Here is a 53,990-nt window from a genome sequence, read left to right as displayed (position 1 = left end):
AAATCAACTTTTATTATAACTTTAAACTAACAAACACTCCCTAAGAGAAAGTCCATTTTCTTTTGAAGACATACACAGGAAGTACATAACTGAACTCAAATTCTTATAAATAAATTGTCTAATTAAAAAAGCTCAACAATTATTCCTGCCAAGCTTTTATTTTTTATAGAGGATAGTACAATAGTACTTGTCCTTTTGAGTCATATTTGTAAAAATTCACACCTGTTGATGTATAAGTAGGATTAGTTGTTTCCATGAAAATAGTTTGGGTTGATTCGGATTTTCTGAAATTATTAACTGATAAACTTTTCTCATATAATATATCATTGACCAACCCAAATTTTTTAAATGGATTTTTAGCTTTATCAAAATCTGAATAGATTGTAGTAGTCATAAAGACAGGTTTCCCTTTCCTTTTTTCTAACTTTTCACTTTTAGCCAGGTTTTGATTATTATTAAAAGAATAAGTTACAACAGCTTCCTCTTCTTCCACTACTCCCTTTCTCCAAATAGATACTTTTATTGTATTATTCTCATAGGTAAAAAATTTTCTTTGATATAGAGTATAATAGGGCATATTATTTTCTATTCTACGATATTCCGCCTCTATGGGTCTGCCATCTTTCATTGTATAATTGATATGATCAGTATTCAAACTGGAAGCCCATGAGTATTCAACCGTTACCTGATTCCCTTGGTAGGATAGAGCTGTATAGGTATCAACGAAAGTTCCCGCAACAGTTCCATTCTTTCCGGAAATTCTTGTCAAATTACCATTATTATAAGTAAACTTATAGTAGTTATCAGGACCAATAGGAGTAAAGGGGGAGTCAACATAAAAGGCGTACCCTTTGTCAGGTTGCGAATTGGCTTCTTGAACTTCCTCTGCAGTATTTGTAATGTCATCGTTACTACCACTGCATGAAAGCAAGCTAATTCCTAATAAAATGCAAAATATTTTTTTCATAATCAATTAGTAAGATAATAAAGGATAAATGAAATAGATAAATAACCACCCTAGATTCTATGTGATGGATATTTACAGCTATATCATAAAGTAATAATGATTTTAGAAAACTTTTTTATTAGTCGATATATAGATCTTATAACGGATAATACAATAGAAGTTGACCGTTTGAATCATATTTGTAATTATTATAAGTATAAGACATCGTAAAGTCAGGTTCAAAAACACCGGAATTTATATATCCATACGTATGTTCCATTTTTCTGAAATTATTGGACGATAAACTTTTAATATATGCAACACCACCAAGCAACCATAAGTTTTTATATGGATTTTTGGAATTATCAAAATCTGAATAAACAATGATATTTACAAACTCTCCTGAATATTTAGATTTAGACACCTCCTCACTTTTAATAAGATTATGCTTACTATCAAAGGAATAAGTTGAAACCATTGTGTTATCAGTTGCATTATATTCTCTGTAAATTATTGTCTTATCCTTTTCATAAGTATAATAAGCTGTATTATTAAGATAGTATTGCTGGTTAATGGCCATTGTGTACTGTTCAGATTTCACAGGTTTTTTACCATCCATAGTATAGAGTGTGTATCTGGAATCACCAATCGAAGTCGTTAATACCTTGATTTGATTATTCTCATAAAACAAAGTGGTTGTGGGATAAACTGAATTTGGAAATTCTGGTGAGGGTGGAAATTTATTGGAAACCTCCGTAAGACTTCCGTTTGTATAAGTAAATTGATAATAGCTGGGATCTGTAACAGGATCTGTAACAAATATTCCACTAAGATGGGACCTATAAACCTTATCAGTATACACATCTTGTGTCTCTTCTACAATATCATCATTGCTACTGCTGCAAGAAAGCAAGCATATTCCCAATAGTACGTAAAATATTTTTTTCATGGTTACTTACTTAGTAATGGCGGCAAATATAAGAATTTATAGTCTAATAGAAAACTGATAGACATTTCCCCCCTCATTTTTGCCTTTTTCATCTGCAATCATTAAGGTTTTATCATTTTGAAAAACGATAGCTTCTTTCTGAGAATTATGGTTTAGAGGAATCTTTTGAATCTTAGCAGTATTGAAATCATCAGATGTAAATCCTGTAAGAACATGAACATTTTTATGGGTTAGTAATACAATCTTATCTTTGGTAGTATTAATAGTAGCTGATGTAATAGCTGCATCATTATACCCTCCCTGGAGTTTTAATTTCCCGATCAGTTTAGCTTCAAAATCACCTTCTTTATTTGGGACTTTAAACACAAGGAACGTTCCATCAAAACCTTTACTTCTGTTCTTTGTAAAAAGATAGAAGTTACCATCCATTTCTACAAATGCTTCACAGTCATACAATAGATTTGATTTTTTTGGTGGAAATTCTGTTTGCCCCTCGTAATGAAACTTTGTCGTCTGAACCACCTTTGTTGTTTTTTGAGCAGCGTCTTTCAGATCTGTTTTTAAAATGGCTAGATCACGTCTGTCATTATCATTATTTCCAAAATCTCCGATATAAATATTTCCCTGCGAATCTGATATAATATCTTCCCAATCCGTATTCTCAGCATTTTCTACCGGTACCTTGGCAAGCATTTCTCCTTTATCGCTTAAACCATATACTGCATTTTTATTCCCCCTGTCCTCTATCACCCAAATGGTCTTTTTATCATTCGACAAAGTGATACCAGAAACTTCCTTTAACTTTTTAGGTAAAGAAAATTGAGGATTTAAATCATCACCTTTCACCGGTGGATTCTGAGCCTTAGGATTACAGCTCAATAGAAATAAGGTGGGTAACATAAGAAGTCTTAGCATTGTGTTGTTTTTTTAATTTAACCTGAAAATAAGAAACATTAATTGTTCCAATTGAGATATTATGATAATTGTTTTGCCTTTTCCCAAAGAACATCCATTTCTTCCAGAGACATATCAGCAAGATTTAAATTCTGCTCACCAGCAAGATTTTCCATCTTTTGAAATCTTGAAATAAATTTCAGATTGGTTCTTTCTAAAGCAGAATCCGGATTAATTCCTGAGATTCTTGCATAGTTAATCAATGAGAAAAATACATCTCCCAGCTCTTGCTCTTTTTTATCCAGGTCTGTTTCAGCATGGAATTCCTGAATCTCTTCATCTACTTTTTTCCAGGCATCCTCCGCGTCATGAAATTCAAAACCAATACCTTTTACCTTATCCTGGATTCTATAGGCTTTCACCAAACTTGGCAGGCTTTTCGGAACACCTCCTAAAATAGATTTGTTTCCTTCCTTTAACTTTAATTTTTCCCAGTTCTGCTTTACCTCTTCTTCATCTTTCACTTCAGTATCTCCATAGATATGAGGGTGACGGAAGATAAGCTTTTCATTAAGGGAATTAATCACATCTGCGATATCAAAACTTTCTTTTTCAGAACCTATTTTAGAATAGAAAACCAAGTGAAGCAGAACATCACCCAATTCTTTTTTTATTTCCTGCAAATCATCCTGTAAAATGGCATCAGAAAGTTCATAGGTCTCTTCAAGGGTAAGATGACGAAGGGATTGTAAGGTTTGTTTTTGATCCCATGGACATTTCTCACGAAGATCATCCATAATATCCAATAATCTTCCGAATGCTTCTAGTTTCTCTTGTTTCGTATTCATATGTAGCTGCAAATTCAATCTTATACAAATGTAAGGGTTATTTCCACTCTACTGCAAACCTTGAAGTTGAAAGTTTATAGTAAAGGATCAAGGGGTACATGGCACGAGTTTGAACCTTTATAATAACCTTCAACTATGATTTATCGTCTTGGTATTTAATTTTTTGATTCTCTTATTCAATAAACAAAAAAGCCTTGTCAAGAAAATTCTTAACAAGGCTTGTATCTTTAATTCGAAAATGAATTATCCTTTTTTAGTATGTGTGCTTTTCGGAGCCGCTTTTGCAGCTGAAGTAGCTTTTACTTTTGGTGTAGCTGGCTTTTCTGCCTTTGGAGCAGTTTTTTTAGCTTCTTTCTCAATGCTTACCTCTTCTGCAGGCTCACCGTCTAAGGTTTCTGCTTCTGCTTTTACAAAACTTTCCGGAGTGATATATCCTGCTTTATGAAGAATATTGTACCACTGAGCTAGTTTCTTGATGTCAGATGCATATACTCTTTCCGTATCATAATTAGGAAGAGAAGCCAACATAAAGTCTTTTAATTCTGCATCAGAAGATTTGTGAGAAATAGTCTGCTTATAATCATTGTTTTTAGCAACATTTTCAAAAACTTCAAACAAAGGAACTTCTTTATCAAATGTAAACATTGCGATATTATCCAATAAGCTTACCTGGCTAGAGTTACCGATGCTTACTTTTTTCTTGTTGGTAACATCTTCAATGATAAAACCGTTTCTTAATTGAGAAACTAATTTGTAAAGTCCTGGTTTTCCAGAAATTGAAATTATTTTTTCTAACAGCATAATTTTATTTTTTGTAAATTTTGCAATCAGCCTATAGCCTATTGCTTATTATTATTTCTTTTTAATCCTTGTTTAAGTTATTTTGGAAATCTCATTTTGTAACCAATGCTTACATCACCCTGAGAGATCTTCGTAAGTTTTCCTTTTACCAGTTTCTTCTTTAAAGCACTTAAGTGATCAGTAAACAGAACTCCTTCAATGTGATCGTATTCATGTTGAATTACGCGGGCTCTAATATCGGAAAAAGTTTCTGTATGTTTTACAAAATTTTCGTCATAATATTCAATAACGATTGTTCCTTTTCTTTTCACATCTTCTCTTACATCCGGAATAGACAGACAACCTTCATTAAACTTCCACTCTTCACCAGATTCTTCCAGAATTGTAGCATTAATGAATACTTTTTTGAACTCTGCCAACTCGTCCTTAATATCTTCATAATCCTCATCTTCTGCAAGAGGCGTCACATCTATCACAAACATACGGATATCCAAACCGATTTGAGGCGCTGCAAGACCTATGCCATTGGCACTGTACATCGTTTCAAACATATTTTCTATCAGTTCCTGTAATTCGGGATAGTCTTTATCTATATCTTTTCCCACTTTTCTCAAAACAGGATCCCCAAAAGCTCTTATCGGTAAAATCATCTTAATCTTTGTTCTAAAAAATTCTGCAATATGATGGTTGCACTTACTTTATCTATTAATCCTTTTTCCTGTCTTTTCTTCTTGGTTTTTCCACTTTGGGAAATAAAGAATGAAGCCATCTTTGAAGTAAATCTTTCATCAAAACGGTGAACTGCAATATCCGAAAATTCATTCTTAAATTCTTCAATGAATTTTAAAATATCGGTTTCCACTTCTGAAATATTTCCTCTCAAATCTATGGGAAGCCCAATTACTACTTCATCTACCTTATTTTCATGGAAATATTTTTTCAAAAATTCCATTAAAACACGGTTCTCTACAGTCTCCAGCCCACTGGCTATAATCTGCATATCATCTGTTACAGCGATGCCACAACGAGCCTTTCCGTAGTCTATTGCAAGGATTTGTCCCATAAGTCTGCAAATTTAGTAAAAAATACTGATTTTATTCATAACGCAGTTTTTTTATATAAATCATGTTTTATTCCATTATTTTTTTTATAATTTTAATCTTCCAAAAAAACAAATATATGAAGAGACTCATCCTCGTAAGACATGCAAAAAGCGACTGGCCTGAAGAAACGGAGGACTTTGACAGACCCTTGGCAGACAAAGGTTTGGAGGATGCTATGAACATGTCCAGATTCTTAAAAAACAATAATATTTCTATAGATCATTTTGTATCAAGCCCGGCAGTACGTGCCCTGAATACCTGTAAGATTTTTAATCAGACCTATCAGCTAGATTGTTCTACTGATGAAAAACTATATAATCCCTCGGAAAGAAATTTTGAATCTGTAATCTATGACCTGGATGACACTCTAGGTTCTGTTGCTCTTTTTTCACACAACAATGGAATTTCCAATTTTGCCAATTCTATTTCTGAAGATATTTTTCACTTCCCCACTTGTGGTGTTGCTGGTTTCGAAGTAGACTGTGAATCCTGGTCCGAATTTGATGGAGCTAAAAAGAAACTTTTATTCTTTTATGAGCCCGGGAAAATATAACTTTACCTCAGCAATTCTCTATACAGTACTATTTATTTTCTTTTTTTTATTTCAAAAACAGGAGAAGATCCAATTTTATCTATCATAACAAAAAGAACGGGCTAAAGCCCGTTCCTATTGAATTATAATAACAAATAGTTTCGATTATTTTTTCTTCAGATCCAGATCATCAAAATCAAAACTGAAATCCGTCACATCCGAAATAGCTTTCAACTTTGCAGATTGTGCTTTTCCAGTCTCATCATAACTGAAAATAATATAAGCATCAGCATCATAGCTTCTGTCATCCCATTTAATAATGAATGAGTTATTCGAATAAGGAAGCAACTCACCTTTTAATCTCGGTGAATTTTTACATGAAATTCTGTAAGTACCTCCCTGCTGAGTAATTTCTACATCACCAAACCAAACATCATTATAGGTTCCTGTAAACTGCTCTGCTTTTGGCTGAAGTGATTTTTCTTTTTTGAATGCTTCTGATTTTGCAAACGCTTCTTTCTTTTGTTTTTCAAATTCCACATTCATTTTAGACATCCTCTCCCCATACGTTTTTAGCCAGTTTCTATCTGCCACTCCAAGGTAAGAATCCTTTACCGTATTTGTAATAGTACTGAAAGCAGCACCGGATTGTTGATTAGTCAAGACAACAATTCCCAGTTTAAGATCAGGAATTAAAGTAAACTGTGTTACCGTTCCTATAAGACCTCCAGTATGCTGTACTTGCTTGTGTCCTTTCACATCACTTAAAAACCATCCTAAGCCATATCCATAAAAACTCGTATCATACGGATTCTTTGCGGCAACCCTATCAGGGATCTGCAGACTCCAGAGTTGTTGAACATTCTTATCAGAAACCAGTTTCTTACCGTCTTTAGTAGTAAAGTTATTCAACAGACATTCTGCCCAGATTGTCATATCCTTAATGTTACTCATAATTCCTCCAGCAGCATTAGCTGTTTCATTCCAATCGTGGGGAACTGCAATGGCTTTTCCGTCTACGGGAGCATGAGCATCAATTTTATTGGCTGAAGCCTTCGCTCTGTTATAACTTCCAAAGCTGGAAGTCATCCCTACAGGTTTCATAATTTTCTGCTCGATAAACTCTGCCCAGCTTAATCCGGAAACTCTGTGAATCACTTCCCCTGCAACAACAAACATAATATTGTTGTAGTCCAAAGTTGTTCTAAAAGGGTTTTCAGGTTTTAGATATCTTACATTGTGAACAATATCATTCACTGTTAAATTTCCTCCCTCCGGAAAAAACATCAGGTCACCTTGCCCCAATCCTAATCCGGCTCTATGGGTAATCAGGTCCTTTATCGTAACATTTTGTGAAACATATGGATCGTACATCTGAAACTCAGGAATGTATTTTGAAACCTTATCGTCCCAGTTCAGTTTTCCTTCATCTGCCAGAATTGCTAACGCTACACAGGTAAAACCTTTAGAATTAGATGCAATCCCTACAAGTGTATTATCATCCATCGGCTGCTTGGTGGTGAGTGAACGCACTCCAAATCCTTTGGAATAGGTTACTTTTCCATCTTTTACAATTCCCACCGACATTCCCGGAACGTCAAAAGTCTTCAGAGTATTTTGGATCAGTTCATCCAGTTTTTTTTCTTCAACCTGTGCATTGGCTAATCCTACGGTTAAAAGAAAAATGAAATAAGAAAGTTTCTGCTTCATTACTTTTTAATTTTCTCAAATTTAGTAAATATTAGACGATGTTAATTTTGTCAGTGTTAAAAGTTTACTTACATTTCCCATTAATCAGTTATTATTCATGAAAAAATCTATTGGTATCCTATTATTATCATTTTTTGCCATCAATTTTGTTAAAAGCCAGGACAGGACCTCAAATCCATTACTTTTACAGACCTGGAAGTTGAAGAAGCTTGACACCTATATTTACACCTATGAAACACAGGATGTTTTTGACACCAAAAATCCCGGACTAAAATTCAATAAGAATGGAAAAGTTATAGGAAATTTAAGTAAGTCTGCCAATGGATATGATGCTACAGAAGACTTCCCTAATAAAGCTTCAAAATTTGAACGTTACAGTGGAAGCTGGAAAAAAGTTTCAGATTCTTCAATTGCCATTGTATTTCCTTCCAATAATAGTATGAATGGTACTTTTACTATTTCAAGGCTTATCGGGAATGAACTAAAATTAAAGAAAGTGTTCAGTGCAGATATTGAAAAGAAACTTGACTCTATCCGCAGAACCAAGGATATTTCTTACTAATCTACTCAATATTTTAGGTAATTATCTGAACCCTTGAAAATAGTTTTTTACTAAAGCTTCTTTATATTTGCAGTCTAAAAGCATTACAATGGCAATAAACAGGTTATTGGCTTTCTTCTTATTGATGATAAGCTGTAATTTATATTTTTCTCAGGATGTAACGATCAAAGATGATAAGGTTCTTCTGGATGGTAAACAGATTCTGAAAGCAGAAAAAATCAATGCAGCTCAGTATTCATTCTTTTCAATGAAAGATGATGAAGAGGTTTTGTTATACAAATATATGGATAATGAAACTCCAAGATATGTGAATGATGATTTCTTTATCCTCAACTTCCTGACTGAAAAAACCAAAATAGAATCTACAGATATGGCTAAAATTGCCAACTTCATGAATTCTAAAAAAGGAATGGAAAAACTGGTAAAATGGCTATTAAAGGAAAGAGTTATCAATCATGATGGAGAACTGAACCCTGAACGCGTTGCTGTATTTAAGGACAAATACGACGAAAATATCACTGAAAGAACACTTAGATAATGACAAAGATCTTACTTCTTTCCGATTCTCACTCCTATATCGACGATCGAATTTTAGAGTATGCATCCCAGGCAGATGAAGTTTGGCATTGTGGCGACTTTGGAAGCATGGACGTTATTGAGCAGCTCGAAAAGATAAAACCTCTAAAAGGGGTCTACGGAAATATTGATAATACTAAGATTCGTTCTGAGTTTCCTGAAGTAAATCGTTTTTTCTGTGAAAAACTGGAAGTTCTGATGATCCACATCGGTGGCTATCCCGGAAAATATACTCCACTTACTAAAAAAGAAATCACTGAGAAAGCTCCGAAATTATTTATTTCAGGGCATTCACATATTTTAAAAGCCATGTATGATGAAAAGAACACTCTTCTTCACCTGAATCCCGGAGCCTGCGGAAAACAAGGCTGGCATAAGATGAGGACAATGATGCGTTTCGTAGTGGATGGTGAAGAAATTAAAGATCTGGAGATTATTGAATTAGGCCCAAGGGTGTAGCAGATTTCTTGATATAAAGAGACAAAGATTAAACAGGCTCATCTTATTTCTGATGGAACCAGAGATTGGTTTATCATTTGCTAAAGAGAGCGAATAGGTTTTAAATAATATGAAAATTGGGGATACCGTTTCTGTAGTGGACGAGAATTTAAGCGGGGTTGTGACTTCCGTGAAAGGAAACATTGTGGTTTTTAAGGATGAATACGGCTTTACCCATCAATATCCCAAAGAAAAGCTGGTTCCCAAGGATAAGGATCTTTACGAAAATATCAGAGTGATAAGAAAGACAGAGCCTAAAAAAATTATTTCTAAAAAACATCAGAAAAATCATTTGGTTTTGGACCTTCATTTTCATAATTTGGTAAAGAATCCTAGTGATTATGACAGTTTTGAAAGATTGTTTATTCAAAAGGAAAAATTGATCGAAGTGCTGGAATTTTGCAGAAGAAATAACCTGAAGAGACTGGAGATTGTTCACGGAATTGGTGATGGAATCCTTCAGAGGATGGTTCGCGATGTTTTGGAAAGCCAGGTTAATATTGATTTTTATAATAAGGAAATACTTCACCATCAATCGGGTGCGGTAATGGTAGAATTTCACTAAATTTGCAGCAATTGAAATATGAACGTACTTAATTTACTTTTTACCAAAGACGGATTGATCTACCAGATTGTGAAAAACAAAAACATTCTGGAAGAAAAGTCTTATTTTGTTACTGAAGAAACCCCAGACAACCTTATTGAGGAAAAACTGGATGAAGTTCTTATCAAACAGCGATTTGATGAAATACAGGTGATTTCTGCATGGAATCATTTTACCCTGATGCCGGAAGGTTTTTCTGACCACGATGCCGGATTTGACTTAATTTCTTTCAATGCTCCTACAGATAAGGAGCAAGAAGAACTGATGCTTTCCATCAACAAAAAGTTTAATATTCAGTTTTATTATACTTTCCCGAAGAATTATTACAAAAAAATAAAGGAACTGGCTATACCGGTACACTTTAACTTTTCCGGAGAAAAGTTTTTAAGTTCAATTAATAATAAGAATAACAAGGAGATTCATATCAACCTTTATCATAATCAATGTGAATTTTTTGCCATTGACAATAAAAAGATCATACTTTACAACAATCTGGACGTAAACTCTGAAGTTGACTTTCTTTACTTCATTATGTTTACCTTAAGCAAAATAGGCTTTGGTATTAATGAAACCAGCTTTTATGCCTATGGAGAAACTACGGAAAATGAGACCTTTATTTCCGAGCTTCAGAAATTTGTGAAAAATCTGAAAATTGTTTTTGACAATATTCCCAATAAGAATTTTATACTTAATTAGCTTACAGATAGCAGGGAAATGGAATCTGATTCCAAAAATATCTGCCGTCTATAATCTACTACCTAAACCCTAATACAACATGTTCAGAATAATATCAGGCAAATGGAAAGCCAAAAAAATTGCCGCCCCAAAAAACTTTGATGTAAGGCCAACCACAGATTTTGCCAAGGAAGCTTTATTCAGCATTCTGGAAAACAAATACGACATGCAGTCGATTGCTGTGCTTGATCTTTTTGCCGGAATCGGTTCTATTACTTTCGAATTTGCTTCCAGAGGATGTCAGAATGTAACTTCCGTGGAAATGAATCCAAAGCACACAGCCTTTATCAACACTACAGCTTCTGAATTAGACATGTCTCTTCAGGTCAACGTACAAAGAGGTGATGTATTTGACTGGCTGAAAAAATTCAGAAACAAAAAATCTTTTGAAATTGTGTTTTCTGATGCTCCATTTGAGATGGAGGAGAAAAAATACTACGAATTGATTTCCCTGGTTTTAAATAATAAATACCTAAAGGAAAACGGAGTCCTTATTGTAGAACATCAAAGCAGAATGAAACTGGAACATCCCAATCTGATAGATACAAGAAAATATGGAAACGTGAGTTTCAGTTTTTTCAATCCAAATAAAGAAGATAATCAGGAACTTTAATTCCTGATTATTTTTTTTGACCTCTCGGGAGCTGTTTTCCCCCATTTTGTAATTTCTTCTAAAACAGGCAGCAAAGTCTTACCAAAATCCGTTAATGTATATTCTACCATTAAAGGTGGCTTTTCTGTAAACACTTTTCTATCTATCACGTTATCTTCTTCCAGCTGTTTGAGCTGAAGACTCAGTGTTCTCTCTGTAATGGTAGGAATTACTTTTCTCAATTCATTATATCGCTTTGCGCCATCAATGAGGTGATATAAAATTACAGCTTTCCATTTTCCTCCAATAAATCTCATGGTAACACTGGTACAACAAGGATAATTTTTATTGTCTATTGTATACATTTTATACTATCATTTTTTACCGTTATTGCAAAGTTAATAAACTTAAATTAATTTTGTAACTATAAAAATGATAGTATAAAATTATGAGCTTTTTAGACAAAATGAAAACAAGGTATACCGTAAAAAAGTATAACCCACAAGGAAATATCAGTGAAGAACAAATTTCTCAATTGAAAGAAATCCTTAACCTGAGTCCATCTTCCATCAACAGCCAGCCATGGAACTTTATTTTTGTAAATCGTGGAGAATTGAAGACAAAACTTGCAGAAGTTTCTTACATCAACAAAGAGAAAGTACAGGATTGCAGTCACCTGATTATTTTTCAGGTCATTAAAAACCCTGAAGATTTTGAAAAGCAGATTGAGGAAAGCCTTCCTGAGGGGAATGTGAACTATTACAAAAATAGAGTAAAGCCTAAAGGAGAAGCTGATGTAAAGGCATGGCTGGGTCATCAGGTTTATTTATCACTCGGAGTATTGCTTTCTGCATGTGCTGATATGGGAATAGACTCTACTCCAATGGAAGGTATTGAACCAGATCAGTATGATGATATTCTGAAAAATGAGAACTACAAAACTCTTTTTGCTGTAGCTATTGGAGAAAGAACAGAGACCGATGCTAATCAACCGAAATTCAATCCAAAGACAAGGCTAGAAGCTGAGAAAGTGATTTTGGAAGCCTAATTTCTAAACAAAGTCAAGCCAAATTGCTTTGCACATATTGAGATGTTTCAATATATCCGCAATGCCAAGCTAAAAATAAAAAGTCTGCTTCTATAGAGGCAGACTTTTTATTTATAATACTTTTAGTTCTAAATCGATCGTTTTACCGAAGAATTTCTTGGAGATCTTTTCAAAGTTCTTGGTAAGATCAGAAAGGTAAAAATGATAATTGGGTGTTTGATTATTATCATTAAGGAGATTATACTTATCAAGAATAATCTTCAGATGATTAGCCACAATGTTAGGAGAATCAATAACACGAACTCTGTTTCCATAATATTGTTTTATTTCATCTATTAAAAGCGGATAATGGGTACACCCCAAAATCAAAGTTTCAATATTCTTCAGCTTACTGTTACTCAAATAATTGTAAATAATAGCATGGGTAATGGGATGATTCTTGAAACCTTCCTCAATGGCAGGAACCAATAATGGAGTTGCCAATTCATCAACCTTAATCCATTTATTATGTTTTCGGATACTCTTCTTGTAAAGACCGGAATTTACCGTTGCTTTAGTCGCAATAACTCCTACATTGTTATGAATCTCATAGGAAACTTTTTCAGCAACGGGATTAATAACATCAATTACGGGAACCTTACCGGCAACAGACTGCATGACTTCATTTAAAGCATTTGCAGTAGCTGTATTACAGGCAATTACAATTGCTTTACAGTTCTGTTGTAGCAAGAAGTTAGTAATTTTTGTAGAATATTCTATAATCGCTTCTTTCGATTTTTCACCATAGGGAAGGTGCTTTGTATCTCCAAAATAAATAAGGTCTTCATGGGGAAGAAGCCTTTTGATTTCTTTAGCTACGGTAAGTCCTCCTACTCCACTATCAAAGATACCGATAGGCTGGCTGGGTGAAAGATGCGAGTAATCTTGTTTTTTAGTTTTCAAATGAACTGAAATTTTATACAAAAATACAAAGATTTTAGCTTCAAAATTTGAGTTTAATGAGTTTATTTATTCTAAACTCGGCTCTTTTTCAAAGCAATTAAACCATAAATAAATCAGAAGCAATTCCATCTGCCATAAACCAATGTTTTTCAGGAATTTTTAAGTGATTATCCTCAACAATTAAAATACCTTCTTCCTTTTTTTGTTTGATTTCATTTTGAAAATGTTCAAGAAATCTATCGTTGAACTTATCTTTTAGACTTTTTAGATCAACTCCCCAGATTGTTCGCAACCCAATCATGATCATTTCATTAAACTGATCTTCCAAAGAAAGAATTTCCTCTTCCTTGGCCAGAAGTTTTGCATTAAGCTTTTTAATATACTGCTGATTATTGGCTACATTCCAGCTTCTCACATCAAATCCATTGTAAGAATGTGCCGAAGGTCCTATCCCTAAGTACTCCTGATACTTCCAATATGCAGAATTATGTCTGGAATAAAAACCAGGTTTTGCAAAGTTGGAGACTTCATAATGTTCAAAACCGTTATCTTTTAAAAAGTCTGACAAGTAATAAAATTCTCTGTTTTGCTCTTCTTCCCGCGGACTTTTAACTTTTCCTTTTGAAATCCAGTTTTCCAAGGCAGTTTTAGGCTCAACGGTTAATGCGTAGGAAGAGATATGAGGAACTTCCAATGCAATAGTTTTATTTAAATTTTCTTTCCAGATTTCCAAATTGGAAGTAGGTGAACCGTAAATTAAATCTATGCTTAAGTTTTCAAAACCGAAGTCCTGGGCACGCTTAATAGAACCTTCTGCCTCTGAAGCTGTATGGGCCCGATTCATCAGTTTCAAATCTTCTTCAAAAAAGCTTTGGGTTCCGATGGATAACCGATTAACCGGCGTTCCTGCCAATTGTTTTAAAAATGTCTTATCCAGATCATCAGGGTTGGCTTCCAGCGTAATCTCAATATCTTTTTCAAAACTAAAATAATGTAAAACCTCATCAATCAGGGAATTGATTTCATCCACCGAAAGAATGGAAGGGGTCCCTCCGCCAAAATATAAGGATTTTAAGCTCTTGTTCTGCAATTCATCCTTTCTAAGCTTTATTTCAGCTTTCATGGCATGGAGCATTTCGTCCTTAAAATTCAAGGAGGTGGAAAAGTGAAAATTACAATAGCTGCATTTTTGTTTACAGAAAGGAATGTGAATATATATCATAAAAAAGCCCTGAAAAATTCAGAGCTCAAATTTATTTAAATTAAATTGATTAATATCTATATCCTCTAACATTAATAAAGTTATCGAAGTTATAACCAAGACCAATCATGAAGCTGTTTCCTCCATAGGTCTGAATATCAGATAATCCAAGGTTATAAGTAGCTCCAATCATGAATTTATTGAATCTTACCTTAACAATAGGAGCGATTTCCAATTGTTGGCTGTCAAATCTATTTTGAGCAGCTCTATAGCTTACCCCAAAAGAGAATGCATTGATCTCATTTGAGAATGTAGCCATTAGGTTATAGTCCATTACTCTTGTTGAGTTGGTATTCAGGTTGATCATTGCTGCAGGTGTCAGCATGATATTATCGGCAATGTGCCAGTTATATCCTAAGTTTAAGAAGAATTTAATTGGAGAAGGCTCGTATCCGTTTACAATTGGTTTATCGTTACCTAATGCGATATCATTTACAGAAACACCTCCAAAAAGGTTTTTATAAGTAGCAGCCAAACCGAAATTAGCATAAGCCATGAAGATATTACTTTCTTCACCTCTTACCAATGGGTCACCTTGCTCCTCAACGTTAATTTTAGAATAATCAAAATTTCTATTATACAAACTTACACTTGTACCAAAGGAGAACTGATCTTTTCTATCTCCCTCACTACTTAGAGGAATAAAATATGAAGCACCAGCGGTAACACCTCCTGAAGACTCTGCTCCATTACTGTCTCTGAATACTGTAAGACCGGCACCTACTCTATCGAATATGTTTGCATTGATTCCCACTGATTGTACGTTTGGGGATTCGCTGAATTTTGAAAATTGCTTTTGATAAATGGCATTGAGCTGTACGTAGTCTGTTTTACCGTACTGAGCTGGGTTGAACAGGAAGTCACCATCCAAAAGATACTGTTGATAATATGGTAGTGATTCTTGTGCTTTGTATGCATTTGACAAAAGAGCTAAACATACGATAGCATATAGTTTTCTCATAACAAATCTTGATTTCAATTCAACAAATATAAAAAAATTCTCAATATATTTTTAGTTTTCTAAATAATTTCTCCATTTTTTTACGGCATCCGTCATATCTTTGGGCATTGGGCTTTCAAAATATAATTCCTTTTTTGTTGTTGGGTGTATAAATCCTAGGGTATGGGCGTGCAAAGCATGTCTTGGCAAAATTTCAAAAACATTTTTAATAAATTGCTTATATTTTGGAATGTTTACTCCTCTTAACGGAGTATGTCCTTCATATCTTTCATCGTTAAACAATGTATGCCCAATATGCTTGAAATGCGCCCTGATCTGATGGGTTCTTCCCGTTTCCAGTTTACATTCTACCCATGTCATATATTTGAACCTTTCCAACACCTTATAGTGGGTAACCGCGTGCTTCCCTTGGCTTCCGTCTTCATAAACAGACATCTGCATCCTGTTTTTGGGATGTCTTCCTACGTGGCCTCTTATTGTTCCTTCTTCATCATTAAGATTTCCCCACACAAAAGCCCAGTACAACCTTTTCGTAGTTCTGTTGAAGAACTGCTTGGCCAAAAAGCTTAATGCATATTCATTTTTGGCAATTACCAAAAGTCCGGAAGTATCCTTATCAATCCTATGAACAAGTCCTACCCTGTCAAGATCAGATTTTGCACCATTCTTTTCAAAATGATAGGCCAGGGCATTTACCAATGTTCCATCCCAGTTTCCGTGTCCGGGATGTACCACCATTCCTGCCTCCTTATCTACTACTACCAAATCATCGTCTTCATAAACAATATGAACAGGAATATCCTGTGGAATAATAACATTTTCCCGAGGCGGATGAGTAAGCAATACCGAGATTTGGTCCCCTGGTTTTACGCGGTAATTCTGCTTTACTGGAGTTCCGTTGACTATAACGTTTCCAGCCCTACAGGTCTGTGAAATTTTATTTCTTGAAGAGTTTTGTCTGTATATTAAAAGAAACTTATCAATTCTTAATGGGTCCTGTTTAGGGTCAACAGTAATATTAAGATGTTCATACAATCCTTTATTTTCCTCATCAATATCGATATTCTCAATACTATTGGAATCCAGCAATTCTTCATCTAAAAAATCTTCGTTATCTTCTGACATTGTTTTTATTTTTTTACACAAAAGGCCTCAACATTTTGCAGTTGAAGCCTGTATTTTTTATATTAATCTGAAATTATTCTACGACTACCTTTTTAGCTTTTGGCTTTTGAGCAGGTTGCTGACCTGTAGTGGTAGAAGCAGTAGGTTTAGTTGTACTTCCTGTAGACGAGGGAGTTGTAGAAGCTTTTGGCTTCTCAGTTCCTGAGCCTGTGGCAGGCTTTGGAGTTGTCGTCTGAGGTTTAGGAGTCTCTGTTTTCTGCCCCTCTGGCTTAGGAGTTTCTCTTCTTGGTGCCGGAGGAGGGATAACCGGAGCTTCATAGCTTGGTTCATTATGAACTTCTTCATATCGTACCGGAGGCAAAGAAGTATCTACCTTCATACGATAAATAGAGTTTAGCTGTTCTATTTTAGCTCTTAATTCTGCTGGAGTCTTCTTACTTGCCCAAAGGTCAATCTGCATTCCCTGGTCACGAACATCTCCTGAACTAGGATCCTGGTAATAAATGATATCAGATTCATCTTTACCTCCATCTTCATGCTCTACCAATCCTACTTCAAACATACTCTTCGTAATAACAGCTCTGGCTTCCTTTACAGAAAGTCCTACAACATTAGGAATTGAAATATTTCTCATTGGCCCGGATCCTACCACAACATCAATTACTGAGAATCTAGGTAAACGAGCACCCGGATTTACAGCATTTCCTTTATACAGGATTCTTAGAAGAGCATCTTTCTGAATACTTGGCTCATAAATGGTATCTCCAATTTTAAGACCTACCTGATCCAATCTCTGGAATGCCAGTCCTGAATATTTATTAATTACATCCGGAACAGCAATTTGCGCCCATGTTCTAGGGTTCACCTTAAGACGCACCGTTCTTCCGTCCTTTACACGGGAACCCGGTGCAGGATAAATCTGAAGAACCTGAAATGGTCTGTATTTCGGATCATAAGTCGCACTATCTACTTCATATTCCAAACCTGTATCGTCTAATATTTTAACGGCATCATGTACAGATTTGTTAACAACATTAGGAACAGGTATTTCCTGACCGTGATTAGTATGGTACTCCAACCAGCGAAACGTAAGCCATACAAGCCCAACGAAAACACCGATGGCTACTACTAAATTCAATAAAACTTTCCAACTGAAAAGTGATTTAAGCATACTTAAAAATACTTTAATTACAACGGCAAATATAGCTAATAATTTTAGAATGTGCTTTTTATTTAACACAATTCATTTTTGATCTTAAAATTTGTGGATTTCCCCTATTGCATTACATAAAATGTTTAAATTTGCCTTAATTGATACTATATGGTTATGAACAAAAAAAGTGTTGCCGTAGTAATGGGAGGCTATTCTGATGAATATGTTGTATCCTTAAAAAGCGGACAGTTGATCTATGATTCCTTAGACAGAAATCTGTACGATGTATATAAAGTAGTAGTCCTTAAAGACGAATGGTATTTTTTAGGCGAGAATGATAAAAAACACCAGATCAATAAAGGAGATTTTTCTGTCGCTTTAGATAATGGCGAAACATTAAAATTTGATGTTTGCTTTAATATCATCCACGGTACGCCTGGTGAAAATGGTATTCTACAGGCTTACTGGGACGCAATAGGACAAAAATACACAGGTTGTGATTTTTACCAGAGTGCCCTTACTTTCAATAAAAAAGACACCCTTGCTGTGTTGTCAAAATATGGAATTCCTTCTGCAAAAAGCATTTATTTAAGAAAGGGAGAAGATATCAATGTTGATAAAATTGTAGAAGAATTAAAGCTTCCTTTATTTGTGAAACCTAATCAATCGGGATCTTCATTGGGGATTTCCAAGGTTAAGGAGAAATCTGAATTAATTGCAGCGACAGAAATAGCTTTTAAAGAAGATAATGAAATCCTGATCGAAAGTTTCCTGGATGGTATGGAGGTTTCCGTAGGTGTTATCGACTTCAAAGGTGACACTATTGTTTTAGGAATTACTGAAATTGTTCCAACCAATGAGTTTTTCGATTATGAAGCTAAATATGAAGGCGCTTCTGAAGAAATTACTCCTGCAAGAATTGACGAAGAGACCACAAAAAGAGTTGAAGAAATTACTAAAAGAGCCTACGATTCCCTTGGAATGAGTGGTTTTTCACGAAGCGAATATATCTTGATGGATGGCATTCCTTATATGCTTGAAATGAATACCAATCCAGGGTTCTCTCCTGCAAGTATCCTTCCCCAGCAGGCGAAACATTATGGAATCTCCATTATGGATCTTTGCGGAAATGAAGTTGAAAAAGCTTTAAATAAAAGAAAATAGATAATAGACGTTAAAATTAGAGACTAGATATTAGAAACTGAATAAAGTCATAATTCATAGTCTAAAATTTATAACTCAAAATTATAACTCGTACCACATGAAAATTGCTGTTTTCCCAGGGTCATTTGATCCCATTACTTTAGGACACTACGATATTATAGAAAGAGCAGCTCCGCTTTTTGATAAATTAATTATTGCCATTGGACAGAATTCTCAGAAGAAATATATGTTTCCTCTTGAAAAAAGAATGGAATTTATCCAAAACTCTGTAGCAGAATTCCCCAATGTAGAAGTAGACTCATTTGAGGGTCTTACCGTAGATTATTGCTTCGAAAAGAATGCTCAATACATTATCAGAGGGTTAAGAAATCCGGCCGATTTTGAATTTGAGAAAGCCATTGCCCACACCAACAGAACCCTTGCTCACAAGAAACTGGAAACAGTATTCTTATTAACGTCATCCGGAAAATCCTTTATCAGCAGCAGCATTGTAAGGGAAATCATTACTCATGGCGGAGAATATGAGCTCATGGTTCCTGACTCGGTGAGAGTAGAAAAATAAGCAAAATAATAATTGATAAGCGATAAATGATAATTGATAAAATGGCCAAGAATTTGCTTAAGCAAAAAATTATTTCTCAATTATCATTTATCATTTATAATATATGCACGAACAGTTCAATTTTGCCATAGAAGTCCTTGGGACCATTGCGTTTTCCATGTCCGGAAGCTTTGCAGCCATGCAGAAGCGCCTTGATCCGTTTGGTGTACTTATTATTGCCTTTGTAACTTCTGTGGGAGGAGGAACTGTAAGGGATCTTCTTCTGGACATCCCTGTATTCTGGATGCATGATCTTTTGATGTGCGTCCTGATTTTGGTTACCAGTATCTTTTCAATGGTATTTAAATCCCTTGAAAAGAATTTTAAGGTGACTTTATTTATTTTCGATAGCTTCGGGCTGGGCCTGTTTACCATTATTGGTGTACAAAAAGGACTGAATGCTGGTATTCATCCTTTAATATGCATTGGACTGGGAACCATTACTGGGTGTTTTGGAGGGATTATCCGGGATATATTGCTTAACAGAATTCCATTGATTTTTAGAAAGGAAATTTACGCTACTGCATGTATTGTGGGAGGTGCTGCATTTTTATTAATGACAAAATACACTCCATTATCATACACTTTTATACAGATCTTTACGATCTTACTCATCGTTGCCATAAGAACACTTGCTGTGAAATACCACTGGCAGATGCCTAAATTTTATGGCTATGATCAGAACTCAGAAATGTAGGTTCATAAAAGATGTATTCGTAAACTGTGGACTAAAGATCATTTTGAAAAAAAAACAGTCTACCGGCATTTAGAGAAAATCTTTATCCAAAAGACACTTTTTTTCAAGCTCCACCACCTCTGTTGCTCCCAATAAGAAAAAAAAGTCCTGAAAAAATCAGGACTTTTATATTTACATAGGAGATTTCTTAGAATCTTCCTCTTTGTCTCATGTTAGGGTTGTGCATATGCTTCTGCATTGTTGGCATTTTCAGCTGATCTTTCATCATTTTGATCTGATCTGTCATCATTCCAGCACTATCCAATCTTTTTGCTTCTTCCAGTAATTTTTGTCCTTCCTGTCTTCTTCCTTTAGAAATAGCTGCTGCTGCAAGATTTAAAGTAGCCATCGCTCTGTCGTGCTTCATATTCAAGCCATATTCCAAAGCTTTTTTCATTAATGGCTCTACTTTTGTCGGATGATCCTGAGCTTGTGTTAATCCTAATAAATAATGGAAATATCCATATTGAGATTGATGAAGCTGTGTTTTATAATTGGTGATTTTTGTTAACCACTCTCCTGCTTTATCCATATTCTGCTTTCTCAATTGCCAGAAAGCCAAAAGGATATACTCATTTTTAAAGAAAAGTAAAATTGGAAATGCAGCCAAAAGGAAAATAACAATTCCCCACCCAAGATTTCTTGTGAAAATCATCATATAAAGTCCTAAAAGGATAAGAAGTGCTGCGACTGCAATTTTTATGTATTTATTCATTATTAAATTTTAGAAGTGCAAAGATAAAAAAATTAGAGGTTAGAAGCTAGAAGTTAGAGCTTAGAATTCTCATAACTATTCGTTCTTAATTTTTTCAAACGTCTGGAAACAGAAGTTATATTCATTTTTTTCATCTTTTTCATGACATACTTCACTTGTTTTTTTCCAGATCTTTCCGTCTATTTTAGGAAAGAATGTATCTGCTTTCAGCTCCGCCTTTACCAATGTAACTTCAAGTTTATCTACAATTTCCATTGTTTGTTCATAGATATTACCCCCGCCAATAACAAAAACATCTTCATCAATCTTTTTAGCAAATTTCATAGCTTCCTTAAGGCTTCCCACAATAAGAATCCCCTCCTCAAACCAGTCTTTTCTTCTTGAAACAACAATATTCGTACGGTTAGGAAGTGGCTTCCCAATACTCTCATACGTCTTTCTTCCCATAATAATCGGATGTCCCGAAGTAAGGTCCTTAAAATGTTTTAAATCTTTAGGAAGATGCCAAAGCAACTGGTTCTCAAAACCAATTTCGTTCTTCTCTCCCATTGCAACCACTATTGTTGTCATTCAAATATAATTTTTTACAAAATTAGCACATAATTTGTATATTTGATTAGCACAAAAAATTAAAAAAAAATAAACTATGAAAAATAAAGGATGTTTGGGCGCCGGAACAATTGGCATTGCCCTCCTTATTATTGTTGCAGTCCTATTCTTTTGGGGAAAAAGCGGATATAATAGCTTTGTAGACAAAGAACAGACGGTTAACGCAAAATGGTCTAATGTAGAGACTGTGTATCAGAAAAGAGCGAATCTTATTCCTAATTTGGAAAGAACAGTAAAATCTTATTCAAAATTTGAGCAGGAAACGTTAACTCAGGTGGTTGAAGCGCGTTCCAAGGCAACTTCCATCAATGTGGACCCTACCAATATGACAGATGCTGATATTGCAAAGTTCCAGGCTGCACAGGGAGAATTATCCGGTGCATTAAGCAGATTGATGGCGGTAGTAGAGTCTTATCCTAATCTGAAAGCTGATCAGCAGTATATTAACTTCCAAAGAGAGTACACTGCCATTGAAAACAGTATCAGAACAGAGACTGTTTATTATAATGATGCAGCAAAGGCTTACAACACCTCTATCAAGACTTTCCCAAATAATATTTTGGCGAACTTCACCAACTTTAAAGAAAAACCTTATTTCAAAGCCGAAGCAGGAGCTCAAAAAGCACCTGAAGTATTCAAATAATGGGTAATCACCTTACAAATCAACAGATCGCTTCCCTTGTGGAAGCGATTCAGTCAGCAGAAGATCACTCTACAGGAGAGATCAGGGTACATATTGACTCTAACACTGAAAGCAACCTTGCAAAAACAGCATTTGAGGTTTTCAGAGAACTCTGTATGAACAAGACAACCGATAGAAATGCTGTGCTTTTTTATATCAATTTCGAACAGAAATACCTGACTATTATTGGGGATTCCGGAATTCATGAGAAAGTATATCAATCTTATTGGAACCATTTGCATGACTACATCACTGCTGAATTTGCCAAGGGTAATTACTATAAGGCATTACAAAGTGCCATTTTGGAAACAGGCCTTGAACTAAAGAAATATTTTCCTGTAGAAGGAGAAAACCCAAACCAACTCCCGAATGAAATTACGTTCTCTTAAAATAGTATTTTCATTTCTATTGATTTGCTTTTACACTTTTGTATCAGCACAATATACCATTCCCGAAAAGCCAGCCGTTTTATACCCTGTTTTTGATGAAGCAGGTCTTCTTTCTCAACAGGAAAAAGATGCGCTTAACAACAAACTGATTAAGTTTGCAGATTCTACCTCAACAGAGATTGAGGTCATTATCATCAAATCTACCAAAGGAGAAGATGTTAATTTTCTGGCAACCATGTTTGGTCAGCAATGGAAAATCGGAAAAAAAGGAGTAGATAACGGAGTAGTCTTTCTTGTAGCCACTGAAGACAGAACAATGTCTATTCAGCAAGGAAGAGCTGTGGAGCAGTATCTTACGGCATCAGTAGCAGGCCAGATTCTTGATTATATTGTTACGCCTAATTTTAAGAGAGGCCTTTGGTATGACGGGATCAATCGTGGTACCTCAGCCATCATGGAGGCCGTTCAGGGAAAATTCAAACCTGAAGCCACTACAGCCCCTTCAGGGGATGGAAGCGCTCTTAAAATTGTCATTATAGCCTTTGTTATTTTCATCATTATTGCCATTCTTTTCGGTAATCGTGGTGGCGGTGGCGGCGGTGGAAATTATGACGATGACGATGATGTTATTATTACACGCAAAGGACGCAGAAACTATCCTGGCGGCTTCTTTCCATTCCCTGGTAGTTTTGGAGGCGGCAGTTCCGGTGGTGGAGGTGGTGGTTTTGGTGGCTTCGGCGGAGGCGGAAGTTTTGGCGGAGGCGGTGCTTCCGGCGGATGGTAATCTTACAAGAATTATAATCATCTATAAAACAAATCAGGTCTCAATGGCCTGATTTTTTATTTAAAAACTTAAAATAACATCATTTCTTTGATTTTAATTGACACCAAATCACCTTTCACATATTAAAAAACTAATAAATCCACACAAAACCTACCTTTTATTCATTATTTTTTCAGTATATTTACTGAAAACAGGATTATGAAGAAGACGCTGGTTGTATTTGCACACCCTTACCTGGAGCACTCCAATTCTAATGTAGAACTTATCAATTTCTATGTTCGTCACCAGCATTATACCCTACGAGATCTTTATGAAGAATATCCTGATTTTCATATTGCTGCCTTCAGAGAAAGGAAACGTTTGGCCAACTATGAACGATTTGTCTTTCAATTCCCATTGATATGGTTTGGAATGCCTCCTTTATTAAGATTATGGATTGATGAAGTCTTTGACCGTGATTGGCTACAACCGGGAAAAGTAAATCCTCTGGAAAATAAGGAAGTCTACATTCTGGTAACAACCGGAGGAAAGGAAAGATCTTTTAGTAAGGACGGGACCTATCAATATTCAGTGGATGAACTGATTAGTGGATTGATTGTTTCATTAAGGGTTTTCAAGGCAGATATCAAGCACATTAAGATTGTTTACGAGGCCAATAAATTGTCTAAAAAAGACATTATTTTACATAAAAAAGAGTTTACAGAACTACTCAATCAATAGCATATGGAGTCTAGCTTAGCGATGAACACACTACTTTTTCTGGGTGTAGCCATTATTATGGTTCCACTGGCAAGAAAATTCGGGTTGAGTTCTGTAATTGGTTATATTTTAGGAGGAATCATTATTGGCCCCTATGTACTGAGGCTTACAGGAAATAATGTAAATGACATTATGCACGCCAGTGAGTTTGGGGTTATTATGCTTTTATTTATTGTAGGACTGGAACTGGAACCTCGAAAGTTCTGGGAAATGCGAAAGAAAATAATGGGGTTGGGACTTACACAGATGATTCTCACCATTTTATTATTGTTTGTCGTATTCATCAGTGTGGGTTGGAGACTAGATAAGGCCATTGCTGTGGCCATGTGTTTTGCACTGTCTTCCACGGCTATTGTATTGCAGACTTTACAGGAGAAAAACAACTTTAAGACAACAGCTGGAGAAGCATCGTTCTCTACCCTACTATTTCAGGATATTTCAGTAATTCCAATTTTGGCCATACTTCCCATCATTGCCAATTATAAAGCCAAGCATCATGACAATGAAATTCAGATTCTGATACAAAAGCTTCCGGAATGGCTTCAGGCCGGAACTGTAATCTTGGGAGTTGCCTTATTGATTCTGTTAGGCAGGTATGTATTTGTGCCCTTTCTACGCTATGTTTCAAAATCAGGAATGGCAGAACTACTTACAGCTTCTTCTTTATTTTTGGTTATTGGGGTATCTGAGTTGATGATCGTCATTGGTTTATCGCCTGCGCTAGGAGCTTTCCTGGCCGGGGTAATGCTTGCTAACAGTGAGTTTAGACATGAGCTTGAAGCGCAGATCAATCCTTTTAAAGGGTTATTGCTAGCAGTGTTTTTCGTCAGCGTTGGTTCTACTATTAATTTTAATATTATTCAAAAGGATCCCTTATTTATTTTCAGTACTGTATTTGCAGTGCTTGCTGTAAAGTTTGTGGTTTTATATGCTATAGGAAAATTTTTCAGAATAGATACTCCACAAAGTCTGTTCTATGCATTTGCCCTATCGCAGGTAGGAGAATTTGCTTTTGTACTGATTAACTATGCTTCAGACCTTTATCTTTTAGGCCCTGAACTGAATGCACAACTGATGGCTGTAACTGCCATAACAATGTGTGTTACTCCTATTCTTCTGATTATTAATGATAAATTTATTACTCCTAAGTTCATCAAGGAAATTCCTGAAGGAGAAAATGATTATAATATTCTGGATAGTGATGTAAGCCAAAAGAAGATCATTATTGTAGGTTTTGGGCATTTTGGAAGTACTGTAGGACGTCTTTTAAAGGCTAATAAAATCTCAGCTACAGTTTTGGACAGAGACTCGGATCGTGTGAAGCTATTAAGGAGCTATGGTTTTAAGGTCTATTATGGCGATGCCACAAGAATTCCCATTTTAAGGGCCGCAGGAATTGAAGATGCAGAAATTTTGGTTTTATGTCTTGATGATTCCGGAGATAATATGTTTATAGCAGAACTTGTTCGTGAGCATTATCCTGATGTAAAGATATTTGTAAGAGCGAAAAACAGAATTGATGCCTATGAATACCTGAACAACGGTATCAATCATATTTATAGGGAAACTTTAGGAACCGCTGTGGATATGGCCGTGGATGTACTCCATGAGACCGGCATGAGAAAATATGCAGCAAGACGTCTCGGGCAGAGATTTATGGCCATAGATAAGGCTTCCATCAGAAAGCTGGCCAGAATAAAGGAAGACAATGACATTGCCTTATTTACCACAAAAGAAATCCTCCAGCGTGAGGAGGAATTATTGGCTTATGATAATCTTAATTTTGATACTAAAAATTGGGAAGGCTCCTCATCCACCGATGAAGAAGATGAGGAAGAATCCCAGGATTAATTTATTGAATATTTACACTTCCGCCACTGCTTTCATCCTTGGTGATATTCTTAAGCTCTCCTTTTTTGCTGACATCCACACTTCCTCCTGAGGATGCTTCTGCTCTCACCGAAGAAACAGCACTTATCTGAATACTTGCTCCACTGGATGCCTCAGCTTCCACATTATCTGCAATTACATCTCTTGCTGAGATACTGCTTCCGGAAGAGGAATTAATATCTGCATGCTTAGCTTTTCCTGAAATATTAATACTAGACCCTGATGAAGATTCAATGCCTAGGTTTACAGCCCATACTTTTCCACTAAAGTTACTGCTGCTATCTGCATTAATATTAAAATCATTAGCTTCCATCTCTCCCGAAATACTCCCTGCACTTGATACTTCAACCGTGGTTTTCTCTTGGGTAAATTTATCTTTTACGCTAATGCTCGCTGCTGACTCTGCAATTAGTTTTGTAAAGTCCTTAGTATAAATTTTAGCCGTTACCTTATGAACATTCATCACTCTGATTCCGGATTTATAATGAATATGAAGCTTTCCACCATTGTTATCTACAAGAATCTCGTTGATAATATTTTGAGGTGCTGAAATCACCACTTTCTCTGTTTCAGATTTTATAATTTCTGCATCTATAGCCTGGGAAACTTGAATTTCGTCAAAATCCCCACTGACTTCTTTCTGCTGTATTGGCCCGCTTTCCGTATTGATTACTTTTTCTACCCAGCCATTTTTTTCTCTGTTCTTCTTCTCATGTCTTTCATTACATGAGGCTAATACCACGAAGGCAGATAAAATAAAAAGAGTCCTTTTTTTCATATTTATTTCTTTTATAGATTATTTTTTTTGATATATAATTTAATGACAACTAAATTATGAAAAATATTACATTAGTCTGAGAAATACTATAATTCTGTACAATTTGAATTTAAAAACGATCACCCACCACTCCATTTTCTTAAATACATCAGGCAAAATATCTTTTGTGAAGCAAGTTTTTAATATCTTTATACTTTAATAACAACTATTTTATGAAGAATATTTCATCGGTATTATTAATTTCTGCCTTGGCGTTCAATCAATCTTGTACTACAATGAAACAGACCGATACTCAACAGGAACTTCCTGCCCCTGATCCATCTTTATCTTCAAATCCTTTTATGAAGAAAAGCAAGCTTCAGTATGAAACTCCGGAGTTTGATAAAATTAAAAACGAACATTTCAAACCTGCCTTTGATTTTGGATTAAAACAGCACTCTGCTGAAATTGAAAAAATTGCCAACAATCCGGCGGCCCCTACTTTTGAAAACACAATTGTAGCGTTGGAAAAAAGTGGAGAAGTGCTAAGAAGAGCACAGATTGTCTTTTCTAATCTGACAAGTGCAAATACCAACCCTACTTTACAGGCCTTGGATGAGGAATATGCTCCTATTTTTGCAGGGCACTCTGATAAGATGTACCTAAATGAAAATCTTTATAAAAGAATCAAATCCATCAAGGAAGACGGGCTAGATTCTGAAAGCAAAAGATTAGTACAATACTATAAACAAAACTTTGAAATTGCAGGAGCTAATCTTTCTGCAGCGGATAAGGAAAAATTAAAGCAACTCAATCAGGAACTGGCTTCCCTTTCTACGCAATATGCCAATAAGTTATTGGAAGCAAGAAAGCAAGGAGGGGTATTCTTCTCTGATGCAAAAGAATTGGACGGACTTTCTGCCGACGAAATTGCTGCGGCTGCAGCTGATGCTAAAACAGCAGGACAACCAGGAAAATATCTTCTTGCCCTACAAAATACAACACAACAACCTCTTTTACAAAATCTAAAAAACAGAACAAGCAGAGAAAAGTTGTTTAAAGCTTCATGGACAAGAGCAGAAAAAGGAGATGCCAGCGATACCAGAGAAACCATCGAAAAACTGGCTAAGCTTAGACTTAAAAAGGCTCAGATTTTAGGTAAAAAGAATTTTGCTGAATGGAAACTTCAGGACCAAATGGCAAAAACTCCTGAAGCAGCGACTAAACTAATGAATCAGGTGGCAACTCCGGCAGTGGAAACCGCTAAACGTGAAGCAAAAGATATCCAGGATCTTATTGATCAACAAAAAGGAGGTTTCAAGGTAGAACCTTGGGACTGGAACTTCTACGCTGAGCAGGTAAGAAAAGCTAAATTTGATCTGGATGAAAGCGAAATAAAACCTTATTTTGAAATTACTACCGTTCTGGAAAAAGGAGTTTTCTTCGCTGCTGAAAAATTCTATGGGCTGACATTCAAAAAAAGAACTGATCTTCCTGTTTATCATCCTGATGTAGTTACCTATGAGGTTTTCGATCATGATGGAAAATCTATTGCCATCTATTATCTGGATTTCTATACAAGAGATTCTAAAAATGGAGGTGCCTGGATGAGTAATTTCGTTGAGCAGTCTTATTTAATGGGAACAAAACCTGTGATTGTAAACTGTTATAATTATCAGAAACCTGCTCCTGGAAAACCTTCATTAATCAGTTATGATGATGTTTCAACCATTTTCCATGAATTTGGTCACTCTATCCACGGAATGTTTGCAAGCCAGAAATATCCATCACTTTCAGGAACTAATGTACCTAGAGACTTTGTGGAATTTCCATCTCAGATTAATGAGCACTGGGCGTTAGATCCTGTTGTTATGAAGAATTATGCTGTTCATTACGAAACAAAACAACCGATTCCACAAGCTTTAGTAGATAAAATTAAAAAAGCAGCCACTTTTAACCAAGGTTATATGACTACGGAATTGGTTTCAGCTGCTGCATTGGATATGGATTGGCATTCTGTAACGAATGAGAGTCAATTTATTCCTGTTTTAGATTTCGAAAAACAATCCTTAACTAACCACGGATTTACGTTAGCAACAGTTCCGCCAAGATATCACACTCCTTATTTTGCTCACATTTGGGGAGGTGGATATTCAGCAGGATATTATGCTTACCTATGGTCTGAAACATTGGATAATGATGCATGGGAATGGATCAAAAATAATGGTGGTTTAACTAGAGAAAATGGAGATCGTTTTAGAAAATATATTCTTTCTGTAGGAAATTCTGTAGACCTTAATCAGGCATTTAGAGATTTCACAGGACACGATCCGGATATCAAACCTTTATTAAGAAGCAGAGGTTTTATAAAATAATTCAATGAGAAGCATTCTTTTAAGAGTGCTTCTTTTTTTATGTATCCATGGTAATTCGGTGATAATGTGGATTGAATAAAAACATCTGCAAAGAAAAAGTTTTGGTTAAAAATTTTATTTATTTTCAAATAGGTTAAAGCCAGTTTCTATTGATAATCACTATTTTTGTGGACCAAAATTTTAAATAAAAAAGATGAATTGTCCCTGCTGTTCAGGAAAGCCCTACGAAGAATGTTGCAAGCCTTATCACACAGGAGAAAAACACGCTCCTACCGCAGAAGCCTTAATGCGTTCCAGATTCTCTGCTTTCGCAATTCCCAATGGTGAATATTTGATGGAAACTACGCTTCCCGGAAAACGAAAACTTCATAATAAACAGGATCTTCAGGAATGGGGAGAGATCAATGAATGGACAAAACTGGAAATCATCCGGACTCCTGCCCTAAACCAAGTAGAATTTAAAGCTTATTATACAGATCAGGACGGGTATCCGCAGATCCACCATGAGTTTTCTATTTTTCAGAAAATGCATGAACGCTGGTACTATGTCTCAGGTGAATTTTTAGATTAATATGATGAAAAAGAACATTATTTATACATTATTGCTGCTATTCTGCAGCTTCAATTTCGTGAGTGCACAAACTGCTGATGACAAAAAACAAATTTCTCAGGCTGTTACTGATATTTTAAAGGGTTTCCAGACTAAAAATGGAGATCTTATCAACAAATATGTAGATAAAACATATGGCTTAGGCATCCTTTACAAAAGTGGTGGTGATCTGGGTTTTGTTTTAAATGAAGACATGGACTTCAACATGTCTTTAGGGTACATTCAAAAATCATGGAACATCAGAAATCAATTTCCTATACAGTTTGATCCTAATTTTGCTTATGACCTGAAGAATAAAAAGTGGATAAAAGAAGGATTATTTGTTCAGTTCAGCTCTAATGCAGTGAATGATTATGCTGACCATTTTTTATCACAGTACTCCATAAAGGATCAGGAAATTTTTAAGATCAATTCTAATCCTGAAAATGTGGTTGGAGTAACTCTTGCAGAAAATAGTAAGGAAAAGGCACCTATCAACGGATTTCGTTTTATTATGACCAAGATTGGAGCAAAATGGTTTCTTACATTCATCGATGTTACGGAATATGATGCAGAATAATACGTGTACACCACTCCCTGCATTTTTACGATAACCTTATAAAAAATAAACCACAGAAATTCTGTGGTTTATTTTTTGTCTTAAAATGTATAAGAACAATTGATATTACAAAAAATGTCCGAAAGAATCGGACATTTATATTATTTTTTAGTGAGCGTCTGTACCGTCAATTCCGTGAGAATGACCGTGTGACAATTCTTCTTCTGTCGCTGGACGTGTGTTTAAAACTTCTACCTGGAAGTCTAAAACTTTACCTGCCATTGGGTGATTAAAGTCTGCTACCACAAATTCTGGAGTTATTTCTACCACAAATGCCTGAAAGTTATTACCCTCATTATCAGATAAAGGTAAAATAGCTCCGATTGGAGGAATTCCTGATTCCTTAAACATATCAATCGGCAATTGCGTCATAGCATCTGGTTGTCTTTCACCATAAGCTTCTTCAGGATGAATAGTAAAATCTACTTTATCACCAGCTTTCAAACCATGGATATTTTGTTCAAACTTTGGAATCATCATTCCTACACCATACAAAAATGTGAATGGATTTTCAGCTGTTGTTTCTTCTACAAGAACTTTACTTCCATCTGCTTCAATTGTGTGAAGGATATACTTTACAGCTACAACGTGATTGTTTTCAATTGTCATATTTTCTTTTTTTTGTCGTAATGTTTTTTACGATTAATGATACAAATATAATGATTTTTGAAATTATTGATTAGAGGGAAAAAGCTAAAAGAAAAATATTAAGCAACACCCTGATTTCTAATTTCTAATGTTTTTTTTCATCTCGTTTTTTCTGTCTTAAAACATACAGATACAAACTTTCAACTTTCGCTCTTGCCCAGTCTGTTTTTCGTAAAAATTTCAATGACGAATTGATACTTGGGTTGTCTGTAAAACATTTGATATTGATTTGTTTTCCCAATTCCTCAAAACCCTGATAATATTCTACCAATTCTTCAAGAATAGCATCAAGTCTTTTTCCGTGTAAAGGGTCTTTTGATTTTTCTTCCATAACACCGTAAAATTAAAACATTTTATCAGACTTAACGACTAAAATTGTTTAAACTCTTAATCTTTAGTATTTTTGATGAAGCTATTTTTTACCCGTAAAAAATTATTCGTTACAAACCAATATGAGCAAAAATAACGACGCAAACAGAAAAAAAAACAAAAAGCAAATTGACCAGAAAAAACGTAAAATACAAAATGCAGAAGCAGAAAGGAAAGCACGTTTAAAACAGATTCTGGAAGATTTCAAAGCAAAAGAAAGCGATAATCAACAATGATCAATTTTTTATGAAAATTCTGCATACCGCCGACTGGCATTTAGGAAAAAAACTGGACCGATTTTCCCGACTGGAAGAGCAAGTTTCAGTAATGGAGGAGATCATTGTGATTGCTGATGAAGAAAATGTTGACCTTATTCTTATTGCCGGCGATCTTTTTGATAATTTTAATCCGGCTGTTGAAGCTGTTGAGCTTTTTTATAAAACCCTGAAACGTTTATCACAAAACGGTCAACGTCCCGTGATTGCTATTTCCGGAAATCATGATTCTCCCAACCTCATCAATGCCCCTGATCCTTTGGCCAGGGAATGCGGAATTATTTTGATAGGACATCCGAAGGCAGAGATTACTCCTTTTGGAACCGAATATTTTAAAATTATAAATTCAAAAGAGGGGTTTATAGAAATGGAGATCAAAAATATGGGTTTCCCTTTAAGAATACTCCACACTCCTTATGCCAATGAAATCCGTTTAAAAGAATATTTTGGAGAAAACAAGGAGGAGGAGATCAACAAAGTACTTTCTCAAACCTGGAAAAACCTTGCAGATCAATTTTGTGATGAAGCCGGAGTCAATCTTCTTACAGCACATCTTTACATGAATAAAAAAGGAAGTGCAATACTGGAGGAACCTGAGGGAGAAAAACCCATTAAAATTGGAAATGCAGATCTTATTTATTCAGACAGTATTCCGGAACAGATCCAATATACTGCTTTAGGACATCTGCATGGCTTTCAAAATATCGGTACAAAGGAAAAACCTGTCATTTATTCATCCTCTCCCTTATGCTACAGCTTTAGTGAAGCCGGACAGACAAAATATGTTTCTATTATCCATGCAGAACCAGGAAAAGCAGTTTCTTATGAAAAGATTGCCTTAAAAAATGGAAGAGCGTTGGTAAGAAAAACATTTACCTCCGTTGAAGAGACGGTTCAATGGCTTCAGGAAAACCCGAATACATTTATTGAGCTTACCCTAGAGAGTGAGACTTTCTTAACTGCCGATGAAAGAAAATTAGTCTATCAGTCTCATAATGGAATTGTTCATCTGATTCCTAAGGTCAAAAATCGGGAATCTGGTGAAGAGCTGAGTCCTGAAATTAATTTAAATCAGGATATAGAAACCTTGTTCAAGGATTATTTTAAATCGAAAAATAATGGTCAGGAAGCCAATGAAGAATTAATGAATTTGTTTAACGAAATTTTAAATACCTAAGCCATGATTCCTATTCAACTAACGATTGAAGGTTTGTATTCTTATCAGGAACGCCAGACTATTGATTTCAGAAATCTTACGGATGCCGGGCTATTTGGTATTTTTGGCGCGGTGGGCTCCGGAAAATCATCGGTCCTTGAAGCTATTTCATTTGTTTTATATGGTGAAACTGAGCGTCTGAATATGCGTGATAAAAGGGCTTACAACATGATGAATTTAAAATCAAACAGCTCGTATATCGAATTTGATTTTATTAATTATGAAAATAAGCTGTTTCGCGCTACCAGAGATTTTAGACGAAATTCTAAAAAATTTGAGGATGTAAAACCTTACTCGGTTACATTCTATGAAAATATTGGTGGGAAATGGATTCCCCTGAACCACTCCAATGCGGAAACTATAATTGGTTTAAGTTATTCCAACTTCAAAAGAACCATTATTATCCCGCAGGGTCAGTTCAAAGAGTTCCTTGAATTGGGTGCTGCAGACAGAACCAATATGATGAAGGAAATCTTTAATCTTCAGAAATTTGATCTTCAAAATAATGTTTCAGCTTTACATGCAAAAAACAGATCCGAGCTGGATCAGTTGGAGGGACAGCTAAAAGGTTTTGAAGAGATCAATGAAGAGAAAATTCAGCTTCAGAAAGAACTTTTGGTAGAGGAACAAAAAAAACTGAATCAAATAAATGAAAATTTTGAAAAGGTTTCCCAGACTTATCAACAGTTAAAAAATTTAAAAACTGACTTTGAAAGTTTAAAACAAAATAAAGAAAAATTCAACCAACTCTCTGAACAGAAACCTCAAATAGATGCTTTGGAAGCACAAGCTGAGTTATATGACCATACTTTCAGAATTTTTAATCCTCTAATTATTGAGAAAAACAGGCTTTCAAAAGGTATTACTGACAAAAGAAGTGAAAGAGAAATTCAAATAAAAGCTTTACAGGAGACTGAAATTGTCTTTAATACGGTAAAGGAGCAGCTTACTGCTTGGGAGCCTAAGTTTAAGGCATTGGAGCAGTCCAGAATACAGGAAAACGATCTGAACCTTATCGTACAGATTTTGAAATTTTCTGAGGAAATTAAGATCCTTAATGAAAGAACTCAAAAAGGTTCTGAGAAAGTAGCAGAAGTAAATGCTATTAAAGAGGCCATTCAAAAAAGGATTACTGAGTTTTCTAAAAATATTGATGTTTTAAAAGAACAAAGACTTGATGCGGCTTTGCTTTCCAATGTAGGAAGCTGGTTTATTCAACAAAAGAACTTCAAAAAATCACAACAGGATCAGGTAGAAAAAATTGAAAAGCATCAAAAACAGATACAATTGATTTCCGAAGAATTAAAACCCTTTTCACTTGAGGAAAACTTTAAGGAAGATTTCAATGTGAGAAGACAAACACTGGAGGCCAGTAAAAAGGAGTTTTCTCAAAAGCTGGATCATTTAAAGATTCAAAAGGAACTTTCCCACTTTGCCAGTGAACTTCATAATGGTGAGGCCTGCCCGCTTTGTGGTTCTCATGAACATCCTCATATTGTGGAGTTTCATGATGTAAATACTGAGCTACAAGAAATTCAGGAGAAAATATCGACTGTTGAAAAAGAGTTCTTAAAGCTTCAACAGCAGCAAACTGAAATTGAAAAAATTCTCGACAAGAAAAAGATTTTTGAGGAACAACTTCTCGCTGAACAAAAAAATCTGCATCAGCTCCAACAGGATATTGAAAATCATATTCAGCATTTTATTTGGAGACAATTTAGCCCGGATCAGGAAGATGATTTCGAGAAAAAACGCTCTGATTCATTTGCTTTGGAAAAAAAGATTGAAGAGATTGACAAGAGTATTACCTTAGAACGTGAAACTTTAGAAAAGGAAAACAAGGTTTTAGAAAAATATAAAAATGCTTTAGAAACCTTCAAGCTTGAGGAGGTGACAAAGCAGGAACAGATTAATATCAGCCGTTCTAATCTGAAAATTCTGGAATGGAATACCTATGAACAAAAAGCTGTAGCGGAAATTGAAGAAGCTTATCAGAAGCTGGCCCAAGCCAATACTGAAACAGAACAGCATTATCAAAAGGCTTCTCAACAGGAAAAAGATCTTGCTCCTAAACTTGCAGAGCAAAAAGCCATTGTCAGCCAATCAGAAAAACAGATTACAGAACTTGAAAAAGAGGTTTCTGAGAATCAGAATGCTATAGGAAAAGCTTTAAATGAACAAAGCTTCACAGATTTTAAGGAAGTTGAACGTCTTCTTCAGCAGGATATTAATATTCAGGAAGTAAGGGCTAAAATTCAACAGTTTAAAATTGATTTTGAGGCCTTAAAGAAAATGATTGAAAGTCTGGAACTGAAACTTAAAGGATTGTCTTTTGATGATGAGCATTTTTCTTCGGTTGAAAAACAGTTTGGCGAAATTCAAATTGAGCTGAAAAAAATCAATGATTTCGTTGTCACCATGACTGCTGAAAAAGAGCGTCTGGAAAAGGAGTTCAAAAAAAAAGAAGACCTGCTGAAAGATCTGGCAAAACTTCAAAAACGTTCTGAAAATCTGAAACTGATGATGAATCTATTCAAGGGAGCCGGTTTTGTACAATATGTTTCTTCTATTTATCTGAGACAATTGTGTGATCATGCGAACGTCCGATTTCATAGGATGACGAGAAATCAACTGAGTCTACAGCTTAATGAAAATAATGATTTTGAGATTATTGATTACCTCAACGAAGGCAGAAGCAGAAGTGTAAAAACACTTTCGGGCGGACAGGCCTTTCAGGTTTCATTAAGTCTGGCACTGGCATTGGCAGAAAGTGTTCAGGCCAATGCACAGGCAGATAAGAACTTCTTCTTTATCGATGAAGGCTTCGGAACGCAGGATACCGAATCAGTTAATATTGTATTTGAAACCCTTACAAATCTGATGAAAGAGAATAGAATTGTGGGAATTATTTCTCACGTTGAAGAGCTGAAAGAAAAGATTCCTGCTGCCCTGAATATTGTAAAGGATGAGGAAAGAGGAAGTTTAATTGAGATTGTCTAAACATCCATTTTAAAAGTACAAAAGTCACAAAGGTCTTTATTTTAAAAACTTTTGTGACTTTTGATTAAATCTATCAGGTTCTCTTACAATCCCTGTATCATTGGTTTTACTTCATTTCCAAATAACTCAATTGAGTTCATCATGATATCATGAGCTGGATCACCAATGTCCATATGCCCAATAAATCTTGTGATCCCGAAAATTTCTTTCATATAAGCAATTTTATCTGCTACTTCAGCCGGACTACCAATAAATAAAGCACCATCTCTACTTCTTCCTCCATCATACTGCGCTTTGGTGTAGGGTGCCCAACCTCTGGAAGCTCCTATCCTATCCATCTGGGATTTGTAGTTATTAAAATATCCGTCTACCACATTTTGATCATTACTCACAAAGGTGTGGGAGTGAATGGCAATTTGCATTTTGGAAACATCATGTCCTGCTTTTTGATATTCCTGTTTATAAAATTCAATTAGATTCTTAAACTGGATAGGCATTCCACCAATGATTGCTACCACTAAAGGCATTCCCAATTGTGCTGCACTCAGGACAGATTGCGGAGTTCCTCCAACAGCTCTCCAAATCGAAAGTTTTCCGTTGTTCTTTGCTCTTGGGTAAACGGTTTGGTTTTCCATTGGTGCGCGAAGTTTTCCTGACCAGGTTACGTTTTCTTCGGTATTGATTTTCAATAACAATTCCAGTTTCTCATCAAAAAGAGCTTCGTAATCATTTAATGAATAACCATATAATGGAAATGATTCAATAAAGCTTCCTCGTCCTACAAATATTTCTGCTCTTCCGTTGGAAATGAGATCCAGTGTTGAAAAATCTTCATACACTTTTACAGGTTCTGATGAACTTAACACGGTAACACCGCTTGCCAGTTTTATATTTTTTGTAATGCTTGCTGCTGCTGCCAATACCATTTCAGGGGATGAAACTGCATAATCCGGACGGTGATGCTCTCCCATGGCAAAAACATCAATACCCACCTCATCCATTAATTTTACCTGTTCCAATATTTCATGAATCTTGGTTCCTGCATCTCTATATTTTCCGGTTGACTGGTCTAAAGCCAAGTCACCGAACATTCCTATTCCTAATTCCATATTGTTGATTTTAGTGATACAAAATTACCACTATGAAAAATCAAAAACATTGATGTTTGTTAAGATCGGAAGTACTGTTGAATAAAGATAATTTTTTCTGTTGGAAAACGCAAAGGCGCAAGAATATCAAATATTTTTAGCAAGAATTACTTCTTATGATGTTAGGACTATAAAATTTTATCTCAGATCAATTATTACACTTTTGGGGTTTCCAACATCCTGCTTCTTATTTAACAGAAACAAAAAATCCAGCCTGTTGTAGGCTGGATTTGTATTATTATTTCTTCAGATACAGATTAAAGTAATCTGTGATTTTCTGCATCAGGTGAACCCTGTCTTTTCCAATGACATTGTGCGGATGTCCAGGATATGCAAAGTAATCCAATTGAACACCATTATCCACTGCTGATTTGATGAATTTTATGGAATGTTGCCATACCACTACATCATCTTGTGCACCGTGGATCATCAATAGTTTTCCTTTCAGGTTCTGAACTTTATCCAAAAGATTGGCGGCAGCATACCCTTGCGGGTTTTCCTGTGGAGTATCCATATATCTTTCTCCATACATAATCTCATACATGCTCCAATCAATTACCGGTCCACCGGCAACACCTACCTTAAATACATCAGGCTTACAAAGCATAAAGCTTGTTGTCATAAATCCTCCGAAACTCCATCCATGGATTCCCATTCTTTCTGCATCTACATATGGAAGAGATTTCAGGTAGTCTACTCCTTTCATCTGGTCGTTCATTTCTGTTGTTCCCAGATTTCTGAAAACAGCCTGTTCAAATTTCATCCCACGGTTGGAAGAACCTCTCCCATCCATTGTAAAGATGACATATCCGTTTTGAGCCATATATTCATACCAAAGGTTTCCGGAAGCCGGGAAGCTGTTCGTGATTAACTGTAAGTGCGGCCCGTTGTACAGATACACAATGGTTGGATATTTTTTATTGGGGTCAAAATTTGTTGGCAGAATCACTTTTCCGTATAATGGAGTTCCATCATCGGCTTTTAGTTCTACATTTTTAATTTCCGGTCTCTGGTAGTTCTTTAATGGATTTTCAGAAGTAAGAATATTTGTAGATTTTAGATTCGCCGTATTAATGATATTTCCTACTCTCGGAGCATTTGCATTACTGTAAGTATCATACAGATAGTTTCCATCACTGCTTAGAGTTCCGGCGTGCATTCCTTCACTATTGTCAAGTCTCTGCATTTTGAAATTCGTCCAGTTGATCTTATATAAATGTCTTTCTAAAGGAGTTTCTTTTGTTGAAGTAAAGTAAATTTCTTTTTTCTTATCGTTGAATCCTAAGATATCAGTTACCAACCAGTCTCCTTTTGTGATCTGAGCTACCAATCCTTTGTCTATGTTGTAATGGAACAAATGGTTGTATCCTGTTCTCTGGCTTTGCCAGATAAAATCGGTATTTGAATTAGGGAAGAATGTAAGCGGATGTTGTGGTTCAACATATTTGCTATCTGTTTCTTCAAATAATGTCTTCACCAATATTCCGGTGGTAGCATCATATTGATTCATCTTCATGTTATTCTGCCCTCTGTTCAATACGCCTACAAAGATATATTTTGAATCAGGGCTCCAAGTGATAGCCGTTAAGTATTGATCTTTTTCTCCTTCAATCTTTAGGAAAGTTGTTTCCTGAGTTTTGATATTGAAAACCCCTAATGCTACCTGATGCGACGCCTGTCCGGCCATGGGGTACTTCATGTTATGATTAACCGCTGGAGTTACAGACCAATCAATGATCGGGTAATCTGCCACCATCGTCTGATCCATTTTATAAAAAGCTACACTTTCAGAATTTGGAGCAGGGAAAATTCCTGTATCAATTCCGAATTCATTTCTGTGAACGGCCTGACCACTGATTATATTTTCATTGGTTTCATTGGTTACCGCAATTGTTTTTCCATTTTTATTAACAAATAAATTATTCTTTGCTGTAAAGGCAAAAGTCTGTCCGTCGCCAAACATTTTCACATTGGCAGCATCCTGATCTACCGCCACAGAGTTCTTTACTTTCCAGTCGGTTCCTGATTTTTCTATCCAGAACATTTTACCACCTGTATTGAAATACCCATTGGATGTACCCGTAAACTTGATTGGAGGAACAGCTTTCAGCTTATCGTTTGTAAACTGCCTATTCAGTTGTGTCAGGGATACCAAGGTATCCTGTTTATTTGTTTTTAAATCTGTTGCCAGATATCCCCCTTTTACGGCCTGAATGTAAGATTTTCCGTCTGCAGACCATGAAAATTGTGAAATATTTTTCACGGCAAGGTTGGTTCTCATCCCATTTACAGCCTCCGCCATCGTAAATTTCTGTGTCTGGGCAAATGCTGAACTACCCACAACAAGCATCAATAAAGAAAATTTATGTAATTTCATTGTATAAAATTGAATCCATCAAAAATAAGAAATAAAAATCATCCGTTAAGAAACGTTAAAATAAAACATTCATAAAATAGGATTATTGTATTGATAAAAATTATTTCTTACCTTAATACTAGAATTTTGTGGGGATTGTTGGACAAGCACAAAGATTCAAAATTGACCTCAAAGGATCAATGTACAACATGAAAGTGTTAATAAAAAACTCAAAATTGGATGGAATTTGAAGCATACATACATTTCTTATCCTATATCAATGACTTGTATATGCTCTCTGTTCTAAATTTGCATCATTAATAATAACAAAAAATACAAAATACAATGGCAACAAAATGGAACCTAGACCCAACGCATAGTGAAATTACTTTCAAAGTAAAGCACATGATGATTTCTAATGTAAAAGGAAGCTTCAGAACTTTCACTGCTGAAATTGAAGCTGAAGATGAATTTTTTGCAAATGCAAAAACTACTGCCACCATACAGACTGATTCTGTATTCACTAATAATACAGACAGAGATACCCACTTAAAGTCTGCAGAATTCTTCAATGCTGAAGCTCACCCAACGATTACTTTTGAATCTCAGAAATTAAACGATGAGGTGGTAGGAAACCTTACCATCAATGGAATTACAAAACCAGTGACATTAGATGTTGACTTCGGAGGAATTAATGTGGACCCATGGGGAAATACAAAAGCTGGTTTCTCTTTTGAAGGGAAAATCAGCAGAAAAGACTTTGGGCTTAACTGGAATGCGGCTCTTGAAGCTGGAGGTGTAATGGTGAGTGATGATGTGAAAATTGCTGGCGAATTACAGTTTGTAAAGCAAATATAATTTGTAACATACTTTATAAAAGGTTCAGGGATTTTTTACTAAAACCTTGAACCTTTTATTTTTTATTAATAAAGCTATTTATGAATCTCAACGATCTGCAAAACATAAGCGAAGGCTTTAAAAATACTCAAAGAATGCCGGTTTTATTCCTTGGACATGGTTCTCCCATGAATGCCATTGAAGAAAATCAATTTGTACAGGGATTTCGAAAAGCGGCAAGTGAAATTCCAAAACCGAATGCCATCCTTTGTATTTCCGCACATTGGTATACAGAGGGAACTTTTGTGACAGCTATGGAAATGCCTAAAACGATTCATGATTTTTATGGTTTTCCCAAAGAGCTGTTTGATGTACAATACCCTGCTCCCGGAAATCCTGAACTAGCCAAAGAAGCTGCTGAGCTGCTGCTTCCTATAGAAGTGGAAGAAGATCATAACTGGGGGCTTGATCATGGAGCGTGGTCCGTCATCAAACATATGTATCCTGATGCAGATATTCCGGTAATCCAGTTAAGCATTGATTATACAAAACCCTCGCAGTATCACTATGATCTGGCAAAAAGGCTGAATAAGCTTCGTGAAAAAGGTATTCTGATCATCGGAAGTGGAAATATTGTTCATAATCTCCGTTTAATCGACTGGAAAAACATCAATACGGTGGGCGCTGGCTGGGACTGGGCTATAGAAGCCCGAGAGAAAACCAACAACTGGCTTTTGGATGGTGATTTTCAACATATTATTGATTATCAGAAACAGGGAACATCCTTGCAATATGCTATTCCTACACCGGATCATTACCTACCACTACTCTATACTTTAGGATTGAAGGATCATTCTGAAGAACTTACCTTATTTAATGATGAACTTATTGGTGGTTCGCTGAGTATGACAAGTGTAAGGATTGGCTAAGAAACTCAAAGAAATATTTTTTGAAAAATAAAAAAGGAAATACCTCAGTGGAGATATTTCCTTTTCTTTTATATGGAAATATGGTTATTGTACTGCTTTTAAAACATTAATATTTCCGTACCCATAGCTTGAATTCACATTCGGATAATAGGTCGCTGCTTGTCTCATTTTATTAAGGACCTGATCTCTTGTCCATGATGGATTTTTAGCCCAAACCAAAGCTGCAATTCCTGCGGTAGCTGCAGTAGCTACTGAAGATCCACCTACATAATCTGCCTGTCCGTTATAATAGCTTAAAACCGGAACCGTACTTCCTGATGTTCTTTCCATCTGGAATGTAAAGTCAATTTGGCTTCCGGAATGGCAAACATCACACTTCTGATTGGAAGTTCCCTCTTTCACTCCTGTTATTGCCTGTGTTTCAGACATTGATGCCGGGAAAATAACACCTACAAAGCTGGTAAAACTGGTAGAAGTTCCCCCTGCACAGAAAATCAATTTTCCTCTGGCATAGGCATACTTCACTCCGTCTTCAATTTTACCTACGGAAAAAATATGTCCCATTGACATGGAAATGATCTTTACATTAGTATTATTCCCCAGATCCGTAAATGCAGTTTTCACTCCATTTTGCTCACTGGAAGTCTCTAGTACAACATTCTCAGCAGCACGGTAGGCAATTAAGTTAGCATTATAAGCTACTCCTACAGGCAATCCTGCATTATTTCTTGGTGCTGTCATTACAGAAGCCATTTTTGTTCCGTGCCCGCACTGATCTGCTGAGCCGTCAGAATTATAGGCTCCCACTTTACTGATTGTTCTTCCTGATGAAGCTCCATTATTAAAGCTTCCACCCAGTAAGGTCTGTTCTGGGGAAACACCGGTATCAATAAGACCTATGGTTACTCCCGCTCCGGTACTGTAGCCCCACGCCTCAGGAATATTATGTTTTGTAAATGCCCAGGGAATTTTTGCACTTGGAGTGGTAGAAGTATAATCTACCGCATTTAATGTGGCTGATGAGAAACCACATCCGGAAGAACCGCTGCCGGAAGATCTTCCTGCTGTATTAAACTTGGCTTCATTTTCAAAATAGTGATAGTCTGCCGGCTCCACATAACGGATGGTCTTCATTTGACGAAGAGCCGTCAACGTTTCTTCCTTATCAATAATGACATCCATCTGATTAAGATATTTATCTGTTGTAAGGAGGAATCTTGCAGTTTCTACTCCTTCATATTTTTTGATGACAGATAAAATTTCATTTTCCATTGCCTGATTGTCCGGAGATTTGCTTCTGTCAAAATCATCCTTAGATGAACCAAACCCGACTGATACCATTCTGTTTCCATGAAAAACAGCACTCCAAAGAAAATGATCTGATTCATTTTTCCAATTGAATGCTCCATCAGTTTTAATGGCTTGGTTAATTCTTTCATTGATCTGTTTTTCTGTCAATGGACCTTTTTGAGTCACTTCAACAGTAGGATTTTCATTTTGAAGTTCCTCTCTGGTACAAGAGTTTAAGGCAAGGAATAATGCCAGGAAGAATACACTTTTTTTCATAAGTTATAATTTTGGTTGGAGCCACAATATAACACTTTGACGGGAATTACAACTTTAAAAAAAATGAATTTAGCATTACATGAATATTAATTACCTGTTAGAAATCAAACCCTTGTGCTTTATATTATTAAAAGAATGATGTAATAAAACCACTCCCTACAGAGAAGAGGAATGATCACTCCTCCAACTAGAAATATTTTTATAATTAACAGATATTCTTAATTCTATTGGTTTTTATATTGAAATTTCAAGTTTATTATCCTATTATTTTTTCATAGCATACACTGTTATCAACACCTATGTATTGTCCATAATTAGGAATCTTGTAGAAGCCACATTTTTCATAAACAGAAATCGCATTTTTCAGATCCTGGGAAGTTTCCAGTACTGCTTTTTTATGACCTAATTCCTTTGCCCAGTTTTCCAGTTCATTTACAATGGTGGTTCCTAGTCCTTTTTTCCTGAATTTCGGATTTGTAAACATTCTTTTAATCTCTACAGTATCTATTGAAACCTCTTTGAAAGCCCCACAAGCAGCCGGAGCTTCATCAATGTATACTACGATACAGTTTTTAATTGTATCGATTTTGTTAAATTGATCGAAGAACTCATGATCATCTCCATTATGTTCTGCAAGAGCTGTATCAAGGTCCTTAACAAGATTTTGAAAATCCGTATGGTTAGAATCTGTTCTAAGTATGTTCATATTTTAATTAAATTTTAATAGGTGACAGTAAACAAAAAAAGCTTCCTTTCGGAAGCTTTTCATTTTATTTTGATTAGTTTACAACAAACTTTCTTTCATTAATAAGCTCCGCAATAGCTAGCATATCCTGTCCGATTAATCTGTCGTCTTCAAGTTTAGCAACCTTAGAACGAAGAATAGTATAGTTTTCTTCAATCAATTTAGAACATTTAGCTGGTCTTCTGAATTCAAGTCCCTGTGCAGCAAACATCAATTCAACCGATAGAATATTTACAAGATTTCCAAGAACCTGATTGAACTTTCTTCCGGAGATACTTCCCATGGAAACATGATCTTCTTGTCCTAAACTGGTTGGAATAGAGTCTGCAGATGCAGGGAAGCATAATGTTTTGTTCTCAGTAACCAAAGCTGCGGAAGTATACTGAGGAATCATGAATCCTGAGTTTAATCCTGAGCTTTCTGTCAATAATCTTGGAAGACCATATTTTCCCTCCAATAATAAATAGCTTCTTCTGTCTGAAATATTTCCTAATTCTGCGGCAGCCAATGTTGCATAATCTAAAGGTAAAGCCATTAACTGTCCGTGGAAATTTCCACCGGAAATAGATTCTTCGGCACTTAATACAATTGGGTTGTCTGTCACAGAGTTCAATTCTGTTTCTGCCATTACTTTCAGGTGTTCAAAAGAATTTCTACTTGCCCCGTGAACCTGTGGCACACATCTCATGGAATAAGGATCCTGAACTCTCTCACAGTCTTCGTGAGCTTGCATATTTTCTGACCCTTTTAAAAATTTCAGCATTCTTGCAGCTACTTTTTTGCTTCCTGCAAAAGGTCTGATCTCATGAAGTTCTTTTTTGAACGGGCTTGCTGAACCTCTGTATGCTTCAATACTCATAGCTGCAGTCACATCTGCGAGGTCTAATAAGTATTCAAATTTTTCAAGTCCTTTTATAGCATGGGCCAGAATAAACTGTGTTCCATTGATTAATCCTAACCCTTCTTTTGGACCTAAAACCAATGCTTCAAGATTATGCTTTTCTAATACTTCCATCGTATTAGAAACTTTATCACCCTCCCAAACCTGTCCTAAACCTAATAAAGGCAGTACAAGGTGTGCCAAAGGTGCCAAATCTCCGGAAGCCCCTACTGAACCCTGCTCAGGAACTACAGGAATGATGTCTTTTTCAAGCATCAGGATCATTCTTTCAATAACTTCCAAAGAGACTCCTGAGAATCCTTTTGACAAAGCATGAACCTTAGCAATCATCATAATCTTGGATAGTTCCTTTTCAATAGGTTTTCCTACTCCTACTGCATGAGAAATAATAAGGTTATACTGTAATTGAGCTGTTTCATCAGCCGATATTTTAGTATCGCACAATGGCCCGAATCCTGTGTTGATCCCATACACACATCTGTCGGATTCCACTATTTTCTGTACGTTTCTCTGAGATTTTAAAATTTGTTCTTTTGCTGCCTTGTTCAGCTTGGCTTTATTTGGCTTTTTACATATTTCCAGAACATCATGGAAAGTAAAGACATCTACTCCGTATATCATTTCTAAAAAATTTTCTTAAAATTACGCATTTAACAATAACTGGAGAAACTAAATTTCATCGTTCTAACTTTTTATAAAAAGGAGTAAATTAATTTGCTATTTTTAGCCCCGAAATTAAAAACAATAATACATGAGACTGAAAACATTACTGCTTGCTTTATGCGTTGCAGGTACTACCACTTTCGCCCAGAAAGTAAAATACACCAAAGAAGATATCAAAAAAATGGAGATGTATCTTTTTAATGAAGGCTTTAATACTCCATCTCCTAAAAAAACATCAACCATTACTCTAAAAGACGGAACTTCCCACAAAGGTTTCTGTAATAGCATCGAAACAAAAAAGGGGCAAATTTATGAGGTAGCCATCAAGGACAGTATTACTAAGAAGACTGCAAAATTCAGTGCTGATCAGATTAGTGAAATGTATGTTTATCCAAGTAATGGAGAAAAAATAATGAAGATGTCAAAGTACATGGGAAACATTAGAAATTACAGTACTAAGAAACTAACAAAAAGTACCAACAATGATAGAATATATTTTGTAAACCAAATAGTATCTTTAAAGAATAAGAAAGATGAAAAGGAGTTCCTAATGCAGGTCATCAATCCTGATTTTGATGACATCATTTCTGTATATCATGATCCAAGAGCTAAAGAAACAGGAGGTATTTCTGTAATGGGTTCTCCACAGCTTGGTGGAGGAGTTATCAAGTCTTATTATGTGAAAAAAGGAGACAAAATTATGTGGCTTCACAAAGATGATTTTGAGGATAGCTATGATTTTCTTTTTGGTGATAATTCTGAATTTGTCAAAAAGTATCCTAAAAATTCTATTGAGTGGGATTATTTCAGTTTTCTTATCAGTGAATATACTGTGATGACAAACGGATAAAACCATTTAAATATATAAATTAAAACCTGTAGATCTTACTGCAGGTTTTCTGCTTTTTAATAAGGAAAGTTTCCTTAATTTTGTTATATGAATCCTTCTTTAGAATTACAGCTTAAAACCTTGCCATCTGAACCCGGTGTTTATCGTTATTATGATAAAAACGAACAACTCTTGTATGTTGGAAAGGCAAAAAATTTAAAGAAGAGGGTTCTCTCCTACTTCAACAAAAATCTACCGGGGTATAGAATCAAAATAATGGTCGGTAAAATCCAACGTCTGGAAACCACCATTGTGAACAGTGAGTATGATGCCCTTTTACTAGAGAACAACCTGATCAAAGAGCATCAGCCATTTTATAATGTAATGTTGAAGGATGACAAAACCTATCCCTGGATTTGCATTAAGAATGAGGATTTTCCAAGAATATTTCTGACCAGAAATAAAATCAAAGACGGTTCTGAATATTATGGACCTTATGCAAAGGTACGTCCTGCAAAGATCTTATTGGATACCATTAAACATATTTATAAACTCAGAACCTGCAACCTGAATCTTGCTCCCAACAAAATCTCTGAGGGAAAATATAAGGTTTGCCTGGAATATCATATCAAAAACTGCGAAGGTCCTTGTGAGGATCTTGAAAGCAAAGAGGATTATGATGAGAAAATAGATGCCATCCGGGGGATCATTAAAGGAGACTTCCGAAAGGCTAAGGAGTATCTTGTCAATCAGATGATGAAACAGGCTTCTGATCTTAAGTTTGAAGAGGCCCAGGTCATTAAGGAAAGATTGGATATTCTGGAAGATTATCAGGCCAAGAATACCGTTGTAAACCCCAATATTGATGATGTGGATGTCTTTGGAATGACCAGCGATGAAACTGCTGCTTACATCAACTTCTTTAAGATAAGAAATGGAAATATCATTCAGAGCTTTACTACAGAGATCAAAAAGATTCTTGAGGAAACAGATGAAGATATCATGGAAGAAGCCTTGATTGAAATCCGGCAGAAGTTTTCCTCAGATTCAAAGGAAATTCTTCTCCCTTTCCATTTGTCTGTAGAAATTCCGAATGTGAAGCTTATTGTTCCCAAGGTTGGAGACAAAAAAAGAATTGTGGAGCTTTCAGAAAAAAATGCCAAGGAATACCGTCTGGAAAAATTGAAGCAGGTACAGATCATTGATCCGGAAAGACATACTAACCGAATCATGGCTGAAATGCAGAAGCTTCTCAGAATGCCTGTAGAACCAAGACATATTGAAGGTTTTGATAACTCAAATATTCAGGGAACCAACCCTGTTTCTGCCTGTGTAGTTTTTAAAGATGGTAAACCCAGTAAGGCAGACTATAGAATTTTCCATCCTAAAACAGTGGAAGGCCCCAATGACTTTGCCACCATGGAGGAAGTAATCTACCGCCGCTACAAAAGAATGCTGGATGAGGGTGAAAATCTTCCACAGCTGATACTTATTGATGGGGGAAAAGGACAGTTATCATCCGCTGTAAAGAGCTTAAGATTGCTTGGGCTTTATGGAAAAATTACTATTGTAGGTATTGCCAAAAGGCTTGAAGAAATCTTCTTTCCGGAAGATCCTATCCCATTGTATCTTGATAAAAAATCTGAAACCTTAAAGATTCTGCAAAGAGTAAGGGATGAAGCTCACCGTTTTGGGGTAAAGCATCACAGAACCAGAAGAAAAAATTCTACCATAAAATCTGAATTGGAAGAGATTCCCGGTGTAGGGGAAAAAACCATTGAATTGTTACTATCCCAACTAAAATCCGTTAAACGTATTAAAGAATCTAATTTGGAAACTTTAGAAGAGATTCTAGGGAAAAGTAAAGCTAAGGTGATCTGGGAGTTCTTCAATGCCAATAGTTAATTAGTGACATTACACTGATCAATTATTCACAAATTTTTGAAATTTCACGATCATATATTTACCATTACCTATTTCCCAAATAAGAGATTCAAATACTTAAAAATTCTTAAAAAAGAGCATAAATAACAATGAAATATAAATAATTTTAAAATTTATATTAAATAATAGTATTATTTGTATTTTTTTCGTAAATTAGTATTGTTAATCAAAAACAATAATACCATGAAAAAAATTCTCATTTTATAAATTCATCATTTATAATACTCGTTAATAATATCCTTTATTTTAATTACGATTTTTTTATTACTCATAGCTTGTACAAGTACATGGACAACAGTTGAACTACTACTGTACATGCTTTAAAAAAGAAAAAACACATCAACATATTAAAAAGGAATAAGCTCTTTTTCAAGAGCTTATTTTATTTAAATTGAGTAAGATATACATCTATTTCCCTGCAAATACTTCCTTAGAATATCTACCATCAGCCTGAGGAATATCAATTACAATATTTCCGTTTTCAAAATACCCAACGGTAGTGTTACCGTCAGCCAGTTTTACAATAAATACATCTTTTTTTGATGTTGTCTTAAAAACAGCAAATGGTACTGAACTTCCTGATTTCGCTAAAATAAACTGATTGGCATCAATTTGTATTTTCTGCAAATCTATTTTACCATTAGAATAGTTTCCTGCAGTAGCAGTACTTGAAACTGAAGAAGGGGCTACTGTTTCAGAAGAAGAGGTCTGAACAGTATTGGTTATATTTGAGGATTGTGTCTGAGCTGGAAGCATTGCTTTTGGACTGGAAGCACCAACTTTCACCAATGCCTGTTTTAATGCATCAGGAAAGCCCTCTTCAAATTCTTTTATATCAGAACGTCCTTTAGATTCAAGAATAACTTTATTATTACAATCCTTAAATTGCAATATTACCTTGTTTGTAAATAAACTTTTATCATTTAAAACATCAGCAGTCACCACATTACATGAGTTATCTTTAGCCTCAGATGGCCATTGGTCTACACTTGCAGGTAAAACCACATAACTTTTATTTTTTAAAGCTTTTGATAAATACGCTTCCAAACCATAGCTATTATTTTTAAATGTCTGGAATTTCCCTGGAACAGATATATATTTATAGTCTGAAACACTCTGTCCAAAAATAGCCGTTGAGCATAACGCCAACAACAATATCGATATTTTTTTCATTTTTGTCATTTTAATCATTTCTGAATGCTCCCATATCCAGTTTAAGTGAGAAGAAATTAGAATAGAAATTAGATCCGCCTATCCCTGAATTGGTAATAGCATAGTCCAGTGTAAGTCCTCTATATCTGATCCCAATACCCGCACTAGGCTGGAAGGAAACTTTTCTCTTTAAATCCTCTATATCTGTAATAGACTGAAATCTGTTGATCCCCAATCTCACAAAAATCATTTTCTGATAGCCCAATTCTGCTCCTGCATAAGGACTGATACTTGCAAAATCTGTGGAAATTAATGAAGCTGTTTTTGCAAAATCAACATTGATTCCTGCTTCTGGAAGTACATAAACACTGCTATTGATCTCAAATAGTTTACTTGCCCCTACATTAAGTTTAGGCATCGTAAGTTCCATTTTATCCTTTGGTGCAGGGTTAAACTCTTCCCCATTTACGACTGTTGATAATTCCTTTTGATTAATGCTCCAGAAGTTAACCGTTGTTGTAATATCTCTTACCATACCCCCGAATTTCCATCCGTTTTCGCCCTTATAGATAGCACCTACATCAAATCCAAAACCATATCCGTTTGCAAATTTCCCTACATTTCTATAAACAATTTTTGCATTTACCCCTACATCTAAATTAGGGTTTCCTCCAGGTCGGAATGCATAAGAAAGTATAGCGGCATAGTCGGATTGGGAAAATTTTGTAATCTTATCGTAATCAATATTTCCTTCAGAATCAATCATCTGGGTCGTATTCAAAATATTATCTACTCCAAGTCTTACCACTGAAACTCCAAAAACACCCTCTTCCAATACCTTAGCGTATGCCAAATAATCGTATTTTGCAATAGATTCAAAGTATTCTGCGTGCATTGCAGCTCCCTGCCAGTCTTTTTCAATAGACATTAAACCTGCCGGGTTCCACATTGGTGAGTATACATCATCCTGATTGGAAATAACAGCTCCTCCCATTGCCAGTCCTCGTGCCCCGGCTCCGATATTTAAGAATTCATTGGAATACTTCCTGATAATCTGGGATTGAGACAGCCCAAAGAGCAGTGAAAATGCAAGTAAAAAATATTTTTTCATCATAAAAATTGATGCTAGTTAAAGTTTTTTTGTTTTCCTGGCTTTCATTAATCCATTTACAATGATTGCCAGTATCATAACAGCTGAAGCAATATAAAATATCGGACTCATATGTTCTGATTCCCCAAAGATAAAAAAAGCTAGTATAATTCCGTAAACAGGTTCCAAATTAACTGTTAAAATTAGAGTAAAAGGCGATATATACTTCATCAATTTCACTGATTCCAGCATCGGAAAAGCAGTAAAAACACTGGCCAACAAGCATATTAACGCCAGATCCCTATAGTTTATTTCATTCATTTGAAAAATTTGACCTGAGAACAGATAAAACAACATTAAAATGAACCAACCACAGAAAATTTCGTAAAAAATAATGTTCCCCGAACTTGTCTTACCAAACATTTTACCATTGAAAACTGAAAAAATAGTTCCAAAAACAGCACAGAGAATTCCATATATAATTCCTTCCTTAAAATGAAATTCTGTTTTAAAAATCAATAAAATACAGGCAACAATCACTGTTCCCATTACTACTTCCGATACATCGATTTTTCTTTTAAAAATAATAGGTTCTAATATCGAGGCAAAAAGAGTAGACAAAGAAAGACAGCTTAATGCAATAGAAACGTTTGAAACTTTAATAGAATAAAAGAAACAATACCAATGGAGCGCCATTGCAAGGCCTATGGCTGCCAGCTGAAAAAATATTTTTTTGGAAACCTTGATGCTTTCCTTTTTATACACCCTAATAAATACAAAAAGAAAAATAGCCGCAAAGAGCATTCTGTAAAATACCAGAATATGGGCATTGGCATGAATCAGTTTTCCTAAAATTGCAGTGAATCCCCATAAAAATACTATTAAGTGCAATCTGAAAAGTGCTAATTTTTGCATGTCCTATCTTCTTTTAATTTTTAACATGCAAATTTACACATAGACTTTTATAAATCTTACAAAAAATATAAATTTACATTAATAAAAAAATGATAAATAAAGTTTTTTAATTGTTTTTCTTTCTAATGGATAACCTATTTTATTCATTTTCTGAAAAAACAGTTCAAAAGAAGTGAATAAACAATACTCTTCCTTTAAAAATATGATGTTAAATCCAAATATAAAAATCAAAACTGAACGTCTCACCTTACAGCCTGTTGAAGACTCCTATATAGATGATATTTTAGAACATTTCACCAATGAAGTTACTAGATATATGCCTTTTAATCCACAAGGTAATAGAAATGATATCGTCAGCTTTGTAGAAGAATCAAAAAGAACTTTATTACAAAATACGGATCTGGTAATGGTTGCCCTGGATGCAAATGGTGATTTTACCGGATGCTGCGGTATTCATAATATAACTGAAGACTCTATTGAGCTTGGGCTATGGTTAAAAAAGAACTCTCAAGGGAAAGGACTAGGAACTGAAATCATAATGGCTCTCATCGAATTTCTGGAAAATAATTTTACTTTTAAATATATTTTATATCCTGTAGATGAAGAAAATATAGCCAGCAAAAAAATTCCGGAAAAACTCGGATTTATTCCTTTTAAAAAATATACAAAGTACAAAGATCCTTGCACTGACCTAACTATTTTAGAGTATAGAAAGTATTATTAAAAAGAAATACTATATACTAACAAAAAAAACCCTGAAAATTGGTTAAACTTTCAGGGCCTTCAAATAATAAACTATTAAAAAAATAAACTAGGAACAGAGTATTTTGCAGAGAATATCTCCGCTCTTACTCTTATGTAAAGTTAGAAAAAATATAAATTATTTGAAAATATTTTTTTGTTAAAAATTTCACAATTTACTAATAACCAAACTATTAAACACTTGTTTTACTTCCAACTCATATTCCTCATAAAAATAGTATCTTTAAGCGTAAAAAATTGAAAATTCTATGGACATCGAATTCAACAAACGAGAAGATCAGAACAGATTAAAATTATCAGAGATAAATCGCTTGCTTGCCGAGATCAAAAAAGGAGGCGGTGAAAAGAGGCTTCAAAAGCTTCGTGATGAAGGAAAAATGACTGCAAGAGAAAGAATAGACTATCTTCTTGATAAAGGTTCGGATTCCATAGAAATAGGAGCATTTGCAGGCTATGAGATGTATGAAGAGCATGGAGGATGCCCTAGTGGTGGTGTTGTCATTGTTATCGGATATGTTTCCGGAAGACAATGTATTGTTGTTGCTAATGATGCCTCTGTAAAAGCAGGTGCATGGTTTCCAATTACAGGAAAGAAAAACCTGAGAGCCCAGGAAATTGCTATGGAGAATAAACTACCTATCATCTATCTGGTAGACTCTGCAGGCGTTTACCTACCAATGCAGGATGAAATTTTCCCGGATAAAGAGCACTTTGGAAGAATTTTCAGAAATAATGCTAAAATGAGTTCCATGGGAATCATTCAGATCTCTGCCGTAATGGGAAGCTGTGTGGCTGGTGGAGCCTATCTTCCTATTATGAGTGATGAAGCCATGATTGTGGATAAGACAGGTTCTATTTTCCTTGCCGGAAGTTATCTTGTAAAGGCTGCCATTGGAGAAAGCATCGATAATGAAACACTTGGAGGAGCTACCACACACTGCTCTATCTCAGGAGTTACCGATTATAAGGCTAAAGATGATAAAGATGCCCTTAACAGAATCAAAAATATCATGAAATCTATCGGAAGTACTGAAAAAGCAGGCTTTGATAGAATAGAAAGTTTTCCTCCTAAAGAAAGCCCGGACAATATTTTCGGGATTATGCCGGTTTCAAGAGCTGAGCAATATGATACCTATGAAATTATTAAATGTATTGTGGATAACTCTGAATACGAAGAATACAAACCAGATTATGGTAAGAGTATTATCTGTGCTACAGCAAGAGTGGATGGCTGGTCTGTAGGAATTGTAGCCAATCAGAGAAAGCTGGTTAAAAGTGGTAAAGGAGAAATGCAGTTTGGAGGGGTAATCTATTCCGATTCTGCGGATAAGGCAACCCGATTCATTGCCAACTGTAATCAAAGAAAAATACCTTTAATCTTCCTACAGGACGTTACCGGATTTATGGTAGGTTCAAAATCAGAACATGGCGGGATCATTAAAGATGGTGCTAAAATGGTAAATGCAGTTTCCAATTCTGTTGTTCCAAAATTCACCATTATTACAGGAAACTCATACGGGGCAGGAAACTATGCGATGTGTGGAAAAGCCTATGACCCTAGACTTATTGTTGCATGGCCTTGGGCTGATCTGGCAGTAATGGGAGGAGCTCAGGCTGCAAAAGTATTGGCACAAATCCAGGAATCAACACTGAAAAAACAAGGTAAAGAAATTACAGAAGAAGAACACAATGAAATTCTGAACACTATTACAAAGAAATATCAAAAACAAACTGAATCTACCTATGCAGCAGCTAGATTATGGACTGATGCTATTATCAATCCTGCGGATACCAGAAAATGGATCTCTATGGGAATAGAAGCTGCTAATCATTCTCCTATTACAGAGAAATTCAATCTTGGCGTAATTCAAGTCTGATTAATGAATTTATAAGTAAAAAGACGGCTATCTCAAAAACTGAGATAGCTGTTTTAATTTAAGAGATCCTAATCATTTCAGCATTTATCAATTATTATTTTATATTTATTTATGAATAAAAAGTTTATTCTCGGGAGCTTCATCCCACTATCCACTGATACTCCTCGCACCAGAGCTTCCAGCAGCTTATCCTTTTTGGCCCTTTCCCTGCTGCGGGGTAACCGTTTCTATCGGGGCTAATGATAAGTCATATTCGTAA

General features: G+C 35.4%; 55 protein-coding genes. 28 read left to right on the top strand and 27 right to left on the bottom strand.

All coding sequences use genetic code 11. The features are described 5' to 3' along the window. Positions 1–163: 163 nt before the first annotated feature. The 7 genes from SCA31_RS21515 to ruvX all read right to left on the bottom strand — a co-directional run bounded on the left by SCA31_RS21515 (position 164) and on the right by ruvX (position 5,501). Positions 164–967, bottom strand: coding sequence for a hypothetical protein (locus SCA31_RS21515; RefSeq protein WP_410699070.1), 804 nt, complete (start codon positions 965–967; stop codon positions 164–166). 136 nt (positions 968–1,103) lie between these two features. Further along, on the bottom strand, positions 1,104–1,895 hold the full coding sequence (locus SCA31_RS21510) for a hypothetical protein (protein WP_410699069.1): 792 nt from the start codon (positions 1,893–1,895) through the stop codon (positions 1,104–1,106). Positions 1,896–1,931: 36 nt separating this feature from the next. After that, entirely contained in the window at positions 1,932–2,810 is an 879-nt protein-coding gene (locus SCA31_RS21505; RefSeq protein WP_410699068.1) for a hypothetical protein, read from the bottom strand. Positions 2,811–2,869: 59 nt separating this feature from the next. Then, entirely contained in the window at positions 2,870–3,637 is a 768-nt protein-coding gene (mazG, locus tag SCA31_RS21500) for a nucleoside triphosphate pyrophosphohydrolase (RefSeq protein WP_410699066.1), read from the bottom strand. Between the two features lie 243 nt (positions 3,638–3,880). Further along, complete coding sequence (locus tag SCA31_RS21495) at positions 3,881–4,438, bottom strand: DUF5606 domain-containing protein (RefSeq protein WP_410699064.1); 558 nt, start codon at positions 4,436–4,438, stop codon at positions 3,881–3,883. 77 nt (positions 4,439–4,515) lie between these two features. Further along, positions 4,516–5,088, bottom strand: a complete 573-nt coding sequence (gene def, locus SCA31_RS21490) for a peptide deformylase (protein ID WP_410699062.1) — start codon at positions 5,086–5,088, stop codon at positions 4,516–4,518. Further along, positions 5,085–5,501, bottom strand: a complete 417-nt coding sequence (gene ruvX, locus SCA31_RS21485; RefSeq protein ID WP_410699061.1) for a Holliday junction resolvase RuvX — start codon at positions 5,499–5,501, stop codon at positions 5,085–5,087. Before ruvX ends, def begins: the two co-directional genes overlap by 4 nt. A gap of 116 nt (positions 5,502–5,617) precedes the next feature. Between ruvX and SCA31_RS21480 the strand changes: the two genes are divergently transcribed. Beyond that, entirely contained in the window at positions 5,618–6,094 is a 477-nt protein-coding gene (locus tag SCA31_RS21480) for a SixA phosphatase family protein (RefSeq protein ID WP_410699059.1), read from the top strand. A gap of 144 nt (positions 6,095–6,238) precedes the next feature. Here the strand turns inward: SCA31_RS21480 and SCA31_RS21475 are convergent, their stop codons facing one another. Then, positions 6,239–7,783: a serine hydrolase gene (locus tag SCA31_RS21475; RefSeq protein ID WP_410699057.1), complete on the bottom strand. Its 1,545-nt coding sequence runs from the start codon at positions 7,781–7,783 to the stop codon at positions 6,239–6,241. A gap of 97 nt (positions 7,784–7,880) precedes the next feature. Between SCA31_RS21475 and SCA31_RS21470 the strand changes: the two genes are divergently transcribed. From SCA31_RS21470 to rsmD, 6 genes are all read left to right on the top strand, one after another. After that, entirely contained in the window at positions 7,881–8,345 is a 465-nt protein-coding gene (locus SCA31_RS21470) for a hypothetical protein (RefSeq protein ID WP_410699055.1), read from the top strand. 88 nt (positions 8,346–8,433) lie between these two features. Then, positions 8,434–8,883: a hypothetical protein gene (locus SCA31_RS21465; RefSeq protein WP_410699053.1), complete on the top strand. Its 450-nt coding sequence runs from the start codon at positions 8,434–8,436 to the stop codon at positions 8,881–8,883. Further along, the gene (locus tag SCA31_RS21460) at positions 8,883–9,380 is read left to right on the top strand and encodes a metallophosphoesterase family protein (RefSeq protein WP_410699052.1); all 498 of its coding nucleotides are present in this window, start codon (positions 8,883–8,885) and stop codon (positions 9,378–9,380) included. The genes SCA31_RS21465 and SCA31_RS21460 overlap by 1 nt, the downstream gene beginning before the upstream one ends. Before the next feature lie 109 nt (positions 9,381–9,489). Next, positions 9,490–9,984 carry a Smr/MutS family protein gene (locus SCA31_RS21455; protein ID WP_410699051.1) on the top strand — a complete coding sequence of 165 codons (495 nt, stop codon included), beginning with the start codon at positions 9,490–9,492 and terminating at the stop codon, positions 9,982–9,984. A gap of 18 nt (positions 9,985–10,002) precedes the next feature. Beyond that, positions 10,003–10,719 (top strand): DUF3822 family protein, encoded by a 717-nt coding sequence (locus tag SCA31_RS21450; RefSeq protein WP_410699049.1) that lies wholly within the window; start codon positions 10,003–10,005, stop codon positions 10,717–10,719. Between the two features lie 79 nt (positions 10,720–10,798). Then, positions 10,799–11,371, top strand: coding sequence for a 16S rRNA (guanine(966)-N(2))-methyltransferase RsmD (gene rsmD, locus SCA31_RS21445; protein ID WP_410699047.1), 573 nt, complete (start codon positions 10,799–10,801; stop codon positions 11,369–11,371). Here rsmD and SCA31_RS21440 read toward each other — a convergent pair. After that, entirely contained in the window at positions 11,368–11,715 is a 348-nt protein-coding gene (locus SCA31_RS21440) for a winged helix-turn-helix transcriptional regulator (protein ID WP_106917396.1), read from the bottom strand. The two genes, rsmD and SCA31_RS21440, sit on opposite strands and share 4 nt — an antisense overlap. A gap of 83 nt (positions 11,716–11,798) precedes the next feature. Between SCA31_RS21440 and SCA31_RS21435 the strand changes: the two genes are divergently transcribed. Beyond that, positions 11,799–12,398, top strand: coding sequence for a nitroreductase family protein (locus SCA31_RS21435; RefSeq protein ID WP_410699045.1), 600 nt, complete (start codon positions 11,799–11,801; stop codon positions 12,396–12,398). A gap of 111 nt (positions 12,399–12,509) precedes the next feature. Here the strand turns inward: SCA31_RS21435 and murI are convergent, their stop codons facing one another. From murI to SCA31_RS21410, 5 genes are all read right to left on the bottom strand, one after another. Beyond that, a complete protein-coding gene (gene murI / locus SCA31_RS21430) occupies positions 12,510–13,340 on the bottom strand; it encodes a glutamate racemase (protein ID WP_410699043.1) in 831 nt (276 codons plus the stop codon). Positions 13,341–13,437: 97 nt separating this feature from the next. Continuing rightward, positions 13,438–14,562, bottom strand: a complete 1,125-nt coding sequence (gene hemW, locus SCA31_RS21425; protein WP_410699042.1) for a radical SAM family heme chaperone HemW — start codon at positions 14,560–14,562, stop codon at positions 13,438–13,440. Between the two features lie 49 nt (positions 14,563–14,611). After that, positions 14,612–15,562, bottom strand: coding sequence for a PorP/SprF family type IX secretion system membrane protein (locus tag SCA31_RS21420; protein WP_410699040.1), 951 nt, complete (start codon positions 15,560–15,562; stop codon positions 14,612–14,614). 51 nt (positions 15,563–15,613) lie between these two features. Next, positions 15,614–16,687 (bottom strand): RluA family pseudouridine synthase, encoded by a 1,074-nt coding sequence (locus tag SCA31_RS21415; protein ID WP_410699039.1) that lies wholly within the window; start codon positions 16,685–16,687, stop codon positions 15,614–15,616. A 73-nt stretch (positions 16,688–16,760) separates the two neighbouring features. Further along, positions 16,761–17,858 carry a PASTA domain-containing protein gene (locus tag SCA31_RS21410; RefSeq protein ID WP_410699037.1) on the bottom strand — a complete coding sequence of 366 codons (1,098 nt, stop codon included), beginning with the start codon at positions 17,856–17,858 and terminating at the stop codon, positions 16,761–16,763. Positions 17,859–18,014: 156 nt separating this feature from the next. Here SCA31_RS21410 and SCA31_RS21405 point away from each other — a divergent pair, with 156 nt between their 5' ends. From SCA31_RS21405 to SCA31_RS21395, 3 genes are all read left to right on the top strand, one after another. After that, on the top strand, positions 18,015–19,004 hold the full coding sequence (locus SCA31_RS21405; protein WP_410699036.1) for a D-alanine--D-alanine ligase: 990 nt from the start codon (positions 18,015–18,017) through the stop codon (positions 19,002–19,004). Between the two features lie 97 nt (positions 19,005–19,101). Further along, positions 19,102–19,566, top strand: coding sequence for a pantetheine-phosphate adenylyltransferase (coaD, locus tag SCA31_RS21400; RefSeq protein ID WP_076356137.1), 465 nt, complete (start codon positions 19,102–19,104; stop codon positions 19,564–19,566). A 103-nt stretch (positions 19,567–19,669) separates the two neighbouring features. Beyond that, entirely contained in the window at positions 19,670–20,302 is a 633-nt protein-coding gene (locus SCA31_RS21395; RefSeq protein WP_410699034.1) for a trimeric intracellular cation channel family protein, read from the top strand. Positions 20,303–20,489: 187 nt separating this feature from the next. Here SCA31_RS21395 and SCA31_RS21390 read toward each other — a convergent pair whose 3' ends face one another. Beyond that, entirely contained in the window at positions 20,490–21,056 is a 567-nt protein-coding gene (locus SCA31_RS21390) for a DUF2892 domain-containing protein (protein WP_410699033.1), read from the bottom strand. Between the two features lie 75 nt (positions 21,057–21,131). Then, positions 21,132–21,626, bottom strand: a complete 495-nt coding sequence (locus SCA31_RS21385) for a dihydrofolate reductase (protein ID WP_410699031.1) — start codon at positions 21,624–21,626, stop codon at positions 21,132–21,134. A 76-nt stretch (positions 21,627–21,702) separates the two neighbouring features. On the opposite strand from SCA31_RS21385, the gene SCA31_RS21380 reads away from it, so the two are divergent. The 5 genes from SCA31_RS21380 to SCA31_RS21360 all read left to right on the top strand — a co-directional run bounded on the left by SCA31_RS21380 (position 21,703) and on the right by SCA31_RS21360 (position 26,130). Continuing rightward, positions 21,703–22,308, top strand: coding sequence for a LemA family protein (locus SCA31_RS21380; RefSeq protein ID WP_410699030.1), 606 nt, complete (start codon positions 21,703–21,705; stop codon positions 22,306–22,308). After that, positions 22,308–22,736 carry a TPM domain-containing protein gene (locus tag SCA31_RS21375; RefSeq protein ID WP_410699028.1) on the top strand — a complete coding sequence of 143 codons (429 nt, stop codon included), beginning with the start codon at positions 22,308–22,310 and terminating at the stop codon, positions 22,734–22,736. The genes SCA31_RS21380 and SCA31_RS21375 overlap by 1 nt, the downstream gene beginning before the upstream one ends. Continuing rightward, entirely contained in the window at positions 22,717–23,520 is an 804-nt protein-coding gene (locus tag SCA31_RS21370) for a TPM domain-containing protein (RefSeq protein WP_410699026.1), read from the top strand. The genes SCA31_RS21375 and SCA31_RS21370 overlap by 20 nt, the downstream gene beginning before the upstream one ends. Before the next feature lie 198 nt (positions 23,521–23,718). Then, positions 23,719–24,240 carry an NAD(P)H-dependent oxidoreductase gene (locus tag SCA31_RS21365; RefSeq protein ID WP_109623199.1) on the top strand — a complete coding sequence of 174 codons (522 nt, stop codon included), beginning with the start codon at positions 23,719–23,721 and terminating at the stop codon, positions 24,238–24,240. A gap of 3 nt (positions 24,241–24,243) precedes the next feature. Next, positions 24,244–26,130 carry a monovalent cation:proton antiporter-2 (CPA2) family protein gene (locus tag SCA31_RS21360; protein WP_410699025.1) on the top strand — a complete coding sequence of 629 codons (1,887 nt, stop codon included), beginning with the start codon at positions 24,244–24,246 and terminating at the stop codon, positions 26,128–26,130. Position 26,131: 1 nt separating this feature from the next. Here SCA31_RS21360 and SCA31_RS21355 read toward each other — a convergent pair whose 3' ends face one another. Further along, the gene (locus SCA31_RS21355) at positions 26,132–26,947 is read right to left on the bottom strand and encodes a GIN domain-containing protein (RefSeq protein ID WP_410699024.1); all 816 of its coding nucleotides are present in this window, start codon (positions 26,945–26,947) and stop codon (positions 26,132–26,134) included. 212 nt (positions 26,948–27,159) lie between these two features. Between SCA31_RS21355 and SCA31_RS21350 the strand changes: the two genes are divergently transcribed. The 3 genes from SCA31_RS21350 to SCA31_RS21340 all read left to right on the top strand — a co-directional run bounded on the left by SCA31_RS21350 (position 27,160) and on the right by SCA31_RS21340 (position 30,470). After that, positions 27,160–29,301: a M3 family metallopeptidase gene (locus SCA31_RS21350; RefSeq protein ID WP_410699023.1), complete on the top strand. Its 2,142-nt coding sequence runs from the start codon at positions 27,160–27,162 to the stop codon at positions 29,299–29,301. A gap of 193 nt (positions 29,302–29,494) precedes the next feature. Beyond that, on the top strand, positions 29,495–29,872 hold the full coding sequence (locus SCA31_RS21345; RefSeq protein WP_410699021.1) for a YchJ family protein: 378 nt from the start codon (positions 29,495–29,497) through the stop codon (positions 29,870–29,872). 4 nt (positions 29,873–29,876) lie between these two features. Next, the gene (locus SCA31_RS21340; RefSeq protein ID WP_410699020.1) at positions 29,877–30,470 is read left to right on the top strand and encodes a hypothetical protein; all 594 of its coding nucleotides are present in this window, start codon (positions 29,877–29,879) and stop codon (positions 30,468–30,470) included. A gap of 147 nt (positions 30,471–30,617) precedes the next feature. On the opposite strand, the gene SCA31_RS21335 is transcribed toward SCA31_RS21340, so the two are convergent. Beyond that, positions 30,618–31,118, bottom strand: a complete 501-nt coding sequence (locus SCA31_RS21335) for an FKBP-type peptidyl-prolyl cis-trans isomerase (RefSeq protein WP_410699018.1) — start codon at positions 31,116–31,118, stop codon at positions 30,618–30,620. A 124-nt stretch (positions 31,119–31,242) separates the two neighbouring features. Then, positions 31,243–31,488, bottom strand: a complete 246-nt coding sequence (locus SCA31_RS21330; RefSeq protein ID WP_332562263.1) for a VF530 family protein — start codon at positions 31,486–31,488, stop codon at positions 31,243–31,245. Positions 31,489–31,609: 121 nt separating this feature from the next. On the opposite strand from SCA31_RS21330, the gene SCA31_RS21325 reads away from it, so the two are divergent. From SCA31_RS21325 to SCA31_RS21315, 3 genes are read left to right on the top strand one after another with little or no spacing between them, the layout of a single operon-like run. Beyond that, positions 31,610–31,762, top strand: a complete 153-nt coding sequence (locus SCA31_RS21325) for a hypothetical protein (protein WP_410699016.1) — start codon at positions 31,610–31,612, stop codon at positions 31,760–31,762. Positions 31,763–31,772: 10 nt separating this feature from the next. Then, positions 31,773–32,978 carry a metallophosphoesterase family protein gene (locus tag SCA31_RS21320; protein ID WP_410699015.1) on the top strand — a complete coding sequence of 402 codons (1,206 nt, stop codon included), beginning with the start codon at positions 31,773–31,775 and terminating at the stop codon, positions 32,976–32,978. A 3-nt stretch (positions 32,979–32,981) separates the two neighbouring features. Then, positions 32,982–36,017: an SbcC/MukB-like Walker B domain-containing protein gene (locus SCA31_RS21315; protein WP_410699014.1), complete on the top strand. Its 3,036-nt coding sequence runs from the start codon at positions 32,982–32,984 to the stop codon at positions 36,015–36,017. Between the two features lie 83 nt (positions 36,018–36,100). On the opposite strand, the gene SCA31_RS21310 is transcribed toward SCA31_RS21315, so the two are convergent. Together SCA31_RS21310 and SCA31_RS21305 are read right to left on the bottom strand one after the other, a co-directional pair. Continuing rightward, positions 36,101–37,126: an LLM class flavin-dependent oxidoreductase gene (locus SCA31_RS21310; protein WP_410699013.1), complete on the bottom strand. Its 1,026-nt coding sequence runs from the start codon at positions 37,124–37,126 to the stop codon at positions 36,101–36,103. A gap of 277 nt (positions 37,127–37,403) precedes the next feature. Next, positions 37,404–39,542, bottom strand: a complete 2,139-nt coding sequence (locus SCA31_RS21305; protein ID WP_410699012.1) for a DPP IV N-terminal domain-containing protein — start codon at positions 39,540–39,542, stop codon at positions 37,404–37,406. A 324-nt stretch (positions 39,543–39,866) separates the two neighbouring features. Between SCA31_RS21305 and SCA31_RS21300 the strand changes: the two genes are divergently transcribed. Next, entirely contained in the window at positions 39,867–40,379 is a 513-nt protein-coding gene (locus SCA31_RS21300) for a YceI family protein (RefSeq protein WP_410699011.1), read from the top strand. Positions 40,380–40,459: 80 nt separating this feature from the next. Next, positions 40,460–41,287, top strand: coding sequence for a 4,5-DOPA dioxygenase extradiol (ygiD, locus tag SCA31_RS21295; RefSeq protein ID WP_410699010.1), 828 nt, complete (start codon positions 40,460–40,462; stop codon positions 41,285–41,287). An 84-nt stretch (positions 41,288–41,371) separates the two neighbouring features. Here the strand turns inward: ygiD and SCA31_RS21290 are convergent, their stop codons facing one another. The 3 genes from SCA31_RS21290 to hutH form a co-directional block, all read right to left on the bottom strand. Beyond that, a complete protein-coding gene (locus SCA31_RS21290; RefSeq protein WP_410699009.1) occupies positions 41,372–42,853 on the bottom strand; it encodes a S8 family peptidase in 1,482 nt (493 codons plus the stop codon). Between the two features lie 256 nt (positions 42,854–43,109). Continuing rightward, positions 43,110–43,559 carry a GNAT family N-acetyltransferase gene (locus SCA31_RS21285; RefSeq protein ID WP_410699007.1) on the bottom strand — a complete coding sequence of 150 codons (450 nt, stop codon included), beginning with the start codon at positions 43,557–43,559 and terminating at the stop codon, positions 43,110–43,112. 73 nt (positions 43,560–43,632) lie between these two features. Next, on the bottom strand, positions 43,633–45,120 hold the full coding sequence (gene hutH, locus SCA31_RS21280) for a histidine ammonia-lyase (RefSeq protein ID WP_410699006.1): 1,488 nt from the start codon (positions 45,118–45,120) through the stop codon (positions 43,633–43,635). 130 nt (positions 45,121–45,250) lie between these two features. Here hutH and SCA31_RS21275 point away from each other — a divergent pair, with 130 nt between their 5' ends. Both SCA31_RS21275 and uvrC read left to right on the top strand, forming a co-directional pair. Continuing rightward, positions 45,251–46,012, top strand: a complete 762-nt coding sequence (locus tag SCA31_RS21275; RefSeq protein WP_410699004.1) for a hypothetical protein — start codon at positions 45,251–45,253, stop codon at positions 46,010–46,012. Between the two features lie 87 nt (positions 46,013–46,099). After that, positions 46,100–47,896, top strand: coding sequence for an excinuclease ABC subunit UvrC (gene uvrC / locus SCA31_RS21270; protein WP_410699003.1), 1,797 nt, complete (start codon positions 46,100–46,102; stop codon positions 47,894–47,896). A gap of 447 nt (positions 47,897–48,343) precedes the next feature. On the opposite strand, the gene SCA31_RS21265 is transcribed toward uvrC, so the two are convergent. Genes SCA31_RS21265 through SCA31_RS21255 form a run of 3 tightly spaced genes read right to left on the bottom strand, consistent with a single transcriptional unit; the run spans position 48,344 to position 51,092 of the window. Continuing rightward, on the bottom strand, positions 48,344–49,108 hold the full coding sequence (locus tag SCA31_RS21265) for a hypothetical protein (protein WP_410699002.1): 765 nt from the start codon (positions 49,106–49,108) through the stop codon (positions 48,344–48,346). A gap of 10 nt (positions 49,109–49,118) precedes the next feature. Further along, complete coding sequence (locus SCA31_RS21260; RefSeq protein WP_076356084.1) at positions 49,119–50,201, bottom strand: PorV/PorQ family protein; 1,083 nt, start codon at positions 50,199–50,201, stop codon at positions 49,119–49,121. A 15-nt stretch (positions 50,202–50,216) separates the two neighbouring features. After that, positions 50,217–51,092, bottom strand: coding sequence for a DMT family transporter (locus SCA31_RS21255; protein WP_106917423.1), 876 nt, complete (start codon positions 51,090–51,092; stop codon positions 50,217–50,219). Positions 51,093–51,294: 202 nt separating this feature from the next. On the opposite strand from SCA31_RS21255, the gene SCA31_RS21250 reads away from it, so the two are divergent. Both SCA31_RS21250 and SCA31_RS21245 read left to right on the top strand, forming a co-directional pair. Next, entirely contained in the window at positions 51,295–51,816 is a 522-nt protein-coding gene (locus SCA31_RS21250; RefSeq protein ID WP_410699000.1) for a GNAT family N-acetyltransferase, read from the top strand. A 286-nt stretch (positions 51,817–52,102) separates the two neighbouring features. Then, a complete protein-coding gene (locus SCA31_RS21245; RefSeq protein ID WP_410698999.1) occupies positions 52,103–53,731 on the top strand; it encodes an acyl-CoA carboxylase subunit beta in 1,629 nt (542 codons plus the stop codon). The last annotated feature ends 259 nt before the right edge of the window (positions 53,732–53,990 follow it).

Origin of the sequence: Chryseobacterium sp. SIMBA_028, assembly GCF_046535285.1 — a bacterium.
Taxonomy (GTDB): Bacteria; Bacteroidota; Bacteroidia; order Flavobacteriales; family Weeksellaceae; genus Chryseobacterium.
This window is presented reverse-complemented; position numbering and strand designations above follow the sequence as displayed.

What these genes read in the sequence shown, in the direction of transcription:
- SCA31_RS21515 (WP_410699070.1), bottom strand. Translation starts at nt 967, where the DNA reads ATGAAAAAAATATTTTGCATTTTATTAGGAATTAGCTTGCTTTCATGC.
- SCA31_RS21510 (WP_410699069.1), bottom strand. Translation starts at nt 1,895, where the DNA reads ATGAAAAAAATATTTTACGTACTATTGGGAATATGCTTGCTTTCTTGC.
- SCA31_RS21505 (WP_410699068.1), bottom strand. Translation starts at nt 2,810, where the DNA reads ATGCTAAGACTTCTTATGTTACCCACCTTATTTCTATTGAGCTGTAAT.
- mazG (WP_410699066.1), bottom strand. Translation starts at nt 3,637, where the DNA reads ATGAATACGAAACAAGAGAAACTAGAAGCATTCGGAAGATTATTGGAT.
- SCA31_RS21495 (WP_410699064.1), bottom strand. Translation starts at nt 4,438, where the DNA reads ATGCTGTTAGAAAAAATAATTTCAATTTCTGGAAAACCAGGACTTTAC.
- def (WP_410699062.1), bottom strand. Translation starts at nt 5,088, where the DNA reads ATGATTTTACCGATAAGAGCTTTTGGGGATCCTGTTTTGAGAAAAGTG.
- ruvX (WP_410699061.1), bottom strand. Translation starts at nt 5,501, where the DNA reads ATGGGACAAATCCTTGCAATAGACTACGGAAAGGCTCGTTGTGGCATC.
- SCA31_RS21480 (WP_410699059.1), top strand. Translation starts at nt 5,618, where the DNA reads ATGAAGAGACTCATCCTCGTAAGACATGCAAAAAGCGACTGGCCTGAA.
- SCA31_RS21475 (WP_410699057.1), bottom strand. Translation starts at nt 7,783, where the DNA reads ATGAAGCAGAAACTTTCTTATTTCATTTTTCTTTTAACCGTAGGATTA.
- SCA31_RS21470 (WP_410699055.1), top strand. Translation starts at nt 7,881, where the DNA reads ATGAAAAAATCTATTGGTATCCTATTATTATCATTTTTTGCCATCAAT.
- SCA31_RS21465 (WP_410699053.1), top strand. Translation starts at nt 8,434, where the DNA reads ATGGCAATAAACAGGTTATTGGCTTTCTTCTTATTGATGATAAGCTGT.
- SCA31_RS21460 (WP_410699052.1), top strand. Translation starts at nt 8,883, where the DNA reads ATGACAAAGATCTTACTTCTTTCCGATTCTCACTCCTATATCGACGAT.
- SCA31_RS21455 (WP_410699051.1), top strand. Translation starts at nt 9,490, where the DNA reads ATGAAAATTGGGGATACCGTTTCTGTAGTGGACGAGAATTTAAGCGGG.
- SCA31_RS21450 (WP_410699049.1), top strand. Translation starts at nt 10,003, where the DNA reads ATGAACGTACTTAATTTACTTTTTACCAAAGACGGATTGATCTACCAG.
- rsmD (WP_410699047.1), top strand. Translation starts at nt 10,799, where the DNA reads ATGTTCAGAATAATATCAGGCAAATGGAAAGCCAAAAAAATTGCCGCC.
- SCA31_RS21440 (WP_106917396.1), bottom strand. Translation starts at nt 11,715, where the DNA reads ATGTATACAATAGACAATAAAAATTATCCTTGTTGTACCAGTGTTACC.
- SCA31_RS21435 (WP_410699045.1), top strand. Translation starts at nt 11,799, where the DNA reads ATGAGCTTTTTAGACAAAATGAAAACAAGGTATACCGTAAAAAAGTAT.
- hemW (WP_410699042.1), bottom strand. Translation starts at nt 14,562, where the DNA reads ATGATATATATTCACATTCCTTTCTGTAAACAAAAATGCAGCTATTGT.
- SCA31_RS21420 (WP_410699040.1), bottom strand. Translation starts at nt 15,562, where the DNA reads ATGAGAAAACTATATGCTATCGTATGTTTAGCTCTTTTGTCAAATGCA.
- SCA31_RS21415 (WP_410699039.1), bottom strand. Translation starts at nt 16,687, where the DNA reads ATGTCAGAAGATAACGAAGATTTTTTAGATGAAGAATTGCTGGATTCC.
- SCA31_RS21410 (WP_410699037.1), bottom strand. Translation starts at nt 17,858, where the DNA reads ATGCTTAAATCACTTTTCAGTTGGAAAGTTTTATTGAATTTAGTAGTA.
- SCA31_RS21405 (WP_410699036.1), top strand. Translation starts at nt 18,015, where the DNA reads ATGAACAAAAAAAGTGTTGCCGTAGTAATGGGAGGCTATTCTGATGAA.
- coaD (WP_076356137.1), top strand. Translation starts at nt 19,102, where the DNA reads ATGAAAATTGCTGTTTTCCCAGGGTCATTTGATCCCATTACTTTAGGA.
- SCA31_RS21395 (WP_410699034.1), top strand. Translation starts at nt 19,670, where the DNA reads ATGCACGAACAGTTCAATTTTGCCATAGAAGTCCTTGGGACCATTGCG.
- SCA31_RS21390 (WP_410699033.1), bottom strand. Translation starts at nt 21,056, where the DNA reads ATGAATAAATACATAAAAATTGCAGTCGCAGCACTTCTTATCCTTTTA.
- SCA31_RS21385 (WP_410699031.1), bottom strand. Translation starts at nt 21,626, where the DNA reads ATGACAACAATAGTGGTTGCAATGGGAGAGAAGAACGAAATTGGTTTT.
- SCA31_RS21380 (WP_410699030.1), top strand. Translation starts at nt 21,703, where the DNA reads ATGAAAAATAAAGGATGTTTGGGCGCCGGAACAATTGGCATTGCCCTC.
- SCA31_RS21375 (WP_410699028.1), top strand. Translation starts at nt 22,308, where the DNA reads ATGGGTAATCACCTTACAAATCAACAGATCGCTTCCCTTGTGGAAGCG.
- SCA31_RS21370 (WP_410699026.1), top strand. Translation starts at nt 22,717, where the DNA reads ATGAAATTACGTTCTCTTAAAATAGTATTTTCATTTCTATTGATTTGC.
- SCA31_RS21365 (WP_109623199.1), top strand. Translation starts at nt 23,719, where the DNA reads ATGAAGAAGACGCTGGTTGTATTTGCACACCCTTACCTGGAGCACTCC.
- SCA31_RS21360 (WP_410699025.1), top strand. Translation starts at nt 24,244, where the DNA reads ATGGAGTCTAGCTTAGCGATGAACACACTACTTTTTCTGGGTGTAGCC.
- SCA31_RS21355 (WP_410699024.1), bottom strand. Translation starts at nt 26,947, where the DNA reads ATGAAAAAAAGGACTCTTTTTATTTTATCTGCCTTCGTGGTATTAGCC.
- SCA31_RS21350 (WP_410699023.1), top strand. Translation starts at nt 27,160, where the DNA reads ATGAAGAATATTTCATCGGTATTATTAATTTCTGCCTTGGCGTTCAAT.
- SCA31_RS21345 (WP_410699021.1), top strand. Translation starts at nt 29,495, where the DNA reads ATGAATTGTCCCTGCTGTTCAGGAAAGCCCTACGAAGAATGTTGCAAG.
- SCA31_RS21340 (WP_410699020.1), top strand. Translation starts at nt 29,877, where the DNA reads ATGAAAAAGAACATTATTTATACATTATTGCTGCTATTCTGCAGCTTC.
- SCA31_RS21335 (WP_410699018.1), bottom strand. Translation starts at nt 31,118, where the DNA reads ATGACAATTGAAAACAATCACGTTGTAGCTGTAAAGTATATCCTTCAC.
- SCA31_RS21330 (WP_332562263.1), bottom strand. Translation starts at nt 31,488, where the DNA reads ATGGAAGAAAAATCAAAAGACCCTTTACACGGAAAAAGACTTGATGCT.
- SCA31_RS21325 (WP_410699016.1), top strand. Translation starts at nt 31,610, where the DNA reads ATGAGCAAAAATAACGACGCAAACAGAAAAAAAAACAAAAAGCAAATT.
- SCA31_RS21320 (WP_410699015.1), top strand. Translation starts at nt 31,773, where the DNA reads ATGAAAATTCTGCATACCGCCGACTGGCATTTAGGAAAAAAACTGGAC.
- SCA31_RS21315 (WP_410699014.1), top strand. Translation starts at nt 32,982, where the DNA reads ATGATTCCTATTCAACTAACGATTGAAGGTTTGTATTCTTATCAGGAA.
- SCA31_RS21310 (WP_410699013.1), bottom strand. Translation starts at nt 37,126, where the DNA reads ATGGAATTAGGAATAGGAATGTTCGGTGACTTGGCTTTAGACCAGTCA.
- SCA31_RS21305 (WP_410699012.1), bottom strand. Translation starts at nt 39,542, where the DNA reads ATGAAATTACATAAATTTTCTTTATTGATGCTTGTTGTGGGTAGTTCA.
- SCA31_RS21300 (WP_410699011.1), top strand. Translation starts at nt 39,867, where the DNA reads ATGGCAACAAAATGGAACCTAGACCCAACGCATAGTGAAATTACTTTC.
- ygiD (WP_410699010.1), top strand. Translation starts at nt 40,460, where the DNA reads ATGAATCTCAACGATCTGCAAAACATAAGCGAAGGCTTTAAAAATACT.
- SCA31_RS21290 (WP_410699009.1), bottom strand. Translation starts at nt 42,853, where the DNA reads ATGAAAAAAAGTGTATTCTTCCTGGCATTATTCCTTGCCTTAAACTCT.
- SCA31_RS21285 (WP_410699007.1), bottom strand. Translation starts at nt 43,559, where the DNA reads ATGAACATACTTAGAACAGATTCTAACCATACGGATTTTCAAAATCTT.
- hutH (WP_410699006.1), bottom strand. Translation starts at nt 45,120, where the DNA reads ATGATATACGGAGTAGATGTCTTTACTTTCCATGATGTTCTGGAAATA.
- SCA31_RS21275 (WP_410699004.1), top strand. Translation starts at nt 45,251, where the DNA reads ATGAGACTGAAAACATTACTGCTTGCTTTATGCGTTGCAGGTACTACC.
- uvrC (WP_410699003.1), top strand. Translation starts at nt 46,100, where the DNA reads ATGAATCCTTCTTTAGAATTACAGCTTAAAACCTTGCCATCTGAACCC.
- SCA31_RS21265 (WP_410699002.1), bottom strand. Translation starts at nt 49,108, where the DNA reads ATGAAAAAAATATCGATATTGTTGTTGGCGTTATGCTCAACGGCTATT.
- SCA31_RS21260 (WP_076356084.1), bottom strand. Translation starts at nt 50,201, where the DNA reads ATGATGAAAAAATATTTTTTACTTGCATTTTCACTGCTCTTTGGGCTG.
- SCA31_RS21255 (WP_106917423.1), bottom strand. Translation starts at nt 51,092, where the DNA reads ATGCAAAAATTAGCACTTTTCAGATTGCACTTAATAGTATTTTTATGG.
- SCA31_RS21250 (WP_410699000.1), top strand. Translation starts at nt 51,295, where the DNA reads ATGATGTTAAATCCAAATATAAAAATCAAAACTGAACGTCTCACCTTA.
- SCA31_RS21245 (WP_410698999.1), top strand. Translation starts at nt 52,103, where the DNA reads ATGGACATCGAATTCAACAAACGAGAAGATCAGAACAGATTAAAATTA.